The organism is Hymenobacter sedentarius (genome assembly GCF_001507645.1).
GTDB classification, from domain to species: domain Bacteria; phylum Bacteroidota; class Bacteroidia; order Cytophagales; family Hymenobacteraceae; genus Hymenobacter; species Hymenobacter sedentarius.
In genome coordinates this window covers 3387454-3444993 of sequence record NZ_CP013909.1, presented here as the reverse complement: position 1 = coordinate 3444993, position 57540 = coordinate 3387454, and the positions used below count along the sequence as shown (strand labels likewise).

Here is a 57540-nt window from a genome sequence, read left to right as displayed (position 1 = left end):
TTGGGCCAGCCGGGCGCGAATGCGCGCCGCCTGGTTGCGGTAGCTGGCGATGATGCCCAGGGTAGATTCGGGGTTGAACAGCGGGCCGTAGCCCTGGGCTACGTAGGCGGCCGCGCGGGCCGCCAGCTCGGCCTCTTGGGCCGATTCTTTCATGGATAAATCCTCGGGCTGGCGGCGCGTGGGCACGAATACCACCCGCTGCGTGCGCAAGGAAGCCGCCAAGCCATCGGCGGCCGCTGGCGTGGGCCAGGCGCTGCGGTCCAGCAGGGCCGACTGCCAGGGCAGCGGGCAACGCAGCTGGTTGTCGTAGAAGTCCTGGTTCACCAAAACCGCCAGGTCCTGATGCATGCGGTACTGGTCGGCGAGGGTGCCGTGGGCGTGGGGCCATTGCGCTACGGCACGGCGGAAAAGGCGCTCGAAGTAGGAGTTGCGCAGGTTGGTGAGGCCCAGCTCCTCGCGCAGCAATTCGGCCACTTCGGGAGCTACCGCACTGGTTTCGGGCTCCTGCGCCACCACGGCGGGCAGCTGGCGGTGGTCGCCGATGAGGATGAACTTGCGCACTTTGGCTAGCAGGGCCAGCATGGGCGACTCCAGTACCTGGCTGGCCTCGTCCACCACAGCGAGGTCAAACTGCTTAATCATGAACAGCTCCGGCTTGCCCAACAGGCTGGCCACCGTGCCTACGTAAAACGGGCAAGTGCTAAGCCGGTCGCGCACGGCCTGCCGGTTGGTGCAGTCGCGCAGCATGTTATCGAGCAGATACGGCCGGTAGACGGGCGCCGTACCCAGCCGCGAGCCCACCCGAATGAAGGGCAGCCCGGCTTGCACCAGCTGTTCGCAGATTTCGTCCACAGCGCGGTTGGTGTACGCGGCCAGCAGCACCTGCTTGTCCTGCTTGTAGAGGCTCACGGCCAGTTCCCGCAGCACTGCGCGGGTCTTGCCGGTGCCGGGCGGGCCACAAAGCACAAACCAATCGGGGGCCGCCAGGGCGCGGGCCACCACTTCGGTGGCCGTTGTAGCCGGGCCTGCCGTGGGCGCCCAGCCTTCCGGCTCGCGCGGGCCGGTGCGGGCCAGCAGGCGCCGGCGGCGCTCCGGTGCCAGGCACAGAAAAGACGACAACCCGGCCCACTCGCGGCGGAATGTATCGTAGGTATCGGGCTCCAGCGCCCAGTGCGAATGGCCCAGCAGGTAGCGCGGCGCCATGCGGCGGTTGCGCACGCTGAGCACCACCTGGCCATTGGCGCCGAGGTCTTCGGCCAGCACCACTTTCACTACCTGGGCATCCAGCACGGATAATGGCAGCGTGTCGTAGGGGCGGGGTCGTACCTGGTAGGGCTTGTCCCCGCCCGTCGTTGCCGAACTGCTCTGGTCAGCAGCAAACTCAGCGGCTTGCTCCAACGTCCGGGCGGGGACAAGCTCCGCCCCTACTTTACGTCTTGGGTATAGAATGAGCGTATCGCCGGCCCGGAAGTTCACTTCCCGCCCATCGGCTGGGCGCTGAAAAATCAGGTGCGGGCCTAGGCCGTCGCGGGCTCCGTCGTCGGCGTTGCTGTGGTCTTCGAGCAGCACCAAATCGTCGAGCAGGCTAAAGTTCTGGTGCTTGCGGGCCTGGGGCAGCAGCCACAAGCCGGCCTGACCGCCAGCATCGCCGGGGCGGGCCTCGTCGCCGAGGAGCGTCAGGCGCATTTCCCGGGCCGTAAAGCGGGCCAGCTCCAGGCAATAGGCACGCTCCACGGGGTCGGCTGCGGCCCAGGCGTTGGCCACTTTTTCAGCCTTCGCCTTGCCGAAAGATGGCAGGGCCATCAGGTTGGGCTGCAGCACGGGGGCTAGCAGGTGGGCCGTTTGGCTCGGACCAGTGGCGCGGGCCAGCTGCAGTTCGGTGCCCACCAGCTGGTTGCGGGCCGAAAGCAGGCGGTCAATCATGTCCTGGTCCTGGTCGACGCGGCGCACGGCAGGCTGCCCGCTGGCGGCGTTGGAGTACAGGATGCTGGTGCGGCCTCGGCCGGCGGTTTCGCCATCGGCCCCAAACACCGACTCGAGCAAGAGGCGGTAGAGCTGGGCCTGGGCCGCGTGGTTGCTCCATGGCTCGGCGTAGGGCACTTTCGTCGAGCTTTTCAGCTCCACTAAGTCGTAGCCAGTGGTGCTTTCGTGCAGCAAGTCGAGCCGGCCCTGCAGGCCGTAGGTAGCCGACAGGAAGGTGGGCTCCAGGAAGCAGTCGGCCAGGCGCAGGGGCTCCTGCTGGTAGCCGGTGCGGCTCTGGGCCACAAAGCCCTGTGCGCGGGTTTCGCGCAGGGTGCGGTGGTGGCGGCGCAAGTCGTTGAGCAGCTCCGGCACGCCGGTACGGGTCTGGAACTCGGCCAGCGTGCTCAGCGACAAGGGCGACGTACGGAACAAGCGCTGCTTCAGAAATTTATCCAGGTTGAATTCGGGCTCATCAGCCTCCGCACCGGCATCGGCTGGCGCGGCATCCGACGCTTCATTTTCACCTGCTGGCACCAGATTCTTCGAGAGCACCTGATTTAGGGAGGCTTTTTCGGCTTGCCGGGCGGCGTGGCTCACCTCCTCATCCAGCAGCAAGTTGACCAGGTTTCCGAGCACCAGCGGGCGCGAGGTTTCGTCGGGCAGAAATGCGTTGAGCAGCGCCCATTCCGGGATGGTGCCGTCTCGCTGAGCGCACTCGGCTACGGTGGTCACGCTCACCAGGTAGTCGGGCTCAAGCACCACGCGGCGGGCGCGTACGCTGCCATCGGGCAGCAGCACCGGGCCAATGAGGTGCAGCGTAGGATGCAGGGCTGCGGCCAGCGACAGCACGTTTTCGTAGGCCTCGGGCAGCACCAGGCGGAATGGGCCAGCAGGGCGGCCATCGGCTGGGGCAGCCATTTCCACGGTCAGCTCGCCGGTGGCTTCGTTGGCGTGCAGCACGTTCACCCGCCACGCCGCAGAGGCTGAGCTCGCATCTGGAACGAAGTTTTTAGCTGGGGCTGCTTCGGTTTCTGCAGCTCCATTTTCGGGTTGGACTGGGGCTTTGGGTGGCGTGGGGCCCAGGTAGGGGGCGCCGGTGAGGTAAAGCACCAGGGCGGCAATGGCCGCAAATCCGCTTGCCACTTCGGCGGGCGTGCCGGCATAGCTTTCGTGCACCACCAGGTTGGCGGAGAGGCGCAGGGCCTGCAGCTGCTGGCGCAGCGCTGCCGGCAGGTTCCGCTCGTAGGCCACCAGCCCAATGGCCTGGCTCAGGTTGACAAAGGGTGCCTCCTGCCGCTGGCACTCGTCGCGCAGCACTGCTTCGAGCAGCTTGCGCAGCTTGGGCAGTTGGTCGGCAGGCGCGGCGGCCGCATCGGCGGCCAGGGCCGCGAGGCGAGGATGGTAACGGGTGGGCATCGGGGTAGAAAATCAGCAGCAGTATCTATAAAAGTAATGGATTCGGCGGCACCAATTATCAGCTCAGGCGCGGCTAGCGGGCGCCGGTGAAGCCAATTGGGGCCATCAGCTTGCCGCCCCGGTACATGTTGAGGTAGAGCGTGACGGGCGTGGCTTTGCCCTCCCAGGTCACGGTGTACACGTCCAGCATGCCGGTATTATCGGCCACGCCGCGGCGGGTTTTGAAGGGACAGCAGCTGGCTTGGCGCTCGTAGGCAACTGCTTGGCCTTGGGGGCCTTTCAGAGCATTAAGGTAGCGCAGCTGGTTGCGCGCGCCGGCCGTGCGGCCGCCGCCCACGCGCACCGGGTTTTGGGCGGTGTAGCCGTAGGTTTCGTCCTAGCTCACGTCGCGCACCACGAAGGGAAGCACCGTAGTGCTGGCATTTTCGTTATTTCCGCCGGGCATTGGCGCCGTACCATATAAAGCCGGAGCTTTGCGGCTGGTGCTGCACCCGGCCACAAGCAGCCCAACTATTCCCCAAAGGACCCACGTATTATTTCTCATGACCAATAAGTTGCTGATTATTGCCTCCCCACCTACCGCTTCCTCGAGGGTGCAAAGAACGCCGCCACAGCCCAAAAGCCGCTTTTTTCTTGTGCTTAGCTTGCTCAGCGCCCTCAGTGGCTTCACGCTTTCGCCGGCTTTGGGGCAGGCCGATGTGGTGACGCCCGACAGCCCGCTGCCCCGGCTGCTGCGCGAGCGGGGCGTGCTCACGCGCCGCTACGCCGTGGCCAGCGCCCAGCGCCACAGCCTGTTCGGCAACAAGCCTTCCAAGAAGGACCTACAAGAGGTAGTCGACGCCCTGCAAGGCATCGTGGACAAAGACCAGCAAATTGTGGACGTGCTCAACCAAACTGCCCGCAAAGCCCAGACAACGTCGGTGCGGTTGGCGGCCACCACTACCACGCTGGAAAGCACCGGCCGCGACGACCGCAACCTCACTGCCCAGCGCCTCTCCGAGTTGCAAAATGAGATAGAAAACGTGCGCCAGCGCGAAAAGCAGCAGCTGGCCAAGCAGCGCGACCTGCAAGCCGAAGTAGCCGACGTAAAAGAGGGCCAATTTGTCCGCGATGCCCTCATAGCCTTTCTCACCGTGCTCAGCATCGGCCTCATGGTGGCCCTGTGGCGCAAGAAGTAGCCGTAATTTCACCGCATGGCCTCCCCTTTTCCGTTCCAGGTAGCCCCGCTACCGTCCCCTACTTTGCCCGAGCGCCGGTTGGCCATTTTTGCCGATGTGGGCGGGCTCGAAGAGTATTATGTGCTATTTCAAAACTACGGCTTTGGCGGCACGGCCGAGTCCTGGGTGGAGCACATCGAAACCATTATTGAAGAGCATCAACCCGAGCTGCTCGAGGAGCTTGAGTTTGAAGAAGGCGGCCACACATTCGTGGCCTATGCTCCCAATCAGGCCGTGGCCGAGCGGTTTTTGGCGTGCGTGCTGCCGTTTTTTGGCACGCTGCCCCTCTTACAGAAGTACCTGAGCCAAGCCGACCCGGACGACTTTTTTGCGTAAACTACATGCAGCCGCTGTTTCGCGGCGAGTGTTATTCACGCATGGCCATTGGGCGGTGGCTCAACTTTTCTAAATCTTGTTAAGGCCCACTGAATGAAAGAGGTTTGGGTATTTCATGGCACGGGCGGCCGGATGACCAGTGGCATTTTCACTTTCCGGGAGGAGGCCGAAGAATTCATTGCCAACTATCGGCTGTCGGGCACTCTCACCAAATACCCGGTCGGTATCAGTGTTTACGACTGGGCCATTGAGGAAAAGCGCTTCGAACCCCACAAGCCGGAACAGTTCGAGCCCGGCTTTATTCAACGCTTTACGGCTGCAAAGCAGGAGCATTATCATTACGAATCCGGAAAACCAAGCAGCGGCGAAGACAGCGAATTGGGCTGATTTTCACTTCAGTTTTTCCGGTTTTCGGCCACTCATTTCCCGTTTTCGTTGTTAGCTAGTCAACGAAATCAATCCGTATTCTTTTGTCAGAAGTATTCATCCCCACCGACCCTTACGCCCTCGAAAAAGAGCTGCGCCACACCCAGGCCCTCATGCAGCTGGAGCAAAAGGAAGACCTGGAGCAATTCAAGATTAAAAACGCCAAGGCCAGTATTGCCGAGCGCCAACAGCGCGGCCTGACCTGGTACCCAGTTACCGTTACGAAGGAGGACATCGGCTTTGGCGGCAAAGTGTTGCTGGAACTCGAGCGCCCCGCCGGCCAGCAGGGCCTACACTTGTTTCAGGTGGGCAAAAATGCCTCGCTGTTTGGTAACGTGCCCGGCCGCTCGGCCACCGACCGGCCCACGCTGAGCGGCGTGATTACCAGCGTGCGGCGCAACAAGCTGCTGCTGGCCACCACCAAAGAAGACCTGCCCGACTGGGTGCTCGACGGCGGCAAATTGGGCATCGACCTCACGTTTGACGAAGTCAGCTACCGTGAGATGGACTATGCCCTAGGCAAGGTAATGGGTGCCTACGGCGACCGCCTGGCCGAGCTGCGCGACGTGCTGCTAGGCGCCAAGGAAGCCCGTTTCCGCGAGGAAAAAGCTTCCGATTTGTTCTACCCCAGTCCGCTCAACGACTCGCAGCTGGCCGCCGTGCGCCACGTGATGGCAGCCCAGGACGTGGCCATTATCCACGGCCCTCCCGGCACGGGCAAGACCACCACGCTGGTGCAGGTGATTCTGGAGACCATCCGGCGCGAGCGGCGCGTGCTGGTGTGCGCGCCCAGCAACACGGCCGTGGACTTGCTCACCGAAAAGCTGGCCGAGCGCGGCGTCAACGTCATCCGCATGGGCAACCCCAGCCGGGTGTCAGACCTCTTGCTGGAGCACACCCTGGATGCCCAGGTGATGGCCCACAAGAGCTACAACGAGATGCGCTCGATGCGCCAAACGGCCGACCAGTACCGCGAAATGGCCGGCAAGTACGTGCGCAACTTCGGCTACGAAGAGCAGCAGCAGCGCAAGCATCTTAAGGAAGAAGCGCGTATGTTATTCCAGCAAGCCGACGACCTGGAGCGCTACATTACCGAAGATTTGCTCGAGCAGGTGCAGGTGATAACGTGCACACTGGTGGGCGCCAGCAACCGCAACATCCGCCACCTGACCTACGAAACGGTGTTCATCGACGAGGCGGCCCAGGCCCTGGAGCCGGGCTGCTGGATTCCGATTGCCAAGGCCAAGCGCGTGGTGCTCGCCGGCGACCACCACCAGCTGCCGCCCACCGTGAAAAGCGAAAAAGCGGCCCGCGACGGCCTGCGCGAAACGCTGTTTGAGAAGTGCATCAAGCGCCAGCCCGAAACGGCCCGCATGCTTACGGTGCAGTACCGCATGCACGAGCAAATCATGGAGTTCAGCTCCGAGCAGTTCTACGAAGGCCAACTGGAAGCCCACGCCACCGTGCGCCACGCCGACCTGCCCGACTACGACCTACGCTTCGCTCCCGATCTGCCCGTGGAGTTTCTCGACACGGCCGGCTTTGGCTTCCAGGAAATCACCATCCCCGAAAGCCGCTCCACCGCCAACCCCGAGGAAGCCGACCTGCTGCTCAAGCGCCTGGCCCAACTGCTGGAGCCCTACGACCAGGCCGACCACGAGGAAGACTTACTCACCATCGGCGTCATTGCCCCCTATCGCGCCCAAATCAACTATTTGAAGGACGCCATCGAGGAAAACGACGAGCTCAACGGCCTCATGGCCCACCGCATGCTGAGCGTGGGCACCGTGGATTCGTTCCAGGGCCAGGAGCGCGACATCATCGCCATCAGCCTTACCCGCAGCAACAACCACGGCGAAATCGGCTTCCTCTCCGACATCCGCCGCATGAACGTGGGCATGACCCGCGCCCGCCGCAAACTGCTGCTCGTGGGCGACTCGTCGACGCTGAGCTCGAACCCGTTTTTCAAGAGCCTGCTGGAATATGTGGAGCGCATTGGCGGCTACCGCACAGCTTGGGAATTGCAGGATTAACCGCGCTGCCGGCGAGAGTCGGATTCGCTAGAAACTGCTGATATTTCTAAACCAAAAGAGCCTGCTTATCGCAGGCTCTTTTGGTTTGTGCCGGCCCGAGTTGGGCTAAAAGTTAATTTGGGCTTGCAGCCGCAAGAGGCCGCCGCGTTGCTTGTTGTCGGGCTTCTGAAAATCCTCATACCGGCGGGACGACAGCGTGTACATGGTCACCAGTTCGAAGCTGCTCATGGGCTGCCATTCCAGCCCAAGTTCGGCCTCGCGCACGGTGTAGCTGCGGGCGTCGCGCTCGTGCTTTTTGCCGCCGTCGTAGTACTGTGCCCTCAAAAAAGGGTAGAGCTGCTGGTGACCGTAGCGCAGCCGGTAGTTGAGCAGCACGTAGCCGCCGGTCAGGGACTTGGTCTCAATGGTGTTGGTGTGGGGGTTGAACTCGGGGCCCCGACCGATGTTGTACTCGGCCTGCACGCCAAACGGCTGCGGGTACAGCACCACCGTGGCCGCCACGCGCTGGTCGCGGTAGCTCCGGTCGGCACTGGTCTTGACGCCGGCCGACAGCAGGTCAGACGGCATCACGTAGTTGCCCGAATAGGCCTGCAGGCCCGGCTCGATGATGTGCTTGCCCAAGGCCACCGGATACGTCACGCGGGCCACCACGTGTTGCTGGTTGTTGAGTTCGGGCCGGTTAGCGGTTTGGCCGTTGAAGACGCCGAAGCCCACCACGCCGTAGTCGCCAGAGCCCTTCAGGCCTTATTTTACCAGCATGGCCAAGCGCTGGCGCACGGCCGTGGGGGCCCAATAGAAGAAGGCGCCCAGGTCCCGTTCGTTGGATAGGGCGCTGTTGAGGGCGTCGGCGCGGTCGAGGGGCAGGCGGTTTTGGCTCGACTGCATGTTTTCGAAGCCAAACGGGACTTTGCTTTGCCCCAGCCGGATGCGAAACTGGCTGGCTTTGTCCAGGCCCAAGTCGAAGTAGGCGTCGCGGAGTTGCCCGAATTGCAGCGACGTGCTGCCGCTGGGTGCACTGGCAAAGTCGGGCTGTATGTAGAAATATACCCGTTCGTGCAGCTGCCCGAAGAAAACAATGCGCACCCGCCGCAGCGAAATCCCGCCGTTTCGTCCCCACGACCGGTCACACTGCTCGCAGTTCAGGTCCGGATTGGTTTCGAGCAGGCGGTTGTAGCGCGCCTGCACATAGCCCCGAATGGCGAAGGTTTCAAACCACTTTTTGGCGACCGGAGGAGCCGGAGCGGTTGAATCGGGTACTTGGCTGTGCACGTGTCCAGCAGCCAGAAGCAGGAGCGCGGTTAATATTCTCTTCATGAAATCGTAATGCTGGCACAAAGTGACGCGTTTCATGTGTCTTCCAGATGTGCCCTGTGTTACGCCAACGTTAACCCTTTGCAAATGTATACCGCCACCGGTCTCGGATTCCCTTCGCTTTCATCAAAACCCTTTGTATGAGAGAGTGTTACCCTTAATGGCCTATAGTCACGGGAAAAGCAGCCCCGCGGTTGGCCCTTGCCCCTGAATTTACGTACTTACCTTGCCTGAAATTTATCTTACCTCCCATTCCCAAGACCGGCTCTGCCGGCCGCACCTACTTTATGGCTGCAATCAGCGACAACAAAGTCGTCACCATCACCTACGACCTCAGCGTGACCGACGAAAACCAGGAAAAAGTGTTGGTTGAATCAGCCGAAGCCGATGCGCCCATGGTCTTTCTCTTTGGCCACAGCGGCCTGCCCGAGGAATTTGAATCCCAGCTCAACGGCAAAAACCCCGGCGACTCCTTCCAGTTTAGCCTAACCCCCGACCAGGCCTACGGCGACTACGACGAGCAGGCGCTGGTGGAAATCCCCAAGGATGTCTTCATGATTGACGGCAAGCTCGACGACGAGATGCTGCAAATCGGCAATTTTCTGCCCATGGCCGACAACGAAGGCAACCACATGCAGGCCAAAGTGGTCAGCATCGGCGATTCGGGCGTGCAAATGGACTTCAACCACCCGCTCGCGGGCATGGTGATGCACTTTGCCGGCAAGGTGCAGGACGTGCGCGATGCCACCGCCGAGGAGCTGGCCCACGGCCACGTGCACGGCGAAGGCGGCCACCATCACTAGGGCTTAGATTAGCTCAATTCTTAAGACGTCCTATGGTTGAGTCAGTGCTTAACCATAGGGCGTTTTTATTTTCCATATATAAGCTTCCGTATTCGTTCTGATTAGGCAAGGTGGACTGGCTTAGGTAGAGCGTTTCACCACCAGAACTTGGCCCTTCTGCCCGGCGGAAAGACGCGGCTGCCCGAACCAGAAGCTCAATAAGTGTTGGGTTCCAGAGCCAATCTTCAGCGTAACTGAGCTGCACAACGAGAAGCTTTTTACGTTTTTTTCTTGGGAAAATATTTCGCGACGCGACTCCGCCGTAACGAGGTATTTATTGGCTCAGGGGTGGCAAGAAGGCCTGTTTTCATGCTCTTATTACCGCGAAGCAATCCTGAGCCAATTACGCTTTGCAAAAAGAATTTTGGCTTTTGCATTAGCATTTCAAAAGCCGGGTGCTTTCATTTGCCCTTACAATTCCTTCAGAACAAAGAATTGTTTTTATACAGAGGCGTGGAGAGACAGGCTCGACGAAACGCCGGCAACCAACGAGGTTAACCCCTTGAAACGGTGCCAAGTCCTGACCATATAAAAACAAAAGCCATGGACTTTTTGCGTCCCCTCCCCGCTGTTTCGACCACCTCGTTTGCTGTACAGCATCGGTGTTGTTGTATGTTGAGTGCTGCCGCCTGTATGCGGTAGGCCGGCCGGGGTTGTTGAGCTGATTCAGCTGTTTCATTTTCCTGCCGGCCGTAAGGGCTCCCGCGGCTAAGCCATAGCCGGGTGCTGCAGGGGCTTTCGTGCCCGGGCGGCGGCTTCTTGCCAGCCTATTGGCGTCCTCCCGTGAGCGGGGGGCGCTGGCCAATTTTCTGTTTCTGGGCAATACTGCGGCTTTGGGGCCGGGCGCCGTTGTGCACAAACGGTGGCCCAGCTCAACCGCGGAACGCCGCAACCGCAACCCTCCTCCTGGTGCACCGGAGGGGCCCCGGCGACTGCGGCGCATCGGCCCAGCCCTCCCCTCGATACGGGCCTTTCCCTCCCACCGCTTGGTAGCGGCCGACGCCGGGCCCTCAACCTCAACATCAATCTTTTATGTATACCCGTACGCTCCGGCGGACGCTCTTCCTGCTGCTGTGGGGAGGTGCCTCCGTCACTAGTTATGCCCAATCGGACCCTGCCCCGCTCGTGAGCGGCACCGTGACCGATGCCGCCAGCCATACCCCCTTGCCGGGCGTGACCGTAATGGCCAAAGGCAGCACCATTGGCACCACCACCGACGTCAATGGCAAATTTTCCCTATCAGTACCCGCGGGTAGCGAACTGGTATTCAGCTTCGTCGGGTATGCCCGGAAGGAACTGCAAGCCACGGGTGGCGCACTTACCGTAGACCTCGCCGCCGATTTGCAGGAGCTCTCGGAGGTGGTGGTGACGGGCTACAGCGAGCAAAACCGCAAGACCCTAACCAGCGCCATAAGCTCGGTGAAAGGGGAAGAGTTGAAGAACATTCCGGCGGCCAGCCCCGACCAGTTGCTGCAGGGCAAAGCGCCCGGCGTGCAGGTATCGGCCAACTCGGGCGTGCCGGGTGGCGGCGTCTTCATCCGCATCCGGGGCAGCAACTCGGTGAACGCCAGCAACGACCCGCTATACGTGGTCGACGGGGTGTTCATCAACAACACCAACCTGATTGCGACGGGCCTGGGCAACCAGGTGTCGAGCAACCCGCTGGCTGACCTGAACCCGCAGGACATCGAGAGCATGGAAATCCTGAAGGACGCCAACGCGACGGCCATCTACGGCTCGCGCGGCGCCAACGGCGTGGTGCTCATCACCACCAAACGGGGCAAAGCCGGCGACAAAACCCGCATCACCTTAAACAACTACCACGCCCTCTCCAAAGCGCCGAAACAGTACCAACTGGCTAGCGGGCCGGATTTGGCAACGCTGGAAAATGAGCGGTTTATCAACGACGGCGGCAACCCGGGGCTTGTGCCCTACCGCGCGGTGTCGGCCGGCGGGCGCGGCATGCCCGAAGAGCAGCCCACCTACGACCGGCTCAGCGACGTGTTTCGCACCGCCCAGACGCACAGCTACGAGCTGTCGGCAGCCGGGGGCTCGGCCAAAACCCAGTTTTATATCGGGGCGGGCTACTTCACGCAGGAGTCGGTGGCAAAGCCCAGCGCGTTTGACCGGTTTTCGCTGCGCGTCAACCTCGATAACTCGGTGACCGACAAGCTGCGCATTGGCACGAGCACGGCCCTGAGCCGCACGCACCGCAACGTAAGCAGCAACGACAACAACCCGGTGGGTGTCATCAACTCGGCCCTGTTCACCCGCGCCAACCTGCCGGTGTACAACCCCGACGGCTCCTATGCCAAGTACGGCTCGTTTGATAATGCCCTGGCCCTCATCAGGAACCTGAACAACGACGCGGTGGGCTCGCGCGTCATCTCGAACGTGTACGGCACCTACCAGTTTGGCAAAAACCTGACGTTTCGCAGCAGTTGGAGCATCGACTTCAACGACATGTACGAGAACAATTTCAACAACACGTTGATACTAGCCGGGCAGCCGCGCGGCACGGCCTCGTCGTTTCTCTCGCGCGACATCACCCTGCTCAACGAGCAAACCCTAAACTACAGCGTCAACTTCGGCGAGAACCATTCGGTGCAAGCCTTGGTGGGCAACACGCTACAGCGCAATACCTTCCAGCGCACCAGCCTGGCGGGCCAGCAGTTTCCGGGCAATGACCTGACCACCATTGCGTCGGCGGCTACCCAGACGGGCAGTTCGTCGCGCTCACAGGCCGGGCTGGTGTCGTTTTTCGGCAAGGCCACCTACAGCTTCAAGGAGCGCTACACGGCCGACGTGAGCGTGCGGGCCGATGCATCCTCGCGTTTCGGCAGCGAAAACCGCTGGGGCTATTTCCCGGCCGTGGGCCTGGGCTGGCGACTGGGCGACGAGAGCTTCATTCAAGACCTTGGCATTTTCCAGGAGCTGAAGCTGCGGGCCAGCTTGGGCAAAACCGGCAACCAGGCCGGCATCAGCGACTTTGCGGCGCTGGGCCTGGTGCAGGGTGGCGCCAACTATCTCGACCTGCCGGGCACGGCCCCGCTGCAGCTGGCAAACCCCAACCTGAGCTGGGAATCGACCCGGCAATGGAACGCGGGCCTGGACGCTGCCGTGCTGCAAAACCGGCTGGTGCTTGAGCTCAATTACTACGACAAGTACACCTCGGGCCTGCTGCTGAACGTGCCGGTGCCGCGTAAAACGGGCTTCTCGTCGCTGGTAGAGAACTACGGCGCCGTGAGCAACAAAGGCTTTGAAGCCCAGGCCACGGCCAACTGGCTGCCCAAGGGCGTCCTGCAGTGGAGCACCACCGTTAACATTGCCCGCAACGTGAACAAGATTGAAAAGCTGGCCGCGCCCATCACCACGGGCTCGCGCGACATTTTTCGGCTGGAAGAGGGCGCCCCGCTCTACTCCTTCTGGCTGTACCACCAGACCCGCGTGAACCCAGAAAATGGCGACGCCGAATACGAGGACGTGAACGGCGACGGCCGGATTACCGTGGCCGACCGCAAGCTGGTGGGTAACGCCTGGCCCGACTACTTCGGCGGCGTCACCAATTCCGTTACCTATAAAGGCGTGGACTTTGGCTTTACGCTGAATTTCGAGCAGGGCGCGAAAATCATGAACATGAACCGCTTCTTCCTCGTGCACGGCGGCACCCAGAGCAACATCGGCTACCTGAGCGAGCAGCTGGAGCGCTGGCAGCGGCCCGGCGACGTGACCAACATCCCGCGCCTGACCACCAACGCCAGTAGCAACAACTACGGCGGCGTGGTGCAAAACCTGAGTGACCGGTACCTGGAAGACGGCTCTTTCGTGCGCCTGCGCACCCTCACGCTGGGCTATACCGTGCCGGCCGCCACCATCGCCAAAGCGCACCTGAACTCTCTGCGCGTCTACGTGCAGGCTGCCAACCTCTTCACCATCACGCCTTATTCCGGCCTCGACCCGGAAGTAAACTCGCAGAGCGGCGTGAGCAACACCAAAAACTTCGACTGGGCCACGGTGCCCCAGCCGCGCACCCTTCAGGTGGGCGTCACGGTCGGACTCTAAGCCCTTACTTCCGATGAAACAGTCCCTCTTTCGCCTACTTCTGGTGGCCCAAGTGGCCGCCACGCTCGGCCTCGGCGCCTGCTCCGACCTGCTGGAGCCCACGCCGGTGCAGCAGCTGCCCGACGACAAAGCCATTACCGACGCCGGCAGTGCCCGGGCCGCCGCCATCGGCACCTACGACCGGGTGCAAGCTTACTACCAGCTCAATTGGCCGGTGCTGGGCTTCTTGCCCGGCGAGAACGTGCGCTTCAACGGCACGCTCAACCAGTTTCTGCAAATCGACCAAAACCAGCTCAGCGCCGACAACGTGCTGATTACCGAAGCCTGGACGCAGATGTACCAGGCCGTGAACGGGGCCAACAACCTCATTGCAGCCCTGCCCGGCATCAACGACCCGATGCTGCCGGCGGCCGAGAAAAACCAGCTGCTGGGCGAAGCCCACTTCCTGCGGGCGCTGGTATACTTCGACCTGGGCCGCGGCTGGGGCGGCGTGCCGCTGGTACTCACTCCTACCCGCAGCAAGGAAAACGGCAAGGCCCTGAAGCGCAGCACCCGCGCCCAAACCTACGACCAGGTACTGGCCGACCTCACGCAAGCCGAAACCCTGCTGCCCGACGCGGCCACCCGCAACCGCGCCGTGAAAGCCGCTGCCCGCGCCCTGCGCGCCCGCCTGCACCTATATCGCCAGCAATACGCCGAGGCTGAAACTTATGCTACGCAGGTAATCGGCAGCGCCAACTACCGCCTGGTGACGCCCTACCGGGCATTTTCCACGGCGCCTTTCCTGAGCCAGGAATCGGTGTTTGAGCTGACGTTCAGCAACTCCGACGCCAACAGCATGTGGAACAACTGGTTCCCCAGCGCCCTGGGTGGACAGTTTAACTTCCAGCCCGTGCCGGCCACCATTGCCCAGCTCAACGACCCCGCGGTGGGCGGCAGCCGTTCCGCCCTACTTGCCAGCACGGTCATCGCCGGCGCCAATGTCACCTACGGCAACCTCTACAGCCGCTCGGCCCAGCGCGACGACCCAAGCTACGTGCTGCGGCTGGCCGAGCAGTACCTCATCCGGGCCGAAGCCCGCGCCCGCCAAGCCAAGCTGCCTGAGGCCATTGCCGACCTGAACACGGTGCGCACTCGGGCCGGTGTGGGCCCTACCTCCGCCACTACCGCCGAGCAGCTGCTGCTGGCCATTGAAAACGAGCGAAAAGTGGAATTTGCCTTTGAGGCCGACCGCTGGTTTGACCTAGTACGCACCGGCCGCGCCGGCACGGTGCTGGGCGTCACAGACCAGCGCCGCTGGGTGTTCCCCATCCCCTTTAATGACCTGGTAGCCGACCCAGACCTCGAGCAAAACCCAGGCTACTAATTCTTGCCGACTAACTCCCTGCTGGCTAACGGCAGGCGCTTAACCCACTTTTATGAACACCTCTTTTCGCCGCGCCTGTTTTTCTGCAGCCCTTCTGGTGGGTTTAGCCCAGGCGGTACCGGCCGTCGCGCAGACCAGCTACTTTTTCCCGGGTGCTCAAGCGAGCAGCTTCGACCCCAAAGTGCCTACGCCGGAGCAGTTCCTGGGCTACCCGATTGGTTCGCACTACACCCGCACCGACCAAATTGTGGCCTATTTGCGCGAGCTGGACCGCGTGTCTGACCGGGTGAGTTTGCGGGTGCTGGGCACAACGTTTGAGGAGCGGCCGCAGGTAGTGGCCACCATTACCACGCCCGAAAATCAGCAGAATCTAGCCCAACTGCAGCAGGACCGCCGCGCTTTGCACGACCCCAAGCTGCCGGCGCCCAACTACGGCAAGCTGCCGGTGGTGGTGAGCCTCAACTTCGGGGTGCACGGCAACGAAAGCAGTTCGTCGGAAGCGGCGCTGCTGCTGGCCTACTACCTCACGGCCTCCACCAGCCCCGAAACGCAGCAGTGGCTGCAGCAGTCCGTCGTCACGGTAGACCCGCTGGAAAATCCTGATGGCCGGGACCGCGCCTCGCATTGGTTTGACCAGAACAAGTCGTGGCCCAACCCCACCGACCCGCTCGACCGCGAGCACACCGAGGCCTGGCCGGGCGGCCGCACCAACCACTTCTACACCGACCTGAACCGCGACTGGCTGTCGCTGACCCAGCCCGAAAGCCGGGCCCGTATGGCCTTCTTCCACGAGTGGTACCCCAACGTGATGATAGACTTTCACGAAATGGGCACCAACGGCACCTACTACTTCGAGCCATCCAAGCCACACAGTACCGAAAACGACCTCATTCCGCGGGCCACCTACGAGGTACTGAACGTGCATATGGCCAAGTACTTTGCCAAGGCGCTGGACAACCTGGGCTCGCTGTATTGGACCAAGGAGCAGTTCGACAACCTTTCCCCCATCTACGGCTCTACGTACCCCGATTTTGAGGGCGGCGTGGGCATCACATTTGAAGTGGGCAGTTCCCGCGGCCTGGCCCAGGAAGGCACCAACGGCGTGGTCACGTTCCCCTTCACCATCCGCAACCACGTGGCCACGGGCCTGGCTACCGTGCGCGGCGCCGTGGAAGAAAAGGAGCTCTACCTGCGCCACCAGCGCGACTTTTTCACCTCGGCCTTGAGCGAGGCGAAGAAGTTTACGACCAAAGCCTATGTGTTTGGCAATGCCCAGGACGCGACACTAACCAACAAGTTCCTGACGGTGCTGCTCCAGCACAAGATTGAAGTGCACGAGTTGGGCAAAAACGTGACGCTCGACAAGCAGAGCTTCGAGCAGGGCAAGGCCTACGTGGTGCCCACGGCCCAGCCCCAGTACCGCATTGTCAACTCCTTGTTTGAGGAGCTCACCACCTTTCACGACAGTGTATTCTACGACGTGACGGGCTGGAGCCAGGCCCACGCCTACGGGCTGGCCGTGTCCAAGCAGAAAAACGCCAACCTGGTGCAGGGCGCCGCGGTACAAGCGCCAAAAAAGCTAACTGGCGAGGTGCGCGGCGGCCAGAGCAGCTACGCCTACCTGCTGCCGTGGTCGGACTACAACGCGCCGCGGGCCCTCACGGCGCTGCAGCGCGCCGGCCTCGTGGCCAAGGTCAGCTTCAAGCCTTTCCGCGCAGGGCCCGCCGACCACCCCGTTGACTTCGGCTACGGCACGCTGGTGATTCCCGTGGCCGCCCAGAAGCAGCCCGCTGACTCCGTCTTCCAGGTAGTGAGCAGGATAAGCCGGCAGAACCAAGTAGCCTTTACCAGCGTGACCACCGGCTTTAGCGTAGGGGGCATCGACCTGGGCTCCAACAATGTGCGCACGGTGCCCGAAGCCCAGGCCGCCCTGCTAGTAGGCAATGGTACCAACGCCTCCGAAGTGGGCGAGGCCTGGTTTGTGGCCAGCCAGCAGCTGGGCCTGCCCCTGAGCCGGATTGAGGTGAGCAACTTCGGCCGTGCGCCGCTGGCCCGCTACACCAGCATCGTGCTGGTGGGCGGCACCTACACCAGCCTTGATAAAGCTGCCTTGGAAAAGCTGCGCCGCTGGGTACAGGACGGCGGCACGCTGATTACCCTGAAAAACGCCTCAGAATGGGTTATCAAGCAGGGCATTGTGAAAGAGAAGCTGCTGGTGCCGGCCAACGCAGGTTGGGCTGATACAACGGCTGCCGCCAAAGGAAAAGCTACGGGAAGCCGCCGGGCCGATTTCGTGCAGCAGGAACAGGAAGGCACCCGCGCCATTGCCGGCTCCATTTACCTGGCCGACATCGACATTACCAATCCCATCGGATTTGGGCTCACGAGCAGGCGCCTGTACGTGTTCCGCAACGGCACCACGTTCCTGCGGCCCAGCCGCAACCCCTACGCCACGGTGGCCCAGTACACAGCCAAGCCCCTGGTAAGCGGCTACGTCTCCCAGGCCAACCTGCGGCAAATCAGCAACTCGGCAGCCGTGGTGGTGAGCAAAGCCGGCGCTGGGCGCGTGGTGCTCTTCGCCGACGACCCCAACTTCCGCCACTACTGGCACGGCACGTCGCGCCTGTTTGCCAACGCCCTGCTGCTGGGCCCGCTGCTCAACCTGCCCGAAGGACCGGCGGCCATCTCCGCCGAAGAAGAGGCCCACTAACCCTGGGCCGAACTGCCCAGCCAGGTGGAATTCAAATGCCAGTTTAGCGTATTGGGCTGGTCCTTATGGTGGAAGGAGCTTCTATTAGCCTCTCTAATCCCAATCCCCCTAAAAGCTGACTGTTTTAAGAACGTCCTGACGCTTTCCGCGCGGCAGGACGTTCTTTTTCAGCTCAACCCAGCATTTCGGCCACGTGCTGCTGGAGCTGCGGGAAGAACTCCTGAAAGTCCGCCTCATATTCCGCGTAGTTGGCCTGCAGCTCCTCCACGGCGGTTTCCATGCCGGAACCAGGCGAAGCGCGGCGGCTCAAGCCATTGAGGGCACGGGTAATACTGGCCAAATCAGCATAACCCAACAGCCAGTTGTGCTCGGTCATGTAGGGCAGGAAATGTTGAACGCGAGGCGGCATCTGGGCTTGGCGGGCGGTGAGCAAGCCGTATACCCGCTGGGCAAAATCGGCCAGGCCTTCCGTCGAGAACGACATAAAGTTTCGGGCCAGGAAGTGGTCCAGAAACATATCGGAAATCACGCCGGCGTACTTGCCGTAGCCCGCCGCGCGCAGGCGCTGGGTGGCGCGCCGCACCACGGGGTGCTGGTCGGTGAAGGTGTCGATGGCCCGGTGCAGGCGGATGCCGGTTTGCACGGCCGCGGGGTAGTTTTCGAGCTGCTTGCCCGGCACCGAATCGGCAATGAAATTGCCCAGCAGCACCTCGGCGTAGGCAGCAGTATCGGGGCTGCCGGAAAGAAGCAGGTGGGCTAGAAAATTCATGGCTAATGCGAGGGCGAATTTGAAAGTAGGAAGCCGGCGGCGAAAACAACTAGCCCAGGCCGGCCGTTAAGTAAGCTGTTCCTTTCTTCCATCATTCTCCAAAATACCTATTGCCATGGCCGACCAAGTTGCCGTAAGCCACGACGTATCAAAGCTCGTCGAAAAAATCAAGGACATCAAGATTGCCATGATGACCACCATCGAGAACGGCCACGAGCTGCACTCGCGCCCCATGTATACCTCGCAGCCCGAGGAGAACGGCACACTCTGGTTTTTCACCGAGCGTGACTCCCAGAAAGTGGGCGAGCTGGAAAAAGACCGCCACGTAAATCTGGGCTATGCCAGCCCCAGCGACAACCTGTATGTAGCCATCACGGGCACGGCCCAGGTAGTGACCGACCGCGCCAAAATCAAGGAGCTGTGGAGCGAAGGCCTGCGCGGCTGGTTCCCCAGCGGCTCCGACGACCCCAACATTGCCCTGCTCAAAGTGACCATCGACAAAGGCGAGTTTTGGGATTCGCCCAACTCTACCCTGCTCCGCGCCTACACCTACGTGAAGGCCGTGGTGACCGGCGAGCGCGACCAGCCCAGCGCCGACCGCCAGTCGGTGGTGATACCCAAATAGGTAGAGCTGAATTTTATACCAGGAAGGCCAGAAGCAATTCTGGCCTTCTTTTGTTGATTGAAACCCGCGGGCTAATTCCAGCCTTGCTCCTTGCATGCCGCATACTTCCCTTACCATTTTCACGCTGAAACCCGGCAACCGCCGCTGGGGCCTCGCCCAGATGGGCACTTCCCCCCGGCCCTTGCAGCGGGTGCCCGGCCTTCGTTTTTTTAAGCTGATGGGCAGCGGCGCCCACAATGGCTTCGGGTTCTGGCCCAATTTGGCGCGCTATGGCTTTATGGGCGTGTGGGAGGATGCGGCTGCGGCCGAAACGTTTTTCGCCCAGCACCCCCTTTGGGCTCAGTACCAGGACCGCAGTGCCGAGATGTGGACCGTGCACCTAGCCCCCGTAAAATCACAGGGCCTATGGGATGGCCAAGCGCCCTTCGACTACGCCTCCGCCCCGCTCCCGGCCGAGAATGCGCCCATGGCCGTGCTCACCCGCGCTAGCATCAGCTGGCTGAAAACGCCCCGCTTCTGGCAATACGTGGAGCCCACCAGCGCGGCGCTGGCGCAGGCAGTAGGCGTGCGCGCGGCCATTGGCCTGGGCGAGCTGCCCATTGTGCGGCAGGCCACGTTCAGCATATGGGAATCGGCCCAGGCCATGCGGCAGTTTGCCTACCAAGATGCCCGGCACCGCGAAGTAATGCAGCTCACACGCCGCGAAAAATGGTATTCGGAAGAGCTGTTTGCGCGCTTCCAGGTGCTGGGCAGCAGCGGCACCCTCGATGGGCAAGACCCGCTGGCCGGGCTTTTCCCGCTGCGCTAGTCGTGTAGGTTGTAGCGCCGCAGCCAGTTCAGGGAGTTGGAGGTGAGCTGGGCGTCTGGGTTGGGCTTGATGATGAGGCCAGTGTTGTTGCGGCTGGCATTGCCATCGGAGCTGCTATACCAGGTAATGTTTTCGATGGTGGAAAGGGTTTGGGCGGGGTTTACCAATTGGTCGTGGCCCGCGCCGTCGAAAATATTCACTATCTGGCCCGACTTTAAAGGTGGAACTAACTCAAAAATGTCATCACCGGCCAGGCCATACACATTTACCTGGTAGGTTTCTTTCCGGTTATACACCCGTTCAGAAATCAGGCTATCCGGCTTTGCGGGGTGCCGCGCATACATGCTCACGCGCAGCGCGCCCGGGCCGGCAGCGCTAATCACGAAACGCTCTGCTTGGTCGGTGCCCACCACCCAAGCTTCCCCGGCCAGAATTTGATAATACCGCTGCGCCAGCTCCGGAAGCTGCTCGCGCCGGGCCCGCAGCAAGGGGCCAAGCCTGGCGGCAATGGCGTCGCGCGTTTCGGTGGGGCCGGCTTTCAGGGCATTGGCAATTACGGCATCGGTGAGGCGGGCGCGCATGGCTTCGGCCTGCTGGCGGAAATCTGCGGCGTTTAGCGTGCCGAGCAGGGTGCGGTCCAGGGCCCGGGCGGTGGTGGTCAGGCCATCCACGGTGCTGGGCCGGATGGTGGCGTGAAAGCTGTGGTATTTGGGAACAAACCACGACACGAGGCGCGTAATCAGCCCGTCATCGAAAAGAAAAAAAGCCTGGTCCCGGTCGCGCGGTATTGGCCGGTACGTGATGCGGCCTGGCTGCGGGAAGCTAGCCCAGCGCCACTGGTCTTCCCGCCGGCTCCAGTCGCCGAGCCACATGTCCAGCAGCCGGGCGCGCAGGTAAGCGCGGGCCTCCACCTGGGCAGTGGGTTGCAGGTGAATAGCGGCCAGCATGTGCCGCGAACTCACCACATCGGGAGAGTAGCCGAAGGTTGCCAGGGCGTGCTGGTTGCCTTCGGGCCGTTCTTCGAGCAGATACAGGGCATTGGCGTAGCCATCGCGGAACTTGCCCAGATGGCGGTCGTTGGGCAGGAAAATCAGCTGCGGATTGGTGTGGTACACGCCCACGGCTTCGGCCAGCTGGGCGGCTACGTAGGCGCCGTAGGGCTGGCCGGCGCTGGTCTGGTCCTTCATGAGCCGGCCCAGCACCCGGCGCTTCCAGCCGGCCGGCAGCGCAGTGCTGGCGTCTTTGTCCACGGAGCGCAGCACGAATTCCCGGCCGTTATCGGTGCACAGGCGCAGGGTGTGGCTCTGGTAGCTGCCGCCCGCGCGGGTGGGCGTGAGCCCTCCGGGCAGCACCGTGGCCAGGCGCAGCACGGGCGCCGTCACGGGCGTGGCCCAGATATCGCGGTAGTGCGTGCCCCAAAAAAAACGCCACGCCGCGCCCCGGGCATATTGGGGCCCGGCCGCTACGCGCACCGAGGCCGAGTCGGAGGCCCACTCCGGGGCCGGCGCCCCGGGCGTATTTGGCCCCGTGCAGCTGGCGGCGGCCAACGCTAACGCGCACCACCGGCCACGAATAAAGAAAGCGGCGAGGGCAGGCAACCTGGACATAAACAGCAAATTCTCCAAGGCTAAAGCGCCACATTGGCCGCCGCCCGATAAGGTGGAAGCCCCCGTATACCGCAGATGGAGGGAATACGGTTATACTCGCGTATGCATTAACCCGACCTTTGTCGCACGGTTTCGTTAAAGGCCCGTTCGTGCCTCCCCTTTACTACTGGATGTTTTCCTTTTTTATTCCTGAGCCCAACTTCCCGCGGCGCCTAGTGATGCTGGCGCTGGGGCTGGCAGTAAGCGGCTGCGCCAGCCGCCGTTTTTTTCAGCCCGATGCCCGCATCGGGCCCGGCAGTACCGAAGCCCTGCCCGCAACCGCCGATTCGGTGCGGGTGGTAGCCGGCCGCCACTACAACCGCCACTCCGGGCTTTATTGCCTGATTTGGGGCCGGCACTACCGCGCCGTGTGGGCCGCCCCGGCTACCGTGCCGGTGCTGCGCCTGGCCACGGCCGCCCCCGGTGGGCTAAAAGCCGATAAGCCCGGCGGCGGCTACCAAAGCATCAGCATGACGCTGGCCGGGGCCCAAGGGCGCGAATACGCCCTGCGCGCCCTCGACAAGGAGCCCAGCAAAACCTTGCCCAAGGTGCTACGCACCACGTTTGTGCTCAATGCCGTGCGCGATGCCACCTCGGCTACCATTCCGTATGGCGCCCTCACGGTGCCGCCTTTAGCGCAAGCGGCGGGCGTGCCCCACACCCAGCCGCGCCTGGTGTATGTGCGGCAGGACGAAACCGGCCTGGGCAGCATGTCGGCACGGTTTCAGGGCAAGGTGGCGCTGCTCGAAGAAAAGTATGAGGCGCTGGCCTCGCGTACCCCAGACCTGGCCGGCGCCACCGCGTTTTTGGGCGGCGAAGACATGCTCAAGCAGGTGTACTCCCAGCCTGCCTGCGCCATCGACCAGCCGGCTTTTTTGCGCGCGCGCCTGCTCGATGTCTGGCTCGGCGACTGGGACCGGCACGAGGGCCAGTGGACCTGGGCCGCGTTCCCAGAAAATGGCGGCCGGGTGCGCTACCGGGCCATTCCCAAAGACCGCGACCAGGTTTACTTTCGGTTTGATGACGGCCTGATGCCGTGGCTGGCCAGCCGGCGTTTCATTGCTCCGCAGTTTCACACCTTCAAGCCCAGCTACGGGTACGTTCCCGGGCTCGTGAAGCAGGCCACTTTCATCGACCAGCGGGGGCTGTCGCAAATGACGCGCGCCGAATTCCTGCGCATGGCCGCCGATTTGCAGCGCCGCCTCCCCGATTCACTCATTGACCGCGCCATGCACCGGCTGCCGCCCGCGGTGTTTGCCCTGGAAGGCCCGCGCATAATCAGCGCCCTCAAAACCCGCCGCCAAACCCTGCCCCAGGCCGCCGAAGCCTTTTACCTGAGCCTGGCCCGCGAGCCGGTGCTGGGCGGCACGGCCCAGGCCGAACGGTTTGTGGTCCACCGCTACCGGGACTCGACCACTGTGCGCATTTTCTCCTCAATATTGGGCAAGCTCACTCCCGGCGATTCGCTGCGTTTTCAGCGCACCTATTTCACCGCCGAAACCCGAGAACTGAGCCTGGATGGATTGGGCGGCGAGGATGTATTTGAGATAACAAGCATGGGCACCGGCAAGCCCATTCCATTAATTCTGTACGGCGGCCCGGGCCGCGACCAGTTGCACTTGAAAGGCAACGGCCGGCGCCTGAAAGTGTACGATGAGGCCTCCGATTTGACCGCGGCCGCCGTCAGCCGGCACCAGATGCCGAAAAAGAAGCGACGGACCTTCGACCGCCTGAACGACAACTAGCTAGCGCGCTACCGCACCAAATGGCCTTTTTTGGCCCACCACCGTTGAATGCCCGACCGTATTGGCCTCCTATGCCTTTGATGCAGCCTCGCTTACCTTCTTCGCTCCTGATACTGGGTTCCTGGGCCGGGCTCCTGGTAGCGACTAGCTGCGTCCGCAAACATTTTTTTCAACCCGACGCCCGCCCCGATTCGGCCCTGGCTCAACCCCTGCCTACTTCCGCTGACAGCGTGCGCGGCGCCACGGCCGGCCGCCAGTATGCCCGGCACAGTCGCTTGTACAAGGCCCTGGTGGGCCAGCACCACCGGCCCATTTGGGCGGCGGCGGTTACGGTGCCGGTGCTTCGGCTGCCGCTGGCCCGGCCGGGCGGCCTGACTTCTGGCAAAGTAGGCGGCGGCTTCAATAGCACCTCCCTGACTTTGAATCCGCACGACGGCGAGGCCCTGGTGCTGCGCACCGTCGACAAAGACCCCATTCGGGCCACGCCGAAAGTGCTGCGCGGCACTTTCCTGGTCAATGCCCTGCGCGACAACGTCTCGGCCACCAACCCTTACGCGGCCCTCGTGGTGCCGCCCCTGGCCCAGGCCGTGGGCGTGCCGCGGGCCACGCCCCGCCTCTACTACGTGCGGCCCGACGACCCCGCTTTTCGGTCGGATTCCTTGCGCCTGTTCCGGGGCCAGCTGGCTTTCCTGGAAGAGAAGTTTGCGGTCGAATCGGGGCCAGTCGCCCGTGGCCCACGTACGGTATGGAGCAGCACCGAAGCTTTCGAAGCCGCCTTCAAGAGCCCCGCCCGGCAGCTCAACCAGACGGCGCTGCTGCAGGCCCGCTTGCTCGACGGCTGGCTCGGCGACTGGGACCGCCACCCCGGCCAGTGGAACTGGGCCGTGAGCTCCCCTTCGGCATCGGGAGTACGCCAGCTTTCGCCCTTGCCCAAAGACCGCGACATGGTCTTTTACCGGCTCGACGACGGCCTGTTGGGCTGGCTGGTGGGGCACCTGGCCCAGCGGCACTGGACCAGCTTTGGGCCGCGCTACCCCAAGGCCGCTAACCTGCTGTCGTCCGGCCATTACCTGGATACGCGGGGCCTGAACCAGCTTGCTTTAGCTCAATTTACTGCCGCAGCCCAAGCCATGCAGCGGCAACTGCCCGACTCGCTCATCGCGCGGGCCGTGCACCGGCTGCCGCCCGCGGCTTTTGCCCTCGAAGGCCCGGCCACCATTGCCGCCCTGCAGGCCCGCCGCACCGAGCTGCCCGCCTTAGCCAAGGCCTTCTACCTGCAGCTGGCGCGGCGGCCCGTGGTGGGTGGCACGGCGCTGGCCGAGCGGTTTGAAGTACACCGCTACCAAGACTCCACCGTGGTCGCCGTGTTTTCAGCCCAACCCACTGCGGCTAGCAGCCCCAGCCGCATTTACCAACGCGCGTTTTTTCCTGCCGAAACAAAGCTCATTCAACTAGAAGGCCTGGGCGGAGACGACGCTTTCATTATCGAACAGCACGGCGCTAAAACCTCGCGGCAGCCGCGCATCCGCATCTTCGGAGGCCCGGGCACCGACAAACTAACGGGCCACTCCAGCCCAGGCATACAGTTCCACGAAGGCGGTGCCCCCGCCAAGCGCGCTTACGATAAGCTCCCCGAAGAATAACGGCCCGGCCCTACGCCTGCTCCAGCATCTTCAGTACCAGCCGCTCCATGGGCGAAAGCAAATCCCCGGGCGCCGCTTCGGCGTCGTGCTGGCGCAGGTATTCGATGAGTTGGCCCGACTTGAACAGCTCCACTACCTGCGGGTGAATGTAGTATTTGGAGCAGACCGTGGGGGTATTGCCCAGGCCCGTGGCCACTTCCTTCACAGCTCGCTTAATCACGTTTTCGGGGGCTAACTCGGGCTCTTCGCGCAGTACGCCTTCCAGGCACTCCACCATTTTCACGGTGCCGCCCCAGGTCCGGAAATCCTTGGCCGACAGCGCCAGGCCCGTGTGCCGGTGCAGGTACTCGTTCACATCACCCGATTCCAGGGCGTGCCGCTGGCCATCGGCCGAGTAATACTGGAACAAGTGCTGCCCGGGAATCTCCTTGCACTTGCGCACCAGCCGGGCTAGCCGGACATCGTGCACGGTCACGTCGTGCGGCACGCCCTTTTTGCCCACGAAGCTGAAGTTGACATCGGCGCCTTCTATCGCCACGTGCTTGTCGCGCAGGGTGGTCAGGCCGTAGCTGTTGTTCTTCTTGGCGTACTCCTTGTTGCCCACGCGGATGAACGATTGGTCCATTAGTGTGAGCACCAGGGCCACTACTTTTTCGCGGTCCAGCGTGGGGCGGCGCAGGTCTTTGTTGAGCTGCTCGCGGAGCGGGGCCAGTTGTTCGCCGAAGGTGCGCAGACGCGAAAACTTGGTAAGGCTGCGCATTTCGTCCCAGGCCGGGTGGTAGCGGTACTGCTTCCGCCCCAGGCTGTCGCGGCCGGTCACCTGCAGGTGGGCGGTGGGCGAGGCCGCAATCCACACGTCCGTCCAGGCCGGCGGAATCACGAAGCTGGCAATGCGCTCCAGGGTTTTAGGGTCGGTTATTTTGTGGCCCTGGGCATCGTGGTACGTAAAGTTGCCGGCCCGCGTGGCTTTCCGGCTGATGCCCGCGGCCTGGTCGGTGGCATAGCGCAAGCCCGCCATCTGGGCCTGGCGGGCCGGGTCTTTATACACGATATGCGCCTCATCTTGGGGCACAAGCACCTTTTTACGGGTTTTAGAGCGAGGAGCGGCGGCAGTCGGCATGGACGGAGGAGAGGGTCCCGCTTAATCGGGAATGGCCATTCTACGCAGCCGGCCTATCGGTGGCCATTTTGAGGCATTCTCGCCCCCGGCCGTAGGTTTGCCCCATGAAGCTGCTCGATGCCCTTTCCTCCTTCACCGAATGGTCTGACCACCTTGTCACCCGCTTCACGGCGCAGCGGGGCTGGCTGCGCCCGCTGCAGCTCGACGCCTACCGGAGCTACGGTACGGCCACCAAATTCTATATCAAGGGCCGCCTGCTGGCCGACCGCGGCATCGCCGCCCAAACCGCCACGGACTCGCGCTGGCGCAATTTCCAAAGCATGGTGCGCCGCTTCAACAGCCGCGAAGTGCCCGGCGCCGACCTGGTAGCGGAAATGCCCGACGGCAGCCAGCACCTCGTCACCACTGACGACGAGGGCTATTTCACGCTCATCATCGAGCCCAAGGCCCTGCCCGAGCCCGTGGCCTACCTCTGGTACCCGGTGCCCGTGCGGGTCTCGCGGCTGCCCCCGCACTTTCGGCTGCCGCTGCCCGCGGTGCAGGCATCGGCCAAAGTGCTGGTGCCGCCCCCCAGCGCCGAGTTCGGCGTCATCAGCGACCTCGACGACACAGTATTCGAAACCAGCGCCACCAACGTGCTGAAAATGCTGGGGCGCACCCTGCTCAGCAACGCCCATTCCCGCCTGCCCTTTGTGGGAGTAGCGGACTTTTACCGCAGCCTGCAGCGCGGCCGCACCGGCCAGCCCGACAACCCTTTTTTCTACGTCAGCAGCAGCCCCTGGAACCTCTACGACGTGCTGGATGAATTCCTGGGCATCCACGAAATGCCACCCGGCCCGCTCCTGCTGCGCGATTTGAGCATCGCCCGCCCCAAAACCACGCCCCCGCCCGGTGTCACCGGTTCGGCCGCCATTCACTTTGCCCACAAGCTGCACGAAATCGACGACGTGCTCAACACCTATCCCCACTTGCCCTTCGTGCTGCTCGGCGACAGTGGCCAGGAAGACACGCGCATTTACCGCGAAGTAGTGCGCCGCCACCCCGGCCGCATCAAGGCCATCTACATCCGCGACGTGCAAGTGCCCGCCCGCGCCCTGCTCGTAACGCCAGTAGCCGAAGCCCTCAAAACCGAAGGCGTACCCATGCTGCTCGTGGCCGACTATGCCTCGGCCGCCGCACACGCTGCCAGCTTAGGTTTGATAAATCAAGTGACTGAAGTAGTAACAAAGTAAAAGAGTGAAGAAATGGCTTAATGGAAATTTGAAAATTCAGTTTCCAATACAGCCACTCAGTCGCTCAATCACTGAGTCCCTCTACAAGTCTCTCTTCAATTCTCTTACTGGCTGTTCGTGTGGTCAGCTGCCACCACCCACTGGCCGTCTATTTTGCGCAGCACCAGCAGGAAGTAGCCACCCACGTCGCCGACGGTGGGCCGGGCCAGGTGCCAGTGCCCAATTACCTGGGCGGCGGTGGGTGCCAGCAGGGTTATGCGCAAGCCGCTAAAATCCAATTGGCCCATTGCGGCGGCATCGGGGTAGTTTTTGCGGTAGTTATCCAGCGTTTGCTGCCAGCCGTACGTGGGGCCCCGGCGGCCGAGAAACACCAGCGAATCCGACTTCCAATAGCCTTGCATGAAGCCGGGAATGTCGCCCTTATTCCAGGCGGCAGTTTGCGTGGTTAGCACATTCCGGATGGCGGCTGCCTCGGCCGTGGTGTTGCGGTGCGCATAAGCCGCAGGCTGGCAGCCTTGCAAGTAGCCCGTTGAGCTAAGCACAAGGGCGCCCAGCACCAATCTTTTGCATAGTGGTAGCTTTCCAATCATGGTTATTTGTTGATGAGCGTGTTCACGTAGGTAGTGCCGCCCAGGCGGCGCATGTTGCGCAGCACCCGCAGCTGCTTGGCTCGCGCGGCCGGCCCCGGATTGGAAGCCCGGAACCGCAGCGGATTGGGCAACACCCCGGCCAGCAAAGCCGCTTCGGCCGGGCTCAGCCGGCTTGCCGATTTGCCAAAGTAGCGCTGGCTGGCAGCTTCTACGCCAAAGGTGCAGTCCCCCATTTCGGCCACGCTCAGGTACATTTCCATGATGCGGCGCTTGTTCCACATAAACTCAATCAGCACCGTAAAATAGGCTTCGGCCGCTTTGCGCACGTAGCTGCGCCCGTGCCACAAAAACACGTTTTTGGCCACTTGCTGGGAAATGGTGCTGCCGCCCACAATGTGGGTGCCGTCGCCTTTCCAGTTGCGCTTAGCTGCGCTGGCCAGGGCATCGAAATCGAAGCCGTGATGAATGAGAAAGCGTTGGTCTTCGGCGGCCACCAGCGCCAGGGGCACGGCGGGCGCCACTTCGTCCAGGTTCCGGAACTGGTAGCGAATGAGCCGGGGCTCCTGCTGAATGCCATAGTAGCCCAGGCCCACCGGCGCGTGGGCCCGCCGGTCGAGCATGAGCCAGGTGGCCGGCGGGGCCACCCACCGATAAATCAGCACCCAGGCCACCGAAGCCAGAAACAGCGCCGCGACCACTTGCAGCAGCAGCCGAATGCCTTTTTTAATTAAAACCGAGGTGTTAGGAATAAGTGCAGTGGTGGCCATTGGGGCAAAAGTAGCGTGGCAGATGGGGTTTTGGCTTTCGCGCCTACCTTTCGCTTCCTACTCCGGAAGCTGGCCCCGGCCGGCAGCACCAAACCTAACAGTGGCCTCAACTTGTTGAGGTCTCAGTTATCTTACTTTCTCAGTCCCGCTGCCATGTCCCGCTTACTGCCGCTGTTTCCGCTCAATCTGGTGGTTTTCCCGGGTGAAAAGCTGAACCTTCACATTTTTGAGCCCCGGTACCGCCAGCTGGTGCGCGAATGCATCGAGCAAAACATCACCTTCGGCATCCCGCCCTACCTCGACAATTCCCTCAGCGAGCTGGGCACCGAAATGCGGCTACTGGGCGTGGAGCAAACGTATTCCAGCGGGGAGCTCGACATTCGGACCAAAGCCATTGGCGTCTTCCGCATCAATAAATTTTACCGCCAGGCCCCGGGCAAGCTCTATGCCGGCGGCCAGGTCGAGGATGTGGTGCAGGACCAGGAACCCGACCCCGTGCTCCGCGAAATCATTACCAAGCAGGTGCGGCTGCTCTACGAAGCCCTCGGCCTGCGCAAGCTCCTGCTGGAACTGGCCCCCGACTACTGCATCTTCGACGTGGCCCACCACATTGGGCTAAGCACCGAGCAGGAATACCAGCTCCTGGCCACCACCAGCGAGCACGAACGCCAGGAAATGGTGCGCGAGCACCTCGACAATATTCTGCCCGTGGTGCTCGAAACCGAGCGCCTAAAAGAGCGGGTGCGGCTCAACGGCCACTTCAAAAACCTCACGCCACCCAACTTTTGACATCGCGCGGCAGTCCGTCCGTCGTTACGAGGGTAGCGCGGCAATCCGTCCTGTTTTCAGCGACCAACCTTGAGTTGTAAGAAACGCTTTCAAAGCAAAAAGCCCCGACACTTTATGGTGCCGGGGCTTTATTACATAATTGAACTGGTTGCTGAAAACAGGGCGGATTGCCGCGCTGCGCTCGCGATGACAAGCCCCTATTCTTTCAGTCCTGCGGGCACTCCCTGGGGGAATTCCGCCGCAATTTCTTTCTGTAGTTCGGCAATGCGGTTGCCCGGGTCGGGGTGCGTGCTCATGAACTCGGGCGTTGAGCTACGGCCGCTTTGCTGCTCCAGCATCTTCATCACTTGAATCATAGAACGGGGGTCGTAGCCGGCCTGGGGGGTGAAGTCAACGGCGAGCTTGTCGGCCTCCAGCTCGTCGTTGCGGCCAAAGCGCAGGCTGATAACCTTGGCAATGGCCGCGGCCACGGCGGCCTTGGCGATGGAGCTGCCGGGGCTGTTGGGGTCGTAGGACGCAATGGTAGCGGCGCCGGCCAGGCCCTGCGTGAGGTTGGACTTGGCCACCTGAGCGGCCGAATGCCGTCCCACCACGTGCCCAATTTCATGGGCCAGCACGCCCGCCAGCTGCCCTTCGGAGGTCAAATTTTTCAGCAGGCCCTGGGTGATGAACACCTGCCCACCGGGCAGGGCAAAGGCATTAATCGTCTGGTCGTCGGCCAGCAGGTGAAACTGAAACTTGTAGGGGGTTTGGCCGGCCTTGGTACTGGCAATGATTTTCTGGCCTACCTGCTGCACGGCGGCTGTGGCGCGGGCATTGGGGCTTTCGCCCCCGTATTGGGCGGCCATTTCGGGCGCAGCCTGCAGGCCCAGGGCTATTTCCTGGTCGGCACTCATGTTTACGTGCTGAGTTTCGCCGGTCACCTCGTTCTTGGAGGTGTTGAAGTAATAGCCAAAAAGGGACACCGCCGCCACGATGATGGCAATGATGAAGCGGAGATTGAGACGCATTGGGAAGGGAAAGTGAAATGAAGGGTTAAATCGACCACGCCGCAGCTTTTCGCCTGCCGCCGTGGCCCACTTGCCTTATAACGCGCCCTTTCCGTTCTGGTTATTGCCCTGGGGCTGGCCCGCTAGTAAACGCCCGAGTACGCCGCCACCGCCTTATCCAAATTCAACCACCGCGAGTGGTAGTTTGCCCCTTCTGGCCCGTGCAGGTACAGCACGCTTCCGCCCTTAATGGCCTTCACAATGGCGGCGGTTTCGGCTACAGGCAGCGCCGGGCAGCCCTGGCTGCGGCCCAGGCGGCCGTGCGTTTTCACGAAGTCCTGGCACACGTATTCGGCCCCGTGCACCACCACGGCCCGGCTTTCGGCGTTGGTGTTGAAACCCGGGTCGAGCCCCACCAGCTTGAGCGAAAGGCCGTGCTTGCCGGTGTAGGTGGTGGGCGCGGTGCGATAAAAGCCCAGGCTGCTCATCTCCGAGCCCCCTTTGTTGGAGAATGCCAGCGGCACATCGGCCCCGCTGGCTTTGCCATGGGCCACCAGCGTATGATACAACACTTTGGCTTTCTCCACATTGATAACCCACAGGCGCTTCTGCTGGCTGGAAATGCTAAAATCGATGAGCGTGAGCACCGGCGGGCTGGCCGTGGGCTTGCCCGCGGGGCGGAGGTTGTAGTACCCCACCAGGCCCTCCCGAAAGACCTTAAGCGGCAGCCCCGACCGGCCCAGCCCCAGCACGGTGTAAAGTTGGGCCGCCCGCTGTTCAAAAGCGGTTTGATAATAAGCCCGGCGGGCCGCCACCGGCAGCATCGCAATAGCTTTGGTGGGCAGGGCTTGTGCGGCGAGCTGCTTCGGGGGCACCATCAGGCCCAGTAACAAGCCCGCAAATACAACCTTTCCAGGTAACTGAAACATGAATATTCGGTGAGTTCGAAATACGTGTAAACTGAGCCGTCGGCACGGTTTAGCACAGCAGTATACACTATCGGGCCAAACTTAGTGCTTAGCTTAGCCCAATTCTAATAGACCTAGCACTTTTCCTCATTTTCGTTATGTTTTTGCCCTTTTCACCCGCCAGCAGCCCTCGCTTTCTCCTCGTTCTGGGTATCATTGGGCTGCTCGGCGGCTGCGGCCACGCCCTGCCCAGGCTGCCGGGATTCGACGCGAAGGCCTGGCGCGCCGACCCCTACGCCTGCCGCGACCAGCGCCGGGCCGCCGTGCCGGCCCTGGTGCGCAGCAAAGAGGCCCTGTACGAGGCCCGGGCCGACGACGTAACGGCCCTGCTTGGCCCTCCCGATGAAGAAGAGCTGCGCGCTGGCACCGAAAAAGTGTACTACTACTACCTGGAGCCCGGCACCCAGTGCAATGCGCGCCACGCCCGGTCCGAGGCTGCGTGCATCAGCCTGCGGTTTGGCCCGCTAGGCACGGTCACGGAAGTATTAGCCGACCCACTCTCGCCCAAGCAGCCCTAACAAAAAAGGCCCGCCATGCTAATGGCGGGCCTTTTTTGCCGGCAGTAATGGGGTTAGCCCAGGCCGTTTCCGGAGTTGCTGGGAGCGGTAGTGGGGTGGTCCGTTCCCTGGTGGAGCTGGCTGAGCTGCGAAGGAGTGAGCACGCGGCTGCATTCCTGTTCAAACTGAGATTCCAGCTCGGCCGTTTTGGCGGCCCGGGTGGCTTCGTCGTCCTTGTACTCTTGGTTGATGCTCCTGAGGCCGGCCAGCTTGGTGCGGTTCAGGGCCAGAAGGTTGAGTATCTGCGCCTCGTTGAGGTGGAGCTTTTTGGTCATTTCCCGCGTCAGCGCCACGGCGTCGGGACCTACCGATTCTTTCATGGCCGCCTTGTTGAAGGTGGGGTGCTCCGAGAGGCGGTCGGCCATTTGGGCGTGGGCCGAAAAGGAACCCAGGGCCAGGAAGACTGTCAACGTGGGGATTAGAATTTTAAACATAAAATTCAAGGGAATGAGTAGAAGACCTCCGTGGATTTATTGGCTTAACGCCCGAAAGATACTGGTTAATTCTTGTTCAGTCTAATTTTCATTATAAAAATATTTTTAGCGCTATATCTAGGCGCAAATAAAAACGGCCCCAACCGGGGCCGTCTTGTAGCGCGAAAGTTCAATGAAACAATGGCTTAGTCTAAGCTGGCCACGGCCTGGTGGTCGGGGCTTTTAAAGTATTGCATGGCGATGAGCGAGGTGATTACCCCCGTCATGGTGCCCATCAGGATAATGCCCAGCCCCCCAATGAGCACGCCCAGGTCGGCGCCAAACAGGTCGCGCGCCTGAATGCGCTGCACCGAATTCATGACGCCTTTGCTCACGCCGCCCATCAGCCAGAAAAAAGCGGCCAGCAACACCGACGCCACCAGCCCCGTGATGATGCCCGTGCCGAAGCCCTGCAGGTACGACATGCGGTTGCCCCGCGCCCGCTTAAAGCGCTTAATGGCCATCACCACGCCTGCGGCTATAATCACCAGGTCGAGCGAGCCCGCTTCAATTTTATCGAGGAACCCCGCCAGCATAGCAATGCCCGTGTACACAACCAAGGCCGCCGCCGTGTAGGCGCCCATGCGAAATCCATTGTTCTCGGAGGTTATTGAAAGGTCTGCCATGGCCGAAGCTTAATTGAATTGAGGTGAAGAAAAACCGGTATCTCCGGCTGATTGTCTTTTTATACTAGCTCGAGTAGGCAGAAGTTATTCATAGGCCATTTTTGCCGCGCCAAGGGGTTTTGGCCCACACCTAGGGCACTAATTTGACACCTAGTTAGTTATTTTCATCAGGTTTGTCAACCTCTTTTTTCGGGCAGGATTTCGGCCCGCCTCCTGGTGCGTAATTTTGCGCGCTGCTGCGCACGGTTGTGCAGTTTTTGTTTGCTACTATTTTCTTACTGAATGATTTCGACCACCAATGTGAGCCTGCGCTATGGCAAGCGCATCCTGTTTGAAGACGTTACCGCGAAATTCCTGCCTGGCAACTGCTACGGCCTCATTGGGGCCAATGGTGCGGGCAAATCCACCTTCCTGAAAATTCTCTCCGGCGAGCTGGAGCCCAACACGGGCTCGGTGGAGATGCCGGCCGGCCAGCGCCTGGCCGTGCTGAAGCAGAACCAGTTTGCCTACGACGAGCAGCCGGTGCTCCAAACCGTGATTCAGGGCCACCAGCGGCTGTATGCCGTGATGCAGGAGAAGGACGCCCTCTATGCCAAAGCCGACTTCTCGGACGCCGACGGCGAGCGCGCTGCCGAGCTGGAAGGCGAGTTTGCGGACCTGGAAGGCTGGAATGCCGAGTACGAAGCCGCCGAGCTGCTGTCGGGCCTGGGCATTGTGGAAGACAAGCACCACAGCCTCATGGCCGACCTCGGCGCCAGCGAAAAAGTACGCGTGCTGCTGGCCCAGGCCCTGTTTGGCAACCCCGACGTGCTGCTGCTCGACGAGCCGACCAACAACCTCGACGCCGAGAGCGTGCTCTGGCTTGAGAACTTCCTCGACAGCTTCCAGAACACCGTGATTGTGGTGAGCCACGACCGCCACTTCCTCGATGCCGTGTGCAACTACATGGCCGACCTGGACTTCGGCAAAATCACCATGTACCCCGGCAACTACTCGTTCTGGTACGAGAGCAGCCAGCTCGTGCTGCGCCAGCGCCAAGACGCCAACAAGAAAACCGAAGACCGCCGCAAAGAGCTCGAAGAGTTTGTGCGCCGCTTCTCGGCCAACGCCAGCAAAAGCAAGCAGGCTACTTCGCGCCAGAAATTGCTGCAAAAGCTTACCCTGGAAGATATCAAGCCCAGCTCGCGCCGCTACCCGTACATCGCCTTCAAATCGGAGCGCGAGCCCGGCAACCAGCTGCTGAGCGTGGAAAACCTGAGCGCGAAAGTAGACGGCCAGACGGTGTTTAAAAACGTGAGCTTTACGCTGGACAAAAAGGACAAAGTGGCCATTGTGGGCCGCGACGACCGCGCCGCTTCCCTCCTGTTTGACATTCTCTTTGGGGAAGCCACTCCGGCCACCGGCGAATTCAAATGGGGCACCACCATCACGCCCAGCTATTTCCCCAAGGAAAACAACAACTTCTTCCAGTCCGGCGAACTGAACCTTGTGGACTGGCTGCGGCAGTATTCCGAGGAAAAAGACGAAAGCTTTATTCGGGGCTTTTTGGGCCGCATGCTGTTTTCGGGCGAGGAATCGCAGAAGAAAAGCAACGTGCTGAGCGGCGGGGAAAAAGTGCGCTGCATGCTCTCGAAAATGATGCTACAGAGCGGCAACGTGCTGGTCCTGGACGACCCAACCAACCATTTGGACCTGGAAAGCATCACGGCTTTGAACAACGCCCTGCGCGATTACCCAGGCTCGCTGCTGTTCGCTTCGCACGACTTGCAGTTCATCGAAACCGTTGCCAATCGCATCATTGAGCTAACCCCCGATGGCATCCTGGACCGGCGCATGAACTACGAAGAATACCTGGCCGACGAGACGCTGAAATCGCAGCGCCAGAAAATGTATAAGCTGGCTTAACATTAATGAAGGAAAAGGAATTAAGAGCGAGGAAATTCGATTACTTCGTTTCAAATAATTCCTTTTTCTTTATTTCTCATTCCATTCCTGCTTTGATAATGAAACGCCATTTGCTTCCGCTGCTGCTGCTTGCCGGGGTGGCCTGCCTGCCGGCCCACCGTGCGCAGGCACAGGACAAGCCGGTGCTCAACTCGGCGCCTCCCGGCCCCCCCCGGCTAAGCCCCGTACGCCGGAGCCCACCCCGGTGCCCGCTCCCGCTCCGACTACGCCTCCTGCCACCCAGCCTTCGGCGGCCCCGATGCCGGCACCAGAGTTTCCGGCCGCGGAACCTTCGCCCAATGCCCCTTCGGGCCTGGAATTTCCAAACCGCAAAGCGACCAAAGCGGGGGGCGCCGAAGACAAGCCGCCGACCAAGAAATTTCTCTACACCAATTTCGGCTTGGGCTTCTCTTCCAACGGTGGGCTCAACCAATTTAACGTGAGTGCCGCGCCGGCCATCGGCTTCCGCATTACCGACAAGTTTGCTCTCGGGCCAGGCATTTCGTACGCCTACAGCAGCTACAGTTTAACCGATGCAGCCAAAAACGCCGGCTATGTCCTGAACGCGCAAGGCGATAACAGCATCAAATCGAGCAGCGTGGGGCTGAAAGCATTCGCACAGTACATCGTGTACAAAGAGTTTTTTGTTCACGCCGAATACGAAGTCACCAACGCCGAATTGGTTGACGTGGACTCCAACAATGGTTTCTATAAATACAAGCGCACGGTAACCACTCCCCTCGCGGGCATTGGCTACCGCTCGTACCTGGGCCAAAACGCAGCAGTTGACATTGTCGGGCTTTATAATTTCGACAACACCATTTATTCACTGTACCCGGGCCTGGTAATTCGTTTTAGCTTTTTGTTTAACATTGGTCGCTAAACAAATTATTTATAAGACGTAAAAAAGCCCCGCTGATATATCAGCGGGGCTTTTTTACGTCTTATAGTTAACTCACAGGTGGCATTAGACCGCGCTTCGGCCGCTAATTACACGGAGCAGAATGGCGATGATAGCAATTACGAGCAGGGTGTGAATGATGCCACCAGTATAGAAGCCACCGAAATAGCTAACTGCCCAAATGATGATGAGGATGACGGCGATGATATACAGGAGGTTGCCCATGGCTGGAGAGAGTGAAGAAGGTGAAAGAAAAAAGAAGTGTCTCTGCGGCTTTGTACGCGGGCTCGTTTAAAAGGATATAATAAATGAAAAAATATTTTTGCGGATGCAAACAAAAACGCCCCTTACTAATGGTGCCGTAGCTTTGCTATCCTGCTCAACTGAGCGGTATGCTCTTCTCTCCCACACTTTTTCCGCTAGTTATGAATGTAGCCGTTATTGGTTCCGGCACCATGGGCAATGGCATTGCTCACGTCTTTGCACAACACGGTTTTTCCGTAGCGCTTATCGACATCAGCCAGCCTGCCCTGGACCGCGCCCTAGCCACCATCACCAAAAACCTGGACCGCCAAGTAGCCAAAGCAACGCTGAGCGAGGAAGATAAAGCCGCCACCCTGGGCCGCCTTCGCACCTCGACTTCGCTGGAAACCGGCGTAGCCGGCGCGGGCCTGGTGGTAGAAGCTGCGACGGAAAATGTGGACCTGAAGCTACAAATTTTCCGCGACCTCGACCAGTACGCGCCCGCCGATGCCATTCTGGCGTCGAATACCTCGTCCATTTCTATTACCAAGATTGCCGCCGTCACCAAACGCCCGCAGCAGGTAATAGGCATGCACTTTATGAACCCCGTGCCGGTGATGAAGCTGGTGGAGGTAATTCGGGGCTACGCCACGTCCGATGCCGTGACGCAGCAGGTCATGGAGTTGTCGCGCAAGCTGGGCAAAACCCCCACGGAAGTAAACGATTACCCCGGTTTTGTGGCCAACCGCATTCTGATGCCCATGATTAACGAGGCCATCATTACGCTGTTTGAAGGCGTGGCCGGCGTGGAGGAAATTGACACCGTGATGAAATTGGGCATGGCTCACCCCATGGGCCCGCTGCAACTAGCCGATTTTATTGGGCTGGATGTTTGCCTGGCCATTTTGCGGGTGCTGCACGACGGCCTGGGCAACCCCAAGTACGCCCCCTGCCCGCTGCTGGTAAACATGGTAATGGCCGGCCGCCTGGGTGCCAAATCCGGCGAAGGCTTCTACCAGTACACGGCCGGCTCCAAGGACCTGGTAGTGGCCGAGCGGTTTCGGCGCTAGGTTATTGAGCTGATTTCGACGCTCCCAAATCACGCTAAGCAACGCCACAGAGCTAAACTGACACCCTGCAACGACATGCTACGGTTTGTAGCATGTCGTTCTTTTTTCTTAAAAACATGTCCATGCCCCTTGTAAGGAAATAACCTACGCGGCGTCTATGGAGTTGTAATTAAAGTTAGACAGAATTTAAACGCCTATTTATGGAACATGCAACGTTTGGAGCCGGCTGCTTTTGGTGCGTCGAAGCGGTATTTCAAAATCTGAAAGGAGTTGAAAAAGTGGTTTCCGGGTATGCGGGAGGCCGCATCAAGAACCCGACCTATAAGGAAGTGTGCAGCGGCCTGACCGGGCACGCGGAGGTAATTGATATCACCTTCGACCCCGCCGTTATCAGCTACAAAGAGCTGCTGGAAATCTTCTGGAAAACGCACGACCCGACGACCCTAAACCGCCAGGGCAACGACACCGGTACCCAGTACCGCTCGGTAATTTATTACCACAACGACGAGCAAAAACAGCTTGCCGAATATTATAAGCAGAAACTCAACAAGGAAAAAGCATTTCCCAATCCGGTGGTAACGGAAATCACTGCCGCTCCTGAATTTTACCCGGCCGAAAACTACCACCAGAACTATTTCAACCTGCACGGCCATGAGCCTTATTGCCAATTTGTGGCTCGCCCCAAGGTTGAAAAAGTAAAAGCGCTGTTTGGCGATAAATTAAAAGCCGGCGCTGCTATTTAATTCGCCTAGATTTCGTGAGAATTAAAAAGGCCGTTTCGCATTCTGGCGGAACGGCCTTTTTATATTCCCGAGCATTCGGCCAAAAAAGTTGGGCTAAACTAGGTCTTAATCGTTAAGGCGTTAGCCCGCCGCCTCGTTTAGCTCAACAAAACCAAATCTTGCCCCCTAAGTAGAAGCCACACCACAACCTCTACTTTGCATCATGGGAAAATATGTTTTATTAATTCATGGCGGCGCGGTAAATACCGACCCATCTACCATTCCGCCGGAAAAGGAAGCCAAGCTAAAAGAAGGGTTGGAACAGGCCCTGCAGGCGGGGTGGGAAATCCTTAATCGGGGTGGCACCGCCCTCGATGCCGTGGAAGCGGCGGTGATGAGCATGGAAGATAACGAGCTGTTCAATGCCGGGCGCGGGGGCATGTTCAATATCAACGGCGATGTGGAAACCGAATCGTCCATCATGGACGGGTTCACGCTGCGCGGCGGTGCCGTGAGCGGGCTCAAGTTGGTGAAGAACCCCGTGCGGCTGGCCCGGCTGGTGATGGAGAAGTGCAAGCACACGTTCCTCACCGCCGATGGCGCCCACGAATTTGCCCTGTCGCAAGGCCTGACGCTGCAGGACCCCAGCTACTTCAAGACGGACCAGCAGCGCCAAGAGTGGCTGGAAATCCTGCAGCAGGCCGAAGTGGAGCACGCCGGCAAGCACGACACCGTGGGGGCCGTGGCCCTCGACCAGCACGGCAACCTGGCCGTGGCCACTTCTACCGGCGGCATCGAGGGCAAGCTCCGGGGCCGGGTGGGCGACAGCTGCATCTACGGCGGCGGTAGCTACGCCAACAACGAGGTGTGCGCCGCTTCCTGCACCGGCGACGGCGAAATCATCATGCTGGCGGCCTGCGCCCACGAAGTGTACGCCCTGCGCAAATACAAGAAGCTCACGATAGCCAAAGCCGCCCGCGAGGCCGTGGGCATGTACGCCGACAAGCTTCAGGGCGACCGGGGCATCATCGCGCTCGACCCTGAGGGCAACATCGCCATCGAATCCAACACCAACGTCTTCCGCCGGGCTTACCGGGTCGGGGAGGAAGAGCCATTTGTAGACATCTGGATGGACAAATAGCCAAATGAAAATGAGCTAAATTAACCCAACTTCCATTTGGCTATTTGCAAACAATTAAAAAGGCCACTCGCTTGAGTGGCCTTTTTAATTGTTGCTATTTAGTCGCCTGCTAATTCTTATGCGGAATTATTTTAAACCCATAAGCAGTCACTAGCTTAAACCGAAACACCAAAATCACGCAGGGCGTCATTGAGCGACGTTTTCAGGTCGGTGCTGGGCTTGCGTTGGCCGATAATTAAGGCGCAAGGCACCTGGTATTCGCCGGCGGGGAATTGCTTGGGAATTGAGCCGGGAATAACCACCGAGCGAGGCGGCACATAGCCGCGGTATTCCTTGGGCTCGGCCCCGGTCACGTCGATAATTTTGGTGCTGCCGGTGATGGTGACGCCCGCGCCAATCACGGCTTCTTTGCCAATGCGGCAGCCTTCGACCAGGATGCTACGCGAGCCGATGAAGGCCCCGTCTTCGATGATGACCGGCGCGGCCTGCACCGGCTCGAGCACGCCGCCCAGGCCCACGCCCCCGCTCAGGTGCACGCCTTTGCCTACTTGTGCGCAGGAGCCCACCGTGGCCCAGGTGTCCACCATGGTGCCCTCGCCCACGTAGGCGCCGATATTGGTGTAGCTGGGCATCAGGATGACGCCGGGAGCCAGGAACGCTCCGTAGCGGGCCACGGCCGGCGGCACCACGCGCACCTGCTGGCCGGCATAGTCGGTTTTGAGCAGCATTTTGTCGTGGTACTCGAAGGGGCCGACTTCCTGCGTGTTCATCTGGCGGATGGGGAAGTACAGTATCACGGCCTTTTTCACCCACTCGTTGATGGTCCACTCGCCGCCGTCTTCGGCGGGCGGGGTGGCTACGCGCAGGCGGCCCTTGTCCAGCTCTTCGATGACGTGCTCGATGGCGGCTTTGGTTTCGGGGGTCTGGAGCAGGGCACGGTCGGCCCAGGCGCTTTCAACGAGGGTTTGCGTGGCCGAAAGGCTGAGGGTGGAGGTTTGGTCGGGCATGGGGTAAGGCGGCTGGCGCAAGGTAAATAAGGGCAAAACTAGCATCTTTGGCCCGTGCTTGGCTCGGGTTCGTCTCAATTAGTGGTTCTGCTGGCTTCCGTATTGAAACCGGTTGACGATACCCGTATGCGGGGCAAGTTTGCCGAAACGCTTCGCAGCCGGCCCAATACTGAAGTGCACGTAGCCGGGCGCGGCAGCTCTGCCGGCCAAACCGGTGCAGACAACCAGGCCAAGGGCGTTTACCAGCACGCTATTTTCAGCGGGTCGCGGCTCAGTCTGGCCCGGCTCGGTGCTCAGCTCAACTACTGGCGGCTTTTGCGGCGAGTACGCCCTGGAGTGGTAATCGTGCATGCGCCGGAGCTCTTGCCACTTACCATGCTGTGGCAATGGCTGTCGCCCGGCCGCAGGTTCATTTACGACATCCGCGAAAACTACGCGCTGAACGTATCTACCCAACACGTCTACCAAGGCATAACCCGCCGTTGGCTGGCCGCGGGCATGCGCTGGGTGGAATCATTAGCGGCTGGCCGGGCGGCCGGGATTATTCTGGCCGAAGCCAGCTATGCCGAAGAACTACCCTTTTTAGCAGCTCAGCCCAACGGCCGCGTCGTCGTGCTGGAAAACAAATACCAGCCCGGCCCCGGCGAGTTATTGCCAGCCAAACCTAAGGAACTGCCCTATCCGGAGTTGCCCCTGAAGCTCCTTTTTTCGGGCACCATCTCGGAGCTCAATGGGGTGTGGGAAGCCATTGCGCTTACGCAGCAGCTCCACTATGCCTGGCCGGGTGGCGCCCAGCTCACCATTATGGGCTTTTGCCAGCAGCCGGCCCTGCTCCGGCAGCTTGAGGAAAAGGTAGCCCAACATCCCTCCTGGCTTAGCCTGAGCGGCGGCGCGGTGCCGGTGCCGCACGCGGCTATCGTGGCGGCCATCCAGCAAAGCCACCTGGGGCTGCTGCCCTACCGCCCCCACACCAGCACGGAACGCTGCCGCCCCACCAAGCTGTTTGAATACCTAGCCCACGGCCTGCCGGTTATCGCCTCGCCCAACCCGCTGTGGCAGGCACTGCTCCAGAAAAACGGCGCCGGCCTGGAGCTGGACTTTGCGAAACCGGCCGAGGGCCCCGCCCTGGTGGCCCGGTTGCGAAGCAGCAATTTTTATCCTTTGGGCATACCCACCGAAGTTCTGTGGGCCGAGGAAGGCAAAAAATTGTGCCTTTTGCTGGATTCTCTCGTTTAACCTGCCACCTTTGCCCCCATTTTACGTCAGCTGTTCAGCTTGACCTTAGCCGGCCTAGCCGCTGCATCTCACTTTTACTCCAAATTCCCACTCCTTTTTCCGTCATCCATGGCAACCCTACGTCACTCTTACATTGCCGGTGTCGGCCACTACGTACCCAGCCGGGTAGTTACCAACGCCGAGCTTGAGCCGATGATGAATACCTCCGATGCCTGGATTCAGGAGCGGACGGGCATCAAGGAGCGGCGCTGGTTTGAGGAAGGGAAGGACACTACCGCCAACATGGGGGCCAATGCTTCCCGCAAGGCCCTGGAGATGGCGGGCGTCGCGCCCGATGACGTGCAGCTGATTGTGTTCGCCACGCTGTCGCCCGATTACTTCTTTCCGGGCTCCGGCGTGCTGCTGCAGCGCGAGCTGGGCATGACCAACAACGCGCCCGCCCTCGACGTGCGCAACCAGTGCTCGGGCTTCATCTACGCCCTGTCGGTGGCCGACCAGTTTATTCGCACCGGCATGTACGACACCGTGCTGGTGGTGGGCTCCGAAATTCACTCATCCGGCCTCGACAAGTCGCCCGAAGGCCGCACGGTCTCGGTCATTTTCGGCGATGGGGCCGGCGCGGTGCTGCTGCGGCCCAGCACGGAAGATGGCCAGGGCATTCTCAGCACCCACCTGCACGCCCAAGGCGAGCTTGCCGAGGAGCTGATTGTGAAAGAGCCCGGCTCCAACCGCAACAACCGCGTGCAATACGTGCTCGACAATCCGCAGGAGCTCTACCCCTACATGAACGGCCAGAACGTGTTCAAAAACGCCGTGGTCCGCTTTCCGCAGGTTATCAAAGAGGCGCTGGACCAGAACGGCCTGCAGGCTTCCGACATCGACATGCTCATCCCGCACCAGGCTAACCTGCGCATCACCCAGTACGTGCAGCAGAAAATGGGCCTGTCCGACGACAAGGTGTTCAGCAATATCCAGCGCTACGGCAACACCACCGCCGCCTCGGTGCCCATTGCCCTGAGCGAAGCCGTACAAGAAGGCAAAATCAAGCGCGGCGACCTGGTTTGCCTGGCGGCCTTCGGCAGCGGCTTCACGTGGGCTTCGGCCTTGTTGAAATTCTAGGGGTCATTGTTAGGGAGCCGAGTTGTTATTGTCGAAGCATTTTTAGCCTGCGGCGCGAAATAGTTGCGGGGTATACGAACTCCGCCACGCCGCGCGGCATTTAAAGAAACTACCCAGGCTCGGCCCGCATGAATCCTACCACCCTGCCCGCGCTACCCTCCAAGCTGCCGAGCCACACCGAGGAAAACTACCTGAAGGCCATTTATAAGCTGGCCGAGGCAGAGCCGGACACGGCGGGCGTGAGCACCAACCGCATTGCCGCGGCCCTGGACACCCGGGCCGCCTCGGTCACGGACATGCTCCGGCGCCTCGCCGACAAAGGCCTGCTGGCGTATGAGCGCTACCGCGGCGTGCAGCTCACCACCGAAGGCCAGCGCGTGGCCCTGCTCACCATCCGCAAGCACCGCCTCTGGGAAGTGTTCCTGGTGCAGCAGCTGGGCTTCAACTGGGACGAGGTGCACGAAGTGGCCGAGGAGCTCGAGCACGTGCAGTCGCCGCTGCTCATGCGCCGCCTCGATGCCTTCCTGGGCTTCCCGGCCCTGGACCCGCACGGCGACCCCATTCCAGCTGAGGACGGCGCTATGCGCCGGCCCGCGCACCGCCTGCTGGCCGACCTGGAAGTGGGCGATCGTGGCACCCTGGCCGCAGTCAAAAACACCACGGCGCCCTTCCTGCAGTACCTCGATAAAGTGGGGCTGCAGCTCGGCGCCCTGGTTGAAGTGCTGGATAAGGTTGGGTTTGATAACTCCTTCGAAATCAGAATCAACCGAGAGCGAACCGCATTGATTTCAGCCGAAGTCAGCTGCAATTTATTTGTAACTGAATAGCCTTTCCCACGGAATTGCCAGCTCAATTCGCGGCATCCGATATCTTCTACTAACTCCGTGGTCCAAACCATTTTTTCCGATACAATCGTCGCCTTGTCCACGCCTCCCGGTGCGGGCGCGCTGGCGGTGGTCCGCCTATCGGGCCCGGCGGCCATCGCCATCACGGCCTCGGTATTCTCTAAGAAAAGCATGCCCGATGCCGCGGGCCACACGCTGCACTACGGCACCCTGCGCGACCCCAGCTCGGGTGAAATTCTGGACGAAGTAGTAGCGGCGCTCTACCGCAGCCCGCGCTCGTTCACCCGCGAAGACGTGGTAGAAATCAGCTGCCACGGCTCCGATTACGTTGTGCGCCAGGTGCTGGGCTTGCTCCTGCGCCAGGGCGCCCGTCTGGCCGAAGCTGGCGAGTTTACCAAGCGGGCTTTTCTGAACGGGGCCATGGACCTGGCCCAGGCCGAAGCCGTGGCCGACCTCATCGCCTCCGATTCGGCCCTGAGCCACCGGGTGGCGCTGAACCAGCTGCGCGGCGGCTTCTCGCAGGAGCTGCGCGAGCTCCGGGCCCGGCTCATCAAGTTCGCGGCCTTGCTGGAGCTGGAGCTGGACTTTGGTGAAGAGGACGTGGAGTTTGCCGACCGCACCGGCCTGGCCCAACTCCTGAGCGAAGTGCGCGGGGTGGTGGCCGGGCTGCTCCATTCCTTCGAGTTGGGCAACGTCATCAAGAACGGCATTACCGTGGTCATTGCCGGGCGGCCCAATGCCGGCAAGTCCACGCTGCTCAACGCCTTGCTGCGCGAGGAGCGCGCCATTGTGTCGGCCATTCCGGGCACCACCCGCGACTTTATCGAAGACGAGGTCAGCATCGACGGCCTCCGGTTTCGCTTCGTGGACACCGCCGGGCTGCGCGACAATCCCGCCGATGAGGTGGAAGCCATTGGCGTGAGCCGCACCCGCCAGCGCGTGCGCCAGGCCGCCCTGCTGCTCTATTTGTTCGACCTGACCGAAATGACGCCGGCGGAGGTAATAGCCGAAATCCAGGAGCTCACCAGGGGCCTAGCCTTGCCGGTGCTGGCGGTGGGCAACAAAACCGATTTGGCAACGCCCAACGCGCAAGGAGCTTTTTTAGCTCAATTTCAAGCCGCGCAGGTAGGCTTGGCCAGCCCCACGCCCATGGTGCTGGTAGCCGCCGGCCAAAAGCGTGGGTTGGATGAGCTGCAAACGGCATTGCTAACCGAAGTGCGGGGCTCCGCGCTGGAGAACACCGCGTCCGCTACCATCGTCACCAATGTGCGCCATGCCCGCGCGCTGGAAACGGCTGCCGCCCACCTTCAGGCCGTGCAGGCGGGCCTGGATACCGGCCAGGGCACCGAGCTGCTGGCTGCCGACCTGCGCCACGCCCTGGCAGCGCTGGGTGAGATTACCGGAGAAATTTCTTCCGAAGACCTGCTCACCAGCATTTTCACACAGTTCTGCATCGGTAAATAACTGATTAGCTCCATGCCTATCTTTTATTTATCGAACCTGCACGCTAGTTATTCTGTACCAATGCCGGGCCAAATAGCTGGAAAATTTCCCGGCGCACGGCTTATGCCTTAGTTTCGCACTGAAATTCCCCTCACATCCCTCCCGCCCATGGCAGAATCTGCTGAACTTATCCTCGACGGCAAATCCATTAGCTTGCCCGTCATTGAAGGTACCGAACACGAAAAAGCGTTTGACATCGGCAAGTTGCGTGACCAAACCGGTTACGTCACCCTCGATTCAGGCTACAAGAACACCGGCGCCACCAAAAGCGCCATCACGTTCCTCGACGGCGAGGAAGGCATTCTTCGCTACCGGGGCTACCCCATCGAACAGCTGGCCGAAAAGTCCAACTTCCTGGAGGTTGCTTACCTGCTGATTTACGGCGCTTTGCCCACCCAGGCTGAATTCGACAATTTTAAGTACCAGATTACCCAGCACACCCTCATTCACGAGGACATTCGCAAGATTCTCGACGGCTTCCCGTCGTCGGCCCACCCCATGGGCATCCTGTCGTCGCTGGTGTGCTCGCTCACGGCCTTCTACCCCAAGAGCATTGCGCCCGAAATCAGCAAGGAGGAGCTCGATTTGAACATCGTGCGCCTCATGGCCAAGATTTCGACCATTGCCGCCTGGAGCTACAAAAACTCGGTGGGCCACCCGCTCATCTACCCGCGCAACGACCTCGACTACTGCGCCAACTTCCTGTACATGATGTTCAGCTTCCCTACCGAGAAGTATGAAATCAACCCTGTGGTGGTGAGCGCCCTGAACAAGCTGCTCATCCTGCACGCCGACCACGAGCAAAACTGCTCCACCAGCACCGTGCGCCTCGTGGGCTCGGCCAACGCCAGCCTCTACGGCTCGGTTTCGGCTGGTATCAACGCACTGTGGGGCCCGCTGCACGGCGGCGCCAACCAGGAGGTTATTGAAATGCTGGAAGCCATTGAGGCCGACGGCGGCGACACCAGCAAGTGGATTGCCAAGGCCAAGGACAAGAACGACTCGTTCCGCCTCATGGGCTTCGGCCACCGCGTGTATAAGAACTTCGACCCCCGCGCCACCATCATCAAGAAGGCGGCCGACGAAGTACTGCAAGCCCTGGGTTTGAAAGACAGCCCGCTGCTGAAAATCGCGCAGGAGCTCGAGCAAGCCGCCCTCACCGACCAGTACTTCATCGAGCGCAAGCTGTACCCCAACGTTGACTTCTATTCCGGCATCATTTACAAAGCCTTGGGCATCCCCACCGAGATGTTCACGGTGATGTTCGCCCTGGGCCGCCTGCCCGGCTGGATTGCCCAGTGGAAGGAAATGCGCGAGAATAAGGAGCCCATCGGCCGCCCCCGCCAGATTTACACCGGCGAACTGGAGCGCGACTATGTGCCCATGAGCGAGCGTGCTTAAGTCTTAAGGATTGACGCCCCAAACAAAAAGCCCGCTCTAAGGAGCGGGCTTTTTCGTGTTCAGCAGTGAAGGGGTTGGCGCCCTCCCCTATTTAAGGCTGTGCGCGGTAAAGTTGGTGCGGAGCGACTGATAGGCCACCAGCTGCTGCGGCTTGAGCAAGTACATCAGTTCGCTTTCGTAACGCTGCTGGGCCCACGAGAGCTGGGCGTCGCGCTCTTCGGCGCTGGCGCCGTTTAGAAGAATTTCCAGGTCGCGGCGCTCGGTGAGCATGTTCAGGTGCAGCTGCTTCACGGCCACGTACTGCGCCTCGTTGAAATGGATGCGGTTAGCCAGGGCCCGGGTAAGCGTGGTAGCGCGGCTAATCATGGCCTGCGAATAGGCGCCATCGCCGGGGCCACCAGCTACAGCAGCCGAAGCCGAACAAACACTTGCCGTAATGCAGGCAGCTAGGAACAAAGTTTTCATGGGTAGTGGGTAATGGGTGAAAAGATGAGTGAATGGCCAATTCGTTAGTGATTGTCTGGACCAAACGTAAGCACAATAATTTTTTGAACACAAATAATTTTTTTTGGCACTTTTTTAATCAACCAGTTTCTTTGCCTACATATAAATAGCTCATTTATAGCTCCTTGTTTTAATTAAAAAAAGTCCGCAAAGAGACAAAAAAAAAGCCCGCCAACGGGCGAGCCATATTTTTTTGAGCGCAAATCCTATTATATTTTCACTTATCTAAAGTGTTACTTTAAGTAAAATCACGTTTCCCATCTTTTTGCTTAGGTCGCCTGACTGCCGTGGTTTGCCAGGGTAAACCGCTTACAGGATATGAAGCTCGATGCGGCGGTTGAGCTGGCGGTGGCCTTCGGTGTCGTTGGCAGCCAGCGCGTGGCCCTCGCCGTACCCTTTGGAGCGCAGGCGATTGGGCGAAATGCCGTGGCTGGACAAGTAAGCCACCACCGACTGCGCCCGTCGCTCCGATAACTGGAGGTTGGCCTCGGGCGTGCCCACGTTGTCGGTGTAGCCCGATACCTCGATTTGCACGTCCCGGTACTGCCGCAGAAACTCGATGAGCCGGTTCAGCTCCGTGCGCGACTGCGGCTTGAGGTCGTACTTGTTGGTATCAAAAAACAGGTTGTTCAATACCACGCTGCGCCCCGAGCGCACCGGCTCCAGGTAAATATCCAGGGTTAACGGATCGAAGGTGTGCTGGTCGGTATAATCGAAGCTGAGGCTTTTGAGCAGGTACTTGTCGGCGGCCGCGTACATGGCGTAGTGGTGCCCCTCGTTCAGCACCACCGTGTAGTCGCCATACTCCGGGTCGGAAGTCACGAACTGCGTCAGCTCGTCGGTTTCCACGTCGTAGAGCTTCACCTCGGCCTTGAGCGGTTTTTTGGTGATGGCATCGAATACGCGGCCCTGGGTATAGGTACTGGTTTCACGGGCCTTCACCGGCGCCGGCACCGAAAAGCTAAACAGCTCAACGGGCCGCTCGCGGGTCATGCGGGCCCCGTTCAGCGGCTCATCCGACACGCGGCTGCGCGAGCAAAAGCCTTTCTGGTTATCCGAGGTAATGAAGAGCGAGGCTTCGTTTTCGAACGTATTGAGCGGGTAGCCCAGGTTGCGGGGCTCGCTCCACTTGCCGGCCGCGGTTTTCTCGCACCGAAACACGTCGAGCCCGCCCATGCCCACCAGCCCGTCGGTCACGTAGTACAGCGTGGTGCCGCTGGCGTGAATAAACGGGGCCATGTCCTTGCCCGGCGTGTTGACGGGAGTGCCTAGGTTCTGGGCCGCGCTCCAGGTGCCATCGGGCTGCAGGGTGGTTACGTAAATGTCTTCCTGGCCTTGGCCGCCGCGGCGGGTCGAGGTGAAGTACAGCGTGCGCCCATCGGCCGAAAGCGTGGGCTGCGAGTCCCACTCCGTGGAGTTGACGTTGGTGCCGAGGTTCACGGGCTTGCTCCAGTTGTTGCCGGTCCGGCGCGAAATGTACAGGTCGCAGTTGCCAATGGCCTTGGGCCGGTCGCAGGAAGCAAAAACCAGGGTTTTGCCATCGCCCGAAATGGAGCCGGCGCCTTCGTTGTAGCTCGTGTTGATGGCCGGCGATATCGACACCGGCGCCCCAAACGAGCCGTCCTTGTTTTGCCGGCTCACAAATAAATCCTCGCCACTGCTGGCGGCCGGCCGCCCCGTAAACAGCAGAAAGCGGTTATCGGCCGTCAGGGCCGGGAAATACTGAAACTTAAAGCTGTTCATCGGCGCGGGCAGTGGCACGGGCGCTTCGCCCACGGGGTGCTTCATGGCCTCCAGCGCAAACTCACAGGTCAGCAGCTGGCGCTGCGATTTGGCCAGGTTTCTCTGCGTTTTGGGGGCCACTTTCAGCAGCTGCTTGTAGGCATCCATCGCCGTTTGGTATTCTCCGTAGCTCAAGGCTAAGTCCCCGAGCATTTGGTATTCCGACGCATGGACCGCATCAGTGGGCACTTTGCTCAGGCCGTCGCGGTAGGCGGCCAGGGCACCCCGGTTGTCGCCGATGGCTTTCAGCAACGAGCCTTTCAGCAGGTAAGGCTCCCCGAAGGAGGGAAACTTCTGGTTGAGCTGGTTCAGCGTTTCAATGGCCTTGATAAAGTCCCGCTCCTTGGTTTGCTGCTGGGCTTTCTCGAGCAGGTTGCGGGCCTTGGTGTTGGTGGGCGTTTGCACCTTGACGGGCATCTGGCTCCAAGCAGCTTCCGCCGTGGCCAGCCACAACAGAAACATCATTCCGAGGCGGAACGCCCCCAACACTGAATTGCAACGCATAGGATAGGCTACGGGATGTCAAGGTATTTGTGGGTCTGAAGCGACACCTGCCAGCGCGGGTGCTGCTTCACGTACTCCACCAGTTCGGGCGTCATGCGAGCCGCGCGGCTCCATTCCGGCTGTAAGTAAAGGCGGGTGCTGGCCGGTACCAGCGCCGCGTGTTCTTCGGCCCAAGCAAAATCGTGGCCATTAAACACAACCACCTTCAGCTCGTGGGCCGCCGCCAGCACATCGGGCAGCGGCGCTTTGAATTTTTTAGGCGAAAGGCATATCCAATCCCAGGTGCCGGACAACGGGTGGGCGCCCGAAGTTTCGAGCCAGGTGCGGCAGCCGGCTGCCTGCAGGGCCGCCGTGAGCGGGCCCAGCTCGTGCATGAGCGGCTCGCCGCCGGTAATCACCACGTCGCGGCCCGGGTGGGCCAGCACGGCTTCTACCAGTTGGGCAATGGACTGACGGGGGTGCGCATCGGCATCCCACGATTCCTTTACGTCGCACCAATGGCAGCCCACGTCGCAGCCCCCGAGCCGAATGAAATAAGCGGCCCGGCCGGTGTTATATCCCTCGCCCTGGATGGTGTAAAACTGCTCCATAACAGGCAGCATAACGCCGGCTTCGAACGCGGCCGTAGCACCACTCGGTGCAATAATATCAGAAGAAAGTATACTCACAGGAATCATAACGAAAATCGACAGAAAGCTAAGCTTACTGAACGCTGGCACAGGAACACACCGTTCCCAATGCCGGACTTTAAAAGTACGGTTTGCAGATAGCTTAACCAAATATTCCAAAAATCAGCTTCCTGATTTGGGATATATTTCGCCTTTAGCAGCGCGCAGGGTGTTCAACAGCAGCATGGCAATGGTCATCGGACCCACGCCACCCGGCACCGGGGTAATGGCCGAAGCCAGGGGCGCTACCTCGGCAAAGTTCACGTCTCCTTTCAGCGTATAGCCGCTCTTCTTGTTGGCGTCGGCTACCCGGGTCGTGCCAACGTCAATCACCACGGCGCCGGGCCGCACCATGTCGGCCGTCACAAACTCGGGCCGGCCAATGGCAGCCACCACAATGTCAGCCGTCCGGCAGATTTCGGCCAGGTTCTGCGTGCGCGAATGGCATAAAGTAACAGTGCAGTTTGCCGTATCCAGGTTTTTGGCCAACAGGATGCTAACCGGCGTCCCCACGATGTTGGAACGGCCAATAACCACGCAGTGCTTGCCACTGGTTTTGATGCCCCAGCGGCTGAGCAGCTCCACAATGCCGGACGGCGTGGCGGGCAGCAAAGCCGGCAATCCGGCCACCATGCGCCCAATGTTCATGGGGTGAAAACCGTCCACGTCCTTCTCCGGCCGAATGGCTTCGATGACTTTCTCGGGGTTGATGTGGGCCGGCAACGGCAGTTGCACAATGAAGCCGTCAATCTCGGGGTCGTTGTTCAGCTCGTTTACTTTGGCCAGCAGGTCCGCCTCGCTGATATCGTCTTCGTAGCGCAAGAGCGTAGATTGAAAGCCAACCCGCTCGCAGGCTAGCACCTTGTTGCGCACGTAGGTTTCGGAGCCGCCGTCGTGCCCCACGAGGATGGCGGCCAGGTGCGGCACCTTTTCGCCGGCGACTCTCAGGCTGGCGACCTCAATGGCGATTTCGGCTTTGATGTCCTCGGCGGTTTGTTTGCCGTCGATGAGGTTGTTGGTTTGAACTGGGCTCATAAAAGTGCGTTTGTTATCCTGAGCACCGCGAAGGACCTTCTCACGCCTCGCGCCGCATGGGTTTGTAAATTCTGACGAAAGAGGCCGTGATAAGATGCTTCCTTCTCCAGCGGGACCTTAAAAAAAAGAGCGGCCCGAAAGCCGCTCTTTACAAATCAATCGATTTTCAAAACTGCCAGGAAGGCTTCTTGCGGGATTTCTACGGAGCCCACGGAGCGCATCCGCTTCTTGCCTTCTTTCTGCTTTTCGAGCAGCTTGCGCTTGCGGCTGATGTCGCCGCCGTAGCACTTGGCAATTACGTTTTTGCGGAGGGCCTTGACCGTTTCGCGGGCAATGATTTTCTGGCCGATACTGGCCTGAATGGCGATGTCGAACATCTGGCGGGGCAGCAGCTCGCGCAGCTTCTCGCAAAGGCGGCGGCCCCAGTCGTAGCTCTTGGAGCGGTGCACGATGGCGGAGAGGGCATCGACCTTCTCGCCGTTAAGCATCACGTCCAGCTTCACCATATCGGCTTCGCGGAAGCCAATCAGCTCGTAATCCAGCGAAGCGTAGCCCCGGCTGATGGTTTTGAGCTTATCAAAGAAGTCAAACACAATTTCCGACAGCGGCAGCTCGAAACTCAGCTCAACCCGCTCGGAAGTGAGGTACGACTGGCCCTTGATGATGCCGCGTTTCTCCATGCACAGCGTGATAATGGGGCCCACGTACTCCGACGCCGTAATAATCTGCGCCTTGATGAACGGCTCCTCAATCAGCTTAATCAAGTTGGGCTCCGGCATTTCCGAAGGCGCGTTGATGGTTAGCATCTGGTCCTTGGTACCGATGGCGTGGAACTGCACGCTCGGTACCGTGGTGATGACCGTCATGTTGAACTCACGCTCGAGGCGCTCCTGCACGATTTCCATGTGCAGCATGCCCAGGAAGCCGCAGCGGAAGCCAAAGCCCAGCGCCACCGATGTTTCGGGCTCCCAGACCAGGGAGGCGTCGTTGAGCTGAAGCTTTTCCATGCTGGAGCGCAGCTCTTCGTACTCGGTGGTTTCGACCGGGTAAATGCCGGCGAATACCATCGGCTTCACGTCGGCAAAACCCTGGATGGCATCCGGCGTGGGCCGGTTTACGTGCGTAATGGTGTCGCCCACCTTTACCTCGCGGGCTTCCTTGATGCCCGAGATGAGGTAGCCCACGTTGCCGGCGCTCATTTCCTGCCGCGGCTCCTGGTTCAGGCCCAGAATGCCAATTTCATCGGCGCCGTATTCCTTGCCGGTGGCCATGAACTTCACTTTGTCGCCCTTGCGCATGGTACCGTTCTTGATGCGGAACAGGACTTCGATGCCGCGGTACGAGTTGTACACCGAGTCGAAAATCAGGGCCTGCAAGGGGGCTTGCGGGTCGCCTTTCGGCGCCGGAATCCGGTCGCAAATGGCATTGAGAATAGCTTCGATGCCGATGCCGGTTTTGCCCGAAGCGTGGAGAATATCCTCCGGTTTGCAGCCGATAAGGTCCACGATTTCGTCGGTCACCTCCTCCGGCATGGCGTGCGGGAGGTCAATTTTATTGAGCACCGGAATGATTTCCAGGTCGGCCCCGATGGCGAGGTACAGGTTGGAAATCGTTTGGGCTTCGATGCCTTGCGAGGCGTCCACAATGAGCAGGGCGCCTTCGCAGGCGGCAATGCTGCGGCTCACCTCGTAGCTAAAGTCGACGTGGCCGGGGGTATCAATCAGGTTCAGCGTGTAGATTTCCCCTTTGTAGGGAAACTGCATCTGGATGGCGTGGCTCTTGATGGTGATGCCGCGCTCGCGCTCCAGGTCCATGTTGTCGAGCAGCTGGGCCTGCATGTCGCGCTTGGCCACGGTGCTGGTAAACTCAAGCAGGCGGTCCGCCAACGTGCTTTTACCGTGGTCGATGTGGGCAATGATGCAAAAGTTACGAATATTCTTCACAGAGGGCAGTTTTTCAGTCCGCGAAGGTACGAACCGTAGGGCGCAAAAGCCAGCCGGGCGCCATTTGGCCGGCCCCGGGCTGCCTTGCAAAAATTGGGCTGAGCTGCTTAGTTTTGCTGATTCGCCTTATTTTATGCGATATGTAAAGTCCGCCTATGCAACCGGAAACTGCTACGCCGTCGTCCGCTCCTCAGCAAACCAATACAAGCAAGTTCCTGATTTCCGCCCTCAACGGCACGGCCTTGTATGTATTGGCTTACTATCTGGTGTGGGGCCTGCACCAGGCGGCGAAGATGGAAGTGTCGCACTTTTACGAGCTCCGCGGCCGTTGGAACCCCAGCGTCATCACCTACAGCCTGGCCGACAATGAGTGGTTCAGCACGGCCGTTATCGCCGTATACAGCGTGGGTCCAGCGGTTTGCTTTCTGTTAGGAATAGGCGCGTTCTGGTGGTTCTGGCGGCAAAAGCGGGCCCACCGCGGCCAGCTGAAGCTGCTCTTGCTCTGGGTGGCTTTTCACAGCTGCAACGCCGTGTTTGGCGCCTTGCTCGCCGACACGTTTACGCATTCGGGCTTCTGGTACGTGCCCGACTGGGTGCTCCGCATGGGCAACGTGGCCAACGTACTGCTGGCCCTTATTGCCGGCTTGGTGCAGCTGGCGTTGGGCTACTTTGCCGCCGTGGCCTTCCTGCAGGCCCACGACTCCCGCACGGTGATGCGCTACGAAAACCGGCGGCTCATGGTGGTTTTTACCTTGTTTATCCCCTGGTTGGCCGGGGGCATCTTTATCGCCCTCACCAAGGTCCCGTATTTTTCGCTGCACGAAGGCCTCCACTTGTTGATGATGGGCCTGCTGATATTGCCCCTGGCGCTTAGCTGCCAGAACGAGGTGTTTTCGGAAACCGTGCGCCGCCCCAAGCCTACGTACGTGGCCTGGGGACTGGTTGGGCTGGCTGTGATGGTGGCAATAGCCTGGCGCCTGGCGCTAAGCCCGCCGGTGCTGTTTGGCTAAGGTGCCGGGGTAAATCGGAGTAAACGCAAACGCTGCCGAAATTGGTAGCTGGGCCGTCGTAACCAAATCCCAGGGCTGCGAGTTGGGTGAAGAACACTGCCCCGCACATGCGGGCAGCACACCTTTTTCCACCTAAACCAATCAGCACCCATGGGCATTACCCTAGCACAAGCACAAACGGCCCTGCAGGCCGCGCACCAGAAAGCCATTGAGCTGAATGTCAAGATGAACATCGCCGTGGTCGATGCGGGCGCCAACCTCGTGGCCTTCATCCGCATGGACGACGCTTGGCTGGGTTCGCTCGACATCTCCATTAAGAAGGCCAAAACGGCCCGCTTCTTCGACATGCCCACCGGCGAAATCGGCAAGCTTTCGCAGCCCGGCGGCCCCTTGTTCAACATCGAGCATTCCAACGGCGGCCTCATCACCTTTCCCGGCGGCATCCCCATTCCTGGGCACGATGGCGGCAACATGGGCGCCATCGGCGTATCGGGCGACTCGGTCGAAAATGACCACGCCGTGGCTCAAGCCGGCGTGCAGGCCTTGGCCCAACCAGCGCGATAACTACCGCGGCCCGGCTGGTTCCTGACAGGTTTTTCTCACCCTCCTAATTCCCTATAGCCATGGCAGACAATAGAGGCGTAGTGTATCTGGGACCCGGCAAAGTCGAGGTTCAAGGCATAGATTTTCCGGAGCTGAAAAACCCCAAGGGCCGAAAAATCACCCACGGGGTCATTTTGAAAGTCGTGTCCACCAACATCTGCGGCTCCGACCAGCACATGGTGCGCGGCCGGACCACGGCGGCACCGGGCCTGGTGCTGGGCCACGAAATCACGGGCGAGGTCATCGAAACCGGCGACGACGTGGAGTTACTGAAAAAAGGCGACCTGGTATCGGTACCGTTTAACGTGGCTTGCGGCCGCTGCCGCAACTGCCGCGAGCAGCAAACCGGCATCTGCCTGACCGTGAACGAGGGCCGCGCCGGGGGCGCCTACGGCTACGTCGACATGGGCGGCTGGGTAGGCGGGCAGGCCGAATACGTGATGGTGCCCTACGCCGATTTCAACCTGCTGAAGTTCCCAGACAAGGCCCAGGCCATGGAGAAAATCCGCGACCTGACCATGCTGAGCGACATTTTCCCCACCGGCTTCCACGGCGCCATCCGCGCCGGCGTGAGGCCAGGGGCCACAGTCTACATCGCCGGGGCTGGGCCAGTTGGACTAGCTGCCGCGGCTTCATCTCAATTACTGGGCGCAGCTGTGGTCATAGTGGGCGACCTGAACCATGCCCGCCTTGCCCACGCCCGCTCCTTCGGCTGCGAAACCGTAGACCTGACCCAAGACGCAACCTTGGCGCAGCAAATTACCCAGATTCTGGGAGTGCCCGAAGTGGACTGTGCCGTCGATTGCGTGGGGTTCGAAGCTCATGGCGAGGGCTGGACAGCAAAGGAGGAAGTGCCCGCCGCCGTGCTCAATTCGCTCATGGAAATTGCCCGGGCCGGTGGCTCCATCGGCATTCCCGGCCTATACGTGACCGCCGATCCCGGCGCCCAGGACAAGGCCGCTCAGAAGGGCAGCCTATCTATACGTTTCGGCCTGGGCTGGGCCAAGAGCCACTCCTTCTATACCGGCCAGACTCCAGTTTTGAGCTACAACCGCCAGCTCATGCAGGCCATTTTGTACGGCAAAGTGCAGATAGCGAAAGCGGTGAATGTGGAAGTAATTACGCTCGACCAAGCCCCCGAGGGCTACGCTGAGTTTGATAGCGGGGTAGCCAAGAAGTTTGTGCTGAACCCGCATAACCTGATTCCCAACGCAAAGCCCAAAGTCAAAGAAAAAGCAACCGCTTAGGCTCCCAAACATTCCTATCCTTTCGTTTCAAAAAGCCCCGGTGCCACCGCGCCGGGGCTTCTTTCGTACCTTCACCCCGTCAAATTCCCACTCGCTACTCCCCGCTCATGCAAGCTCCCGTTGCGCCCTACAAGCCCAAAAATCACGTTCGTATTGTAACTGCTGCCGCGCTGTTCGACGGCCACGACGCGGCCATCAACATCATGCGCCGCATCATCCAGAGCAGCGGCGCCGAGGTGATTCACCTCGGCCACAACCGCTCGGTACAGGAAATTGTGGATTGCGCCATTCAGGAAGATGCCCAGGCCATTGCCATCACCAGCTACCAGGGCGGCCACAACGAGTACTTCAAGTACATGCACGACCTGCTGAAGGAGCGCGGCGCGGGCCACATCAAAATTTTCGGCGGCGGCGGCGGCGTGATTCTGCCCACCGAAATTGCCGAGCTGCAGGGCTACGGCATCACCCGCATCTACTCGCCTGACGATGGCCGCGCCATGGGCTTGCAGGGCATGATTAACAACCTGCTGGAGCAGGCCGACTTCCCCACGGGCCAGAACTTGAACGGCGAGGCCGGCCACGTGAAAGAGAAAGACGCCCGCAGCATCGGCCGCCTGATTTCAGCGGCGGAGAACTTCCCCGAGGAGTTTGAGCGGGTGAAAGACCAGCTGGTGCAGGAGTTTCAGCAGAGCGAGGCCGACCAGAATCAGAACCTCAGCGCGAAGCACTCCGCTCCCATCCTCGGCATCACGGGCACGGGCGGCGCGGGCAAGTCGTCGCTGGTGGATGAGCTGGTGCGGCGCTTTTTGATGGACTTCCCGGACAAGACCATTGCCATTATTTCCGTCGACCCCAGCAAGCGCAAGACGGGCGGCGCCCTGCTCGGCGACCGGATTCGGATGAATTCCATCAACTCGCCGCGGGTGTATATGCGCAGCCTGGCCACGCGCCAGAGCAACCTGGCGCTGAGCCGCTACGTGCAGGATGCGGTGGACGTGGTGCGTGCCGCCAACTACGACCTCATCATCCTCGAAACCTCCGGCATCGGCCAGTCCGACACCGAAATCATCGAGCACTCCGACGCCAGCCTGTATGTGATGACGCCCGAATACGGCGCGGCCACGCAACTGGAGAAAATTGACATGCTCGATTTCGCCGACGTCATTGCCCTGAACAAATTCGACAAGCGCGGCGCCCTCGACGCCCTGCGTGACGTGCGCAAACAGTACCAGCGCAACCACGGCCTGTGGGACACGCCCACTGACGAGATGCCTGTATTCGGTACCATCGCTTCGCAGTTCAACGACCCGGGCATGAACCGCCTCTATCGGGCCGTGCTGAAGATGCTGGAAACCAAAACCGGCGCCACCTTCTCCTCCAGCCTCGAAACCAGCACGTCGGACTCGGAGAAGATTTACATCATCCCGCCGCACCGCACCCGCTACCTCTCGGAGATTGCCGAAACCAACCGTGCCTACGACCAGCGCGTTCGCGAGCAGGCCCAGATTGCGGAAGTAGCCGGTGCCTTTGCCAAGCTGGAGGAGCACTACCGCGCCGAGAAAAAAGACGGCGACAGCACGGTGGAGGAGTTCAGCAAGAACAAGCAAACCCAGCTCCGCCGCCTCGACGCCGACAGCCAGGCCATTCTGGAAAACTGGGAAAACATCCTGCAGAACTACCGCAACCCCGAGTACGTGTACTCGGTGCGCGGCAAGGAAATCCGGGTGCAGACGCACACCAAGTCGCTGTCGGGCAACATGATTCCGAAGGTGGCCACGCCGCGCTACACCGGCTGGGGCGACCGGCTGCGTTGGGCCATGCAGGAAAACTTCCCCGGCGAATTCCCCTACACGGCCGGCGTGTTCCCCTTCAAGCGCGAGGGCGAAGACCCCACCCGCATGTTTGCCGGCGAGGGCGGACCGGAGCGCACCAACCGCCGCTTCCACTACGTGAGCATGGGCCTGCCCGCCAAGCGCCTGAGCACGGCCTTCGACTCGGTTACGCTCTACGGCGAAGACCCCGATTTGCGGCCCGACATCTACGGCAAAATCGGCAACGCCGGCGTGAGCATTGCCTGCCTAGAT

Annotated in this window: 49 protein-coding genes and 1 riboswitch (2 of these 50 cut by a window edge); of the genes, 29 read left to right on the top strand and 20 right to left on the bottom strand. The window is 60.7% G+C overall.

Translation table 11 applies throughout. The annotated features are described in order from the left end of the window. Positions 1-3378, bottom strand: partial view of an AAA domain-containing protein gene (locus tag AUC43_RS14165; protein WP_068194905.1) — the 5' portion only. Its footprint begins 276 nt before the window's first position; 3378 of the gene's 3654 nt are visible here — the first part of the coding sequence; the start codon lies at positions 3376-3378; its stop codon lies off the left edge, out of view. Positions 3379-3451: 73 nt separating this feature from the next. After that, positions 3452-3721 carry a hypothetical protein gene (locus AUC43_RS14160; protein WP_068194902.1) on the bottom strand — a complete coding sequence of 90 codons (270 nt, stop codon included), beginning with the start codon at positions 3719-3721 and terminating at the stop codon, positions 3452-3454. A 292-nt stretch (positions 3722-4013) separates the two neighbouring features. On the opposite strand from AUC43_RS14160, the gene AUC43_RS14155 reads away from it, so the two are divergent. The 4 genes from AUC43_RS14155 to AUC43_RS14140 all read left to right on the top strand — a co-directional run bounded on the left by AUC43_RS14155 (position 4014) and on the right by AUC43_RS14140 (position 7390). Further along, a complete protein-coding gene (locus AUC43_RS14155) occupies positions 4014-4556 on the top strand; it encodes a hypothetical protein (protein WP_157781091.1) in 543 nt (180 codons plus the stop codon). A 15-nt stretch (positions 4557-4571) separates the two neighbouring features. Further along, positions 4572-4931, top strand: a complete 360-nt coding sequence (locus tag AUC43_RS14150) for an Imm51 family immunity protein (RefSeq protein WP_157781090.1) — start codon at positions 4572-4574, stop codon at positions 4929-4931. Positions 4932-5024: 93 nt separating this feature from the next. Further along, on the top strand, positions 5025-5318 hold the full coding sequence (locus AUC43_RS14145; RefSeq protein WP_068194894.1) for a DUF7710 domain-containing protein: 294 nt from the start codon (positions 5025-5027) through the stop codon (positions 5316-5318). An 83-nt stretch (positions 5319-5401) separates the two neighbouring features. Then, positions 5402-7390 (top strand): AAA domain-containing protein, encoded by a 1989-nt coding sequence (locus AUC43_RS14140; RefSeq protein WP_068194891.1) that lies wholly within the window; start codon positions 5402-5404, stop codon positions 7388-7390. Positions 7391-7495: 105 nt separating this feature from the next. On the opposite strand, the gene AUC43_RS21590 is transcribed toward AUC43_RS14140, so the two are convergent. Beyond that, positions 7496-8107, bottom strand: a complete 612-nt coding sequence (locus AUC43_RS21590) for a porin (protein WP_233254015.1) — start codon at positions 8105-8107, stop codon at positions 7496-7498. Between the two features lie 27 nt (positions 8108-8134). Further along, a complete protein-coding gene (locus tag AUC43_RS21585) occupies positions 8135-8704 on the bottom strand; it encodes a porin (RefSeq protein ID WP_233254014.1) in 570 nt (189 codons plus the stop codon). A 284-nt stretch (positions 8705-8988) separates the two neighbouring features. Here AUC43_RS21585 and AUC43_RS14130 point away from each other — a divergent pair, with 284 nt between their 5' ends. From AUC43_RS14130 to AUC43_RS14115, 4 genes are all read left to right on the top strand, one after another. Then, positions 8989-9504: an FKBP-type peptidyl-prolyl cis-trans isomerase gene (locus AUC43_RS14130; protein ID WP_068194888.1), complete on the top strand. Its 516-nt coding sequence runs from the start codon at positions 8989-8991 to the stop codon at positions 9502-9504. A gap of 477 nt (positions 9505-9981) precedes the next feature. After that, positions 9982-10078, top strand: a riboswitch (SAM riboswitch). 497 nt (positions 10079-10575) lie between these two features. Continuing rightward, positions 10576-13605, top strand: coding sequence for a SusC/RagA family TonB-linked outer membrane protein (locus tag AUC43_RS14125; RefSeq protein WP_068194883.1), 3030 nt, complete (start codon positions 10576-10578; stop codon positions 13603-13605). Between the two features lie 13 nt (positions 13606-13618). Then, positions 13619-14971, top strand: coding sequence for a RagB/SusD family nutrient uptake outer membrane protein (locus tag AUC43_RS14120; RefSeq protein ID WP_068194879.1), 1353 nt, complete (start codon positions 13619-13621; stop codon positions 14969-14971). A 52-nt stretch (positions 14972-15023) separates the two neighbouring features. Then, positions 15024-17681: a M14 family zinc carboxypeptidase gene (locus AUC43_RS14115; RefSeq protein ID WP_068194876.1), complete on the top strand. Its 2658-nt coding sequence runs from the start codon at positions 15024-15026 to the stop codon at positions 17679-17681. 172 nt (positions 17682-17853) lie between these two features. Here AUC43_RS14115 and AUC43_RS14110 read toward each other — a convergent pair whose 3' ends face one another. Then, positions 17854-18450, bottom strand: coding sequence for an acyl carrier protein phosphodiesterase (locus AUC43_RS14110; RefSeq protein ID WP_068194874.1), 597 nt, complete (start codon positions 18448-18450; stop codon positions 17854-17856). Positions 18451-18565: 115 nt separating this feature from the next. Here AUC43_RS14110 and AUC43_RS14105 point away from each other — a divergent pair, with 115 nt between their 5' ends. Further along, on the top strand, positions 18566-19075 hold the full coding sequence (locus AUC43_RS14105) for a pyridoxamine 5'-phosphate oxidase family protein (protein ID WP_068194871.1): 510 nt from the start codon (positions 18566-18568) through the stop codon (positions 19073-19075). Between the two features lie 94 nt (positions 19076-19169). Beyond that, positions 19170-19883, top strand: a complete 714-nt coding sequence (locus AUC43_RS14100) for a DUF3291 domain-containing protein (RefSeq protein WP_071885922.1) — start codon at positions 19170-19172, stop codon at positions 19881-19883. Here AUC43_RS14100 and AUC43_RS14095 read toward each other — a convergent pair. After that, entirely contained in the window at positions 19880-21490 is a 1611-nt protein-coding gene (locus AUC43_RS14095; RefSeq protein WP_157781089.1) for a hypothetical protein, read from the bottom strand. The genes AUC43_RS14100 and AUC43_RS14095 overlap by 4 nt on opposite strands. A 170-nt stretch (positions 21491-21660) precedes the next feature. On the opposite strand from AUC43_RS14095, the gene AUC43_RS14090 reads away from it, so the two are divergent. Continuing rightward, positions 21661-23274 (top strand): hypothetical protein, encoded by a 1614-nt coding sequence (locus tag AUC43_RS14090; RefSeq protein ID WP_068194865.1) that lies wholly within the window; start codon positions 21661-21663, stop codon positions 23272-23274. An 80-nt stretch (positions 23275-23354) separates the two neighbouring features. Continuing rightward, positions 23355-24917 (top strand): hypothetical protein, encoded by a 1563-nt coding sequence (locus tag AUC43_RS14085; protein WP_157781088.1) that lies wholly within the window; start codon positions 23355-23357, stop codon positions 24915-24917. A gap of 10 nt (positions 24918-24927) precedes the next feature. On the opposite strand, the gene AUC43_RS14080 is transcribed toward AUC43_RS14085, so the two are convergent. Next, a complete protein-coding gene (locus tag AUC43_RS14080) occupies positions 24928-26037 on the bottom strand; it encodes a DNA topoisomerase IB (protein ID WP_068194859.1) in 1110 nt (369 codons plus the stop codon). 104 nt (positions 26038-26141) lie between these two features. On the opposite strand from AUC43_RS14080, the gene AUC43_RS14075 reads away from it, so the two are divergent. Beyond that, the gene (locus AUC43_RS14075) at positions 26142-27269 is read left to right on the top strand and encodes an App1 family protein (protein ID WP_068194856.1); all 1128 of its coding nucleotides are present in this window, start codon (positions 26142-26144) and stop codon (positions 27267-27269) included. A gap of 104 nt (positions 27270-27373) precedes the next feature. Here the strand turns inward: AUC43_RS14075 and AUC43_RS14070 are convergent, their stop codons facing one another. Then, positions 27374-27811 carry a YybH family protein gene (locus AUC43_RS14070; RefSeq protein ID WP_233254013.1) on the bottom strand — a complete coding sequence of 146 codons (438 nt, stop codon included), beginning with the start codon at positions 27809-27811 and terminating at the stop codon, positions 27374-27376. Between the two features lie 50 nt (positions 27812-27861). Then, entirely contained in the window at positions 27862-28626 is a 765-nt protein-coding gene (mtgA, locus tag AUC43_RS14065) for a monofunctional biosynthetic peptidoglycan transglycosylase (protein WP_068194850.1), read from the bottom strand. A gap of 153 nt (positions 28627-28779) precedes the next feature. Between mtgA and AUC43_RS14060 the strand changes: the two genes are divergently transcribed. Continuing rightward, entirely contained in the window at positions 28780-29415 is a 636-nt protein-coding gene (locus tag AUC43_RS14060) for an LON peptidase substrate-binding domain-containing protein (protein ID WP_068194845.1), read from the top strand. Between the two features lie 197 nt (positions 29416-29612). On the opposite strand, the gene AUC43_RS14055 is transcribed toward AUC43_RS14060, so the two are convergent. Next, a complete protein-coding gene (locus tag AUC43_RS14055) occupies positions 29613-30425 on the bottom strand; it encodes a M48 family metalloprotease (RefSeq protein WP_068194842.1) in 813 nt (270 codons plus the stop codon). A gap of 122 nt (positions 30426-30547) precedes the next feature. Then, positions 30548-31333: a murein L,D-transpeptidase catalytic domain family protein gene (locus AUC43_RS14050; RefSeq protein ID WP_082685101.1), complete on the bottom strand. Its 786-nt coding sequence runs from the start codon at positions 31331-31333 to the stop codon at positions 30548-30550. 137 nt (positions 31334-31470) lie between these two features. On the opposite strand from AUC43_RS14050, the gene AUC43_RS14045 reads away from it, so the two are divergent. Continuing rightward, positions 31471-31890 (top strand): hypothetical protein, encoded by a 420-nt coding sequence (locus tag AUC43_RS14045; RefSeq protein ID WP_068194836.1) that lies wholly within the window; start codon positions 31471-31473, stop codon positions 31888-31890. Positions 31891-31943: 53 nt separating this feature from the next. On the opposite strand, the gene AUC43_RS14040 is transcribed toward AUC43_RS14045, so the two are convergent. Continuing rightward, positions 31944-32363, bottom strand: a complete 420-nt coding sequence (locus AUC43_RS14040) for a hypothetical protein (RefSeq protein ID WP_157781087.1) — start codon at positions 32361-32363, stop codon at positions 31944-31946. Positions 32364-32548: 185 nt separating this feature from the next. Beyond that, the gene (locus AUC43_RS14035; protein ID WP_157781086.1) at positions 32549-33028 is read right to left on the bottom strand and encodes a DUF4199 domain-containing protein; all 480 of its coding nucleotides are present in this window, start codon (positions 33026-33028) and stop codon (positions 32549-32551) included. Between the two features lie 282 nt (positions 33029-33310). Here AUC43_RS14035 and AUC43_RS14030 point away from each other — a divergent pair, with 282 nt between their 5' ends. Together AUC43_RS14030 and AUC43_RS14025 are read left to right on the top strand one after the other, a co-directional pair. Further along, a complete protein-coding gene (locus AUC43_RS14030; protein ID WP_068194825.1) occupies positions 33311-34933 on the top strand; it encodes an ABC-F family ATP-binding cassette domain-containing protein in 1623 nt (540 codons plus the stop codon). A gap of 244 nt (positions 34934-35177) precedes the next feature. Further along, the gene (locus AUC43_RS14025) at positions 35178-35855 is read left to right on the top strand and encodes a hypothetical protein (RefSeq protein WP_157781085.1); all 678 of its coding nucleotides are present in this window, start codon (positions 35178-35180) and stop codon (positions 35853-35855) included. 84 nt (positions 35856-35939) lie between these two features. Here AUC43_RS14025 and AUC43_RS21005 read toward each other — a convergent pair whose 3' ends face one another. Continuing rightward, complete coding sequence (locus AUC43_RS21005) at positions 35940-36098, bottom strand: lmo0937 family membrane protein (protein WP_157781084.1); 159 nt, start codon at positions 36096-36098, stop codon at positions 35940-35942. A gap of 200 nt (positions 36099-36298) precedes the next feature. On the opposite strand from AUC43_RS21005, the gene AUC43_RS14020 reads away from it, so the two are divergent. The 3 genes from AUC43_RS14020 to AUC43_RS14010 all read left to right on the top strand — a co-directional run bounded on the left by AUC43_RS14020 (position 36299) and on the right by AUC43_RS14010 (position 39049). After that, the gene (locus tag AUC43_RS14020; protein WP_068194821.1) at positions 36299-37186 is read left to right on the top strand and encodes a 3-hydroxybutyryl-CoA dehydrogenase; all 888 of its coding nucleotides are present in this window, start codon (positions 36299-36301) and stop codon (positions 37184-37186) included. 200 nt (positions 37187-37386) lie between these two features. Continuing rightward, positions 37387-37929 carry a peptide-methionine (S)-S-oxide reductase MsrA gene (msrA, locus tag AUC43_RS14015; protein WP_068194818.1) on the top strand — a complete coding sequence of 181 codons (543 nt, stop codon included), beginning with the start codon at positions 37387-37389 and terminating at the stop codon, positions 37927-37929. A gap of 202 nt (positions 37930-38131) precedes the next feature. Beyond that, a complete protein-coding gene (locus AUC43_RS14010) occupies positions 38132-39049 on the top strand; it encodes an isoaspartyl peptidase/L-asparaginase family protein (RefSeq protein WP_068194816.1) in 918 nt (305 codons plus the stop codon). Between the two features lie 155 nt (positions 39050-39204). On the opposite strand, the gene AUC43_RS14005 is transcribed toward AUC43_RS14010, so the two are convergent. Next, entirely contained in the window at positions 39205-40056 is an 852-nt protein-coding gene (locus tag AUC43_RS14005; protein WP_068198639.1) for a 2,3,4,5-tetrahydropyridine-2,6-dicarboxylate N-succinyltransferase, read from the bottom strand. Between the two features lie 102 nt (positions 40057-40158). Between AUC43_RS14005 and AUC43_RS14000 the strand changes: the two genes are divergently transcribed. The 5 genes from AUC43_RS14000 (at position 40159) to AUC43_RS13980 (ending at position 46160) form a co-directional block, all read left to right on the top strand. Beyond that, entirely contained in the window at positions 40159-41292 is a 1134-nt protein-coding gene (locus AUC43_RS14000; protein WP_157781083.1) for a glycosyltransferase family protein, read from the top strand. Positions 41293-41400: 108 nt separating this feature from the next. Next, positions 41401-42411 (top strand): 3-oxoacyl-ACP synthase III family protein, encoded by a 1011-nt coding sequence (locus AUC43_RS13995; RefSeq protein WP_068194811.1) that lies wholly within the window; start codon positions 41401-41403, stop codon positions 42409-42411. Between the two features lie 128 nt (positions 42412-42539). Further along, on the top strand, positions 42540-43238 hold the full coding sequence (locus AUC43_RS13990; protein ID WP_233254012.1) for a metal-dependent transcriptional regulator: 699 nt from the start codon (positions 42540-42542) through the stop codon (positions 43236-43238). A 57-nt stretch (positions 43239-43295) separates the two neighbouring features. Then, positions 43296-44720 (top strand): tRNA uridine-5-carboxymethylaminomethyl(34) synthesis GTPase MnmE, encoded by a 1425-nt coding sequence (mnmE, locus tag AUC43_RS13985; RefSeq protein ID WP_068194809.1) that lies wholly within the window; start codon positions 43296-43298, stop codon positions 44718-44720. A gap of 147 nt (positions 44721-44867) precedes the next feature. After that, complete coding sequence (locus tag AUC43_RS13980; protein WP_068194805.1) at positions 44868-46160, top strand: citrate synthase; 1293 nt, start codon at positions 44868-44870, stop codon at positions 46158-46160. 87 nt (positions 46161-46247) lie between these two features. Here the strand turns inward: AUC43_RS13980 and AUC43_RS13975 are convergent, their stop codons facing one another. From AUC43_RS13975 to lepA, 5 genes are all read right to left on the bottom strand, one after another. Continuing rightward, on the bottom strand, positions 46248-46625 hold the full coding sequence (locus AUC43_RS13975; protein ID WP_068194802.1) for a hypothetical protein: 378 nt from the start codon (positions 46623-46625) through the stop codon (positions 46248-46250). A 348-nt stretch (positions 46626-46973) separates the two neighbouring features. Beyond that, a complete protein-coding gene (locus tag AUC43_RS13970; RefSeq protein ID WP_233254011.1) occupies positions 46974-48950 on the bottom strand; it encodes an OmpA family protein in 1977 nt (658 codons plus the stop codon). An 8-nt stretch (positions 48951-48958) separates the two neighbouring features. Then, complete coding sequence (locus AUC43_RS13965; RefSeq protein ID WP_199243450.1) at positions 48959-49540, bottom strand: 7-carboxy-7-deazaguanine synthase QueE; 582 nt, start codon at positions 49538-49540, stop codon at positions 48959-48961. A gap of 201 nt (positions 49541-49741) precedes the next feature. Beyond that, complete coding sequence (locus AUC43_RS13960; RefSeq protein WP_068194791.1) at positions 49742-50653, bottom strand: bifunctional 5,10-methylenetetrahydrofolate dehydrogenase/5,10-methenyltetrahydrofolate cyclohydrolase; 912 nt, start codon at positions 50651-50653, stop codon at positions 49742-49744. 155 nt (positions 50654-50808) lie between these two features. Beyond that, a complete protein-coding gene (gene lepA / locus AUC43_RS13955; RefSeq protein ID WP_068194788.1) occupies positions 50809-52596 on the bottom strand; it encodes a translation elongation factor 4 in 1788 nt (595 codons plus the stop codon). Between the two features lie 155 nt (positions 52597-52751). Here lepA and AUC43_RS13950 point away from each other — a divergent pair, with 155 nt between their 5' ends. The 4 genes from AUC43_RS13950 to AUC43_RS13935 form a co-directional block, all read left to right on the top strand. Next, positions 52752-53606 (top strand): hypothetical protein, encoded by an 855-nt coding sequence (locus AUC43_RS13950; RefSeq protein WP_068194785.1) that lies wholly within the window; start codon positions 52752-52754, stop codon positions 53604-53606. Positions 53607-53756: 150 nt separating this feature from the next. Beyond that, on the top strand, positions 53757-54170 hold the full coding sequence (locus AUC43_RS13945) for a GlcG/HbpS family heme-binding protein (protein WP_068194782.1): 414 nt from the start codon (positions 53757-53759) through the stop codon (positions 54168-54170). Between the two features lie 59 nt (positions 54171-54229). Further along, positions 54230-55456 carry a formaldehyde dehydrogenase, glutathione-independent gene (gene fdhA, locus AUC43_RS13940; protein ID WP_068194779.1) on the top strand — a complete coding sequence of 409 codons (1227 nt, stop codon included), beginning with the start codon at positions 54230-54232 and terminating at the stop codon, positions 55454-55456. A gap of 107 nt (positions 55457-55563) precedes the next feature. Beyond that, a protein-coding gene (locus AUC43_RS13935) for a methylmalonyl-CoA mutase family protein (RefSeq protein WP_068194777.1) crosses the window boundary here: on the top strand, positions 55564-57540 show its 5' portion. The gene runs 1440 nt beyond the window's last position; only the first 1977 of its 3417 coding nucleotides appear in the window; its start codon is at positions 55564-55566; the stop codon falls past the right edge of the window.

Bases quoted from the DNA above. Each gene is read 5' to 3' on its own strand.
- AUC43_RS21585 (WP_233254014.1), bottom strand. From the start codon at position 8,704: ATGAAGAGAATATTAACCGCGCTCCTGCTTCTGGCTGCTGGACACGTG.
- AUC43_RS14105 (WP_068194871.1), top strand. From the start codon at position 18,566: ATGGCCGACCAAGTTGCCGTAAGCCACGACGTATCAAAGCTCGTCGAA.
- AUC43_RS13990 (WP_233254012.1), top strand. From the start codon at position 42,540: ATGAATCCTACCACCCTGCCCGCGCTACCCTCCAAGCTGCCGAGCCAC.
- AUC43_RS14040 (WP_157781087.1), bottom strand. From the start codon at position 32,363: ATGTTTAAAATTCTAATCCCCACGTTGACAGTCTTCCTGGCCCTGGGT.
- AUC43_RS21005 (WP_157781084.1), bottom strand. From the start codon at position 36,098: ATGGGCAACCTCCTGTATATCATCGCCGTCATCCTCATCATCATTTGG.
- AUC43_RS13995 (WP_068194811.1), top strand. From the start codon at position 41,401: ATGGCAACCCTACGTCACTCTTACATTGCCGGTGTCGGCCACTACGTA.
- AUC43_RS14080 (WP_068194859.1), bottom strand. From the start codon at position 26,037: ATGCCGACTGCCGCCGCTCCTCGCTCTAAAACCCGTAAAAAGGTGCTT.
- AUC43_RS14010 (WP_068194816.1), top strand. From the start codon at position 38,132: ATGGGAAAATATGTTTTATTAATTCATGGCGGCGCGGTAAATACCGAC.
- AUC43_RS14125 (WP_068194883.1), top strand. From the start codon at position 10,576: ATGTATACCCGTACGCTCCGGCGGACGCTCTTCCTGCTGCTGTGGGGA.
- AUC43_RS14045 (WP_068194836.1), top strand. From the start codon at position 31,471: ATGTTTTTGCCCTTTTCACCCGCCAGCAGCCCTCGCTTTCTCCTCGTT.
- AUC43_RS14090 (WP_068194865.1), top strand. From the start codon at position 21,661: ATGTTTTCCTTTTTTATTCCTGAGCCCAACTTCCCGCGGCGCCTAGTG.
- AUC43_RS13975 (WP_068194802.1), bottom strand. From the start codon at position 46,625: ATGAAAACTTTGTTCCTAGCTGCCTGCATTACGGCAAGTGTTTGTTCG.
- AUC43_RS14075 (WP_068194856.1), top strand. From the start codon at position 26,142: ATGAAGCTGCTCGATGCCCTTTCCTCCTTCACCGAATGGTCTGACCAC.
- AUC43_RS13980 (WP_068194805.1), top strand. From the start codon at position 44,868: ATGGCAGAATCTGCTGAACTTATCCTCGACGGCAAATCCATTAGCTTG.
- AUC43_RS14020 (WP_068194821.1), top strand. From the start codon at position 36,299: ATGAATGTAGCCGTTATTGGTTCCGGCACCATGGGCAATGGCATTGCT.
- AUC43_RS14145 (WP_068194894.1), top strand. From the start codon at position 5,025: ATGAAAGAGGTTTGGGTATTTCATGGCACGGGCGGCCGGATGACCAGT.
- fdhA (WP_068194779.1), top strand. From the start codon at position 54,230: ATGGCAGACAATAGAGGCGTAGTGTATCTGGGACCCGGCAAAGTCGAG.
- AUC43_RS14060 (WP_068194845.1), top strand. From the start codon at position 28,780: ATGTCCCGCTTACTGCCGCTGTTTCCGCTCAATCTGGTGGTTTTCCCG.
- AUC43_RS13965 (WP_199243450.1), bottom strand. From the start codon at position 49,540: ATGGAGCAGTTTTACACCATCCAGGGCGAGGGATATAACACCGGCCGG.
- AUC43_RS14005 (WP_068198639.1), bottom strand. From the start codon at position 40,056: ATGCCCGACCAAACCTCCACCCTCAGCCTTTCGGCCACGCAAACCCTC.
- AUC43_RS13950 (WP_068194785.1), top strand. From the start codon at position 52,752: ATGCAACCGGAAACTGCTACGCCGTCGTCCGCTCCTCAGCAAACCAAT.
- AUC43_RS14100 (WP_071885922.1), top strand. From the start codon at position 19,170: ATGCCGCATACTTCCCTTACCATTTTCACGCTGAAACCCGGCAACCGC.
- AUC43_RS14110 (WP_068194874.1), bottom strand. From the start codon at position 18,450: ATGAATTTTCTAGCCCACCTGCTTCTTTCCGGCAGCCCCGATACTGCT.
- AUC43_RS14085 (WP_157781088.1), top strand. From the start codon at position 23,355: ATGCAGCCTCGCTTACCTTCTTCGCTCCTGATACTGGGTTCCTGGGCC.
- mtgA (WP_068194850.1), bottom strand. From the start codon at position 28,626: ATGGCCACCACTGCACTTATTCCTAACACCTCGGTTTTAATTAAAAAA.
- AUC43_RS14120 (WP_068194879.1), top strand. From the start codon at position 13,619: ATGAAACAGTCCCTCTTTCGCCTACTTCTGGTGGCCCAAGTGGCCGCC.
- AUC43_RS14050 (WP_082685101.1), bottom strand. From the start codon at position 31,333: ATGTTTCAGTTACCTGGAAAGGTTGTATTTGCGGGCTTGTTACTGGGC.
- AUC43_RS14030 (WP_068194825.1), top strand. From the start codon at position 33,311: ATGATTTCGACCACCAATGTGAGCCTGCGCTATGGCAAGCGCATCCTG.
- AUC43_RS14055 (WP_068194842.1), bottom strand. From the start codon at position 30,425: ATGCGTCTCAATCTCCGCTTCATCATTGCCATCATCGTGGCGGCGGTG.
- msrA (WP_068194818.1), top strand. From the start codon at position 37,387: ATGGAACATGCAACGTTTGGAGCCGGCTGCTTTTGGTGCGTCGAAGCG.
- AUC43_RS14130 (WP_068194888.1), top strand. From the start codon at position 8,989: ATGGCTGCAATCAGCGACAACAAAGTCGTCACCATCACCTACGACCTC.
- AUC43_RS13945 (WP_068194782.1), top strand. From the start codon at position 53,757: ATGGGCATTACCCTAGCACAAGCACAAACGGCCCTGCAGGCCGCGCAC.
- AUC43_RS13960 (WP_068194791.1), bottom strand. From the start codon at position 50,653: ATGAGCCCAGTTCAAACCAACAACCTCATCGACGGCAAACAAACCGCC.
- AUC43_RS13970 (WP_233254011.1), bottom strand. From the start codon at position 48,950: ATGCGTTGCAATTCAGTGTTGGGGGCGTTCCGCCTCGGAATGATGTTT.
- AUC43_RS14035 (WP_157781086.1), bottom strand. From the start codon at position 33,028: ATGGCAGACCTTTCAATAACCTCCGAGAACAATGGATTTCGCATGGGC.
- AUC43_RS14095 (WP_157781089.1), bottom strand. From the start codon at position 21,490: ATGTCCAGGTTGCCTGCCCTCGCCGCTTTCTTTATTCGTGGCCGGTGG.
- AUC43_RS14115 (WP_068194876.1), top strand. From the start codon at position 15,024: ATGAACACCTCTTTTCGCCGCGCCTGTTTTTCTGCAGCCCTTCTGGTG.
- AUC43_RS14150 (WP_157781090.1), top strand. From the start codon at position 4,572: ATGGCCTCCCCTTTTCCGTTCCAGGTAGCCCCGCTACCGTCCCCTACT.